At 64.1% G+C, this 43997-nt stretch carries 37 protein-coding genes, 2 tRNA genes and 1 pseudogene; 19 read left to right on the forward strand and 21 right to left on the reverse strand.

What is annotated here, in order from left to right; genetic code table 11:
- Nucleotides 1-119 precede the first annotated feature (119 nt).
- A tRNA-Ser gene (locus GTK01_RS18300) sits at nucleotides 120-209 on the reverse strand.
- Between the two features lie 157 nt (nucleotides 210-366).
- Between GTK01_RS18300 and GTK01_RS18305 the strand changes: the two genes are divergently transcribed.
- From GTK01_RS18305 to GTK01_RS18330, 6 genes are all read left to right on the forward strand, one after another.
- On the forward strand, nucleotides 367-1338 hold the full coding sequence (locus tag GTK01_RS18305) for a glutaminase (protein WP_252928761.1): 972 nt from the start codon (nucleotides 367-369) through the stop codon (nucleotides 1336-1338).
- A gap of 6 nt (nucleotides 1339-1344) precedes the next feature.
- Nucleotides 1345-2100: a class I SAM-dependent methyltransferase gene (locus GTK01_RS18310; RefSeq protein ID WP_252928763.1), complete on the forward strand. Its 756-nt coding sequence runs from the start codon at nucleotides 1345-1347 to the stop codon at nucleotides 2098-2100.
- A 97-nt stretch (nucleotides 2101-2197) separates the two neighbouring features.
- A complete protein-coding gene (locus GTK01_RS18315; protein WP_252928765.1) occupies nucleotides 2198-3658 on the forward strand; it encodes a deoxyribodipyrimidine photo-lyase in 1461 nt (486 codons plus the stop codon).
- Nucleotides 3655-4998, forward strand: coding sequence for an NAD(P)/FAD-dependent oxidoreductase (locus GTK01_RS18320; protein ID WP_252928767.1), 1344 nt, complete (start codon nucleotides 3655-3657; stop codon nucleotides 4996-4998). Before GTK01_RS18315 ends, GTK01_RS18320 begins: the two co-directional genes overlap by 4 nt.
- Nucleotides 4999-5007: 9 nt before the next feature.
- The gene (locus tag GTK01_RS18325) at nucleotides 5008-5856 is read left to right on the forward strand and encodes a DUF1365 domain-containing protein (protein WP_252928769.1); all 849 of its coding nucleotides are present in this window, start codon (nucleotides 5008-5010) and stop codon (nucleotides 5854-5856) included.
- A 25-nt stretch (nucleotides 5857-5881) separates the two neighbouring features.
- Nucleotides 5882-7135, forward strand: coding sequence for a cyclopropane-fatty-acyl-phospholipid synthase family protein (locus tag GTK01_RS18330; protein WP_252928770.1), 1254 nt, complete (start codon nucleotides 5882-5884; stop codon nucleotides 7133-7135).
- 65 nt (nucleotides 7136-7200) lie between these two features.
- Here GTK01_RS18330 and GTK01_RS18335 read toward each other — a convergent pair whose 3' ends face one another.
- Complete coding sequence (locus tag GTK01_RS18335) at nucleotides 7201-9177, reverse strand: bifunctional 2',3'-cyclic-nucleotide 2'-phosphodiesterase/3'-nucleotidase (protein ID WP_252928772.1); 1977 nt, start codon at nucleotides 9175-9177, stop codon at nucleotides 7201-7203.
- A gap of 126 nt (nucleotides 9178-9303) precedes the next feature.
- The gene (locus tag GTK01_RS18340) at nucleotides 9304-9777 is read right to left on the reverse strand and encodes an Lrp/AsnC family transcriptional regulator (RefSeq protein WP_252928839.1); all 474 of its coding nucleotides are present in this window, start codon (nucleotides 9775-9777) and stop codon (nucleotides 9304-9306) included.
- Nucleotides 9778-9918: 141 nt separating this feature from the next.
- On the opposite strand from GTK01_RS18340, the gene ald reads away from it, so the two are divergent.
- Entirely contained in the window at nucleotides 9919-11034 is a 1116-nt protein-coding gene (gene ald, locus GTK01_RS18345) for an alanine dehydrogenase (RefSeq protein ID WP_252928774.1), read from the forward strand.
- Between the two features lie 127 nt (nucleotides 11035-11161).
- Here the strand turns inward: ald and GTK01_RS18350 are convergent, their stop codons facing one another.
- The 5 genes from GTK01_RS18350 to GTK01_RS18370 all read right to left on the reverse strand — a co-directional run bounded on the left by GTK01_RS18350 (nucleotide 11162) and on the right by GTK01_RS18370 (nucleotide 14989).
- The gene (locus tag GTK01_RS18350) at nucleotides 11162-11734 is read right to left on the reverse strand and encodes an OmpA family protein (RefSeq protein WP_252928776.1); all 573 of its coding nucleotides are present in this window, start codon (nucleotides 11732-11734) and stop codon (nucleotides 11162-11164) included.
- 110 nt (nucleotides 11735-11844) lie between these two features.
- Nucleotides 11845-12366 (reverse strand): GNAT family N-acetyltransferase, encoded by a 522-nt coding sequence (locus tag GTK01_RS18355; RefSeq protein WP_252928778.1) that lies wholly within the window; start codon nucleotides 12364-12366, stop codon nucleotides 11845-11847.
- A complete protein-coding gene (gene sseA / locus GTK01_RS18360; RefSeq protein ID WP_252928841.1) occupies nucleotides 12363-13205 on the reverse strand; it encodes a 3-mercaptopyruvate sulfurtransferase in 843 nt (280 codons plus the stop codon). Before sseA ends, GTK01_RS18355 begins: the two co-directional genes overlap by 4 nt.
- 12 nt (nucleotides 13206-13217) lie before the next feature.
- Complete coding sequence (locus tag GTK01_RS18365) at nucleotides 13218-13955, reverse strand: alanyl-tRNA editing protein (protein ID WP_371924393.1); 738 nt, start codon at nucleotides 13953-13955, stop codon at nucleotides 13218-13220.
- Nucleotides 13955-14989 carry a cysteine synthase A gene (locus tag GTK01_RS18370; RefSeq protein WP_252928780.1) on the reverse strand — a complete coding sequence of 345 codons (1035 nt, stop codon included), beginning with the start codon at nucleotides 14987-14989 and terminating at the stop codon, nucleotides 13955-13957. Before GTK01_RS18370 ends, GTK01_RS18365 begins: the two co-directional genes overlap by 1 nt.
- 227 nt (nucleotides 14990-15216) lie before the next feature.
- On the opposite strand from GTK01_RS18370, the gene GTK01_RS18375 reads away from it, so the two are divergent.
- Nucleotides 15217-15855: a ChrR family anti-sigma-E factor gene (locus tag GTK01_RS18375; protein ID WP_252928782.1), complete on the forward strand. Its 639-nt coding sequence runs from the start codon at nucleotides 15217-15219 to the stop codon at nucleotides 15853-15855.
- A 16-nt stretch (nucleotides 15856-15871) separates the two neighbouring features.
- A complete protein-coding gene (locus tag GTK01_RS18380; protein ID WP_252928784.1) occupies nucleotides 15872-16708 on the forward strand; it encodes an SDR family NAD(P)-dependent oxidoreductase in 837 nt (278 codons plus the stop codon).
- On the opposite strand, the gene GTK01_RS18385 is transcribed toward GTK01_RS18380, so the two are convergent.
- A complete protein-coding gene (locus tag GTK01_RS18385) occupies nucleotides 16698-18008 on the reverse strand; it encodes an MFS transporter (protein WP_252928786.1) in 1311 nt (436 codons plus the stop codon). The two genes, GTK01_RS18380 and GTK01_RS18385, sit on opposite strands and share 11 nt — an antisense overlap.
- Nucleotides 18009-18088: 80 nt before the next feature.
- On the opposite strand from GTK01_RS18385, the gene GTK01_RS18390 reads away from it, so the two are divergent.
- Entirely contained in the window at nucleotides 18089-19096 is a 1008-nt protein-coding gene (locus GTK01_RS18390) for a carboxylesterase (RefSeq protein WP_252928788.1), read from the forward strand.
- Here the strand turns inward: GTK01_RS18390 and GTK01_RS18395 are convergent.
- From GTK01_RS18395 to ilvA, 3 genes are all read right to left on the reverse strand, one after another.
- Entirely contained in the window at nucleotides 19093-20301 is a 1209-nt protein-coding gene (locus GTK01_RS18395; RefSeq protein ID WP_252928799.1) for an MFS transporter, read from the reverse strand. The genes GTK01_RS18390 and GTK01_RS18395 overlap by 4 nt on opposite strands.
- Nucleotides 20302-20381: 80 nt before the next feature.
- Nucleotides 20382-21746, reverse strand: a complete 1365-nt coding sequence (locus tag GTK01_RS18400) for a DEAD/DEAH box helicase (protein ID WP_252928801.1) — start codon at nucleotides 21744-21746, stop codon at nucleotides 20382-20384.
- A 291-nt stretch (nucleotides 21747-22037) separates the two neighbouring features.
- Complete coding sequence (ilvA, locus tag GTK01_RS18405; protein ID WP_252928844.1) at nucleotides 22038-23246, reverse strand: threonine ammonia-lyase IlvA; 1209 nt, start codon at nucleotides 23244-23246, stop codon at nucleotides 22038-22040.
- 107 nt (nucleotides 23247-23353) lie between these two features.
- Between ilvA and GTK01_RS18410 the strand changes: the two genes are divergently transcribed.
- Nucleotides 23354-24862, forward strand: coding sequence for a TrkH family potassium uptake protein (locus tag GTK01_RS18410; RefSeq protein WP_256483964.1), 1509 nt, complete (start codon nucleotides 23354-23356; stop codon nucleotides 24860-24862).
- Here the strand turns inward: GTK01_RS18410 and ade are convergent.
- The 4 genes from ade to GTK01_RS18430 all read right to left on the reverse strand — a co-directional run bounded on the left by ade (nucleotide 24859) and on the right by GTK01_RS18430 (nucleotide 30185).
- On the reverse strand, nucleotides 24859-26679 hold the full coding sequence (ade, locus tag GTK01_RS18415) for an adenine deaminase (RefSeq protein WP_252928803.1): 1821 nt from the start codon (nucleotides 26677-26679) through the stop codon (nucleotides 24859-24861). The genes GTK01_RS18410 and ade overlap by 4 nt on opposite strands.
- Before the next feature lie 91 nt (nucleotides 26680-26770).
- Complete coding sequence (locus tag GTK01_RS18420; protein WP_252928804.1) at nucleotides 26771-28939, reverse strand: TRAP transporter permease; 2169 nt, start codon at nucleotides 28937-28939, stop codon at nucleotides 26771-26773.
- 86 nt (nucleotides 28940-29025) lie between these two features.
- A complete protein-coding gene (locus tag GTK01_RS18425; protein WP_252928806.1) occupies nucleotides 29026-30006 on the reverse strand; it encodes a TAXI family TRAP transporter solute-binding subunit in 981 nt (326 codons plus the stop codon).
- 94 nt (nucleotides 30007-30100) lie between these two features.
- Nucleotides 30101-30185, reverse strand: a tRNA-Leu gene (locus tag GTK01_RS18430).
- Between the two features lie 107 nt (nucleotides 30186-30292).
- On the opposite strand from GTK01_RS18430, the gene GTK01_RS18435 reads away from it, so the two are divergent.
- Nucleotides 30293-30460, forward strand: a complete 168-nt coding sequence (locus tag GTK01_RS18435) for a hypothetical protein (protein ID WP_252928808.1) — start codon at nucleotides 30293-30295, stop codon at nucleotides 30458-30460.
- Nucleotides 30461-30589: 129 nt separating this feature from the next.
- On the opposite strand, the gene GTK01_RS18440 is transcribed toward GTK01_RS18435, so the two are convergent.
- Together GTK01_RS18440 and wrbA are read right to left on the reverse strand one after the other, a co-directional pair.
- Nucleotides 30590-31609, reverse strand: coding sequence for an alpha/beta fold hydrolase (locus GTK01_RS18440; protein ID WP_252928810.1), 1020 nt, complete (start codon nucleotides 31607-31609; stop codon nucleotides 30590-30592).
- Nucleotides 31610-31719: 110 nt separating this feature from the next.
- Entirely contained in the window at nucleotides 31720-32319 is a 600-nt protein-coding gene (wrbA, locus tag GTK01_RS18445) for an NAD(P)H:quinone oxidoreductase (RefSeq protein WP_252928812.1), read from the reverse strand.
- 157 nt (nucleotides 32320-32476) lie between these two features.
- Here wrbA and GTK01_RS18450 point away from each other — a divergent pair, with 157 nt between their 5' ends.
- Together GTK01_RS18450 and GTK01_RS18455 are read left to right on the forward strand one after the other, a co-directional pair.
- Complete coding sequence (locus GTK01_RS18450) at nucleotides 32477-33217, forward strand: competence/damage-inducible protein A (protein ID WP_252928813.1); 741 nt, start codon at nucleotides 32477-32479, stop codon at nucleotides 33215-33217.
- Nucleotides 33218-33282: 65 nt separating this feature from the next.
- Nucleotides 33283-34119 carry a universal stress protein gene (locus GTK01_RS18455; RefSeq protein ID WP_252928823.1) on the forward strand — a complete coding sequence of 279 codons (837 nt, stop codon included), beginning with the start codon at nucleotides 33283-33285 and terminating at the stop codon, nucleotides 34117-34119.
- A 60-nt stretch (nucleotides 34120-34179) separates the two neighbouring features.
- Here the strand turns inward: GTK01_RS18455 and GTK01_RS18460 are convergent, their stop codons facing one another.
- Together GTK01_RS18460 and GTK01_RS18465 are read right to left on the reverse strand one after the other, a co-directional pair.
- Nucleotides 34180-35217, reverse strand: coding sequence for a phosphatidylglycerol lysyltransferase domain-containing protein (locus GTK01_RS18460; protein WP_252928825.1), 1038 nt, complete (start codon nucleotides 35215-35217; stop codon nucleotides 34180-34182).
- Complete coding sequence (locus GTK01_RS18465; RefSeq protein WP_252928827.1) at nucleotides 35214-35894, reverse strand: methyltransferase domain-containing protein; 681 nt, start codon at nucleotides 35892-35894, stop codon at nucleotides 35214-35216. The genes GTK01_RS18460 and GTK01_RS18465 overlap by 4 nt, the downstream gene beginning before the upstream one ends.
- 173 nt (nucleotides 35895-36067) lie before the next feature.
- Here GTK01_RS18465 and gpt point away from each other — a divergent pair, with 173 nt between their 5' ends.
- The 5 genes from gpt to GTK01_RS18490 all read left to right on the forward strand — a co-directional run bounded on the left by gpt (nucleotide 36068) and on the right by GTK01_RS18490 (nucleotide 43928).
- Nucleotides 36068-36565, forward strand: coding sequence for a xanthine phosphoribosyltransferase (gpt, locus tag GTK01_RS18470; protein ID WP_252928829.1), 498 nt, complete (start codon nucleotides 36068-36070; stop codon nucleotides 36563-36565).
- Nucleotides 36566-36730: 165 nt separating this feature from the next.
- A complete protein-coding gene (locus GTK01_RS18475) occupies nucleotides 36731-37222 on the forward strand; it encodes an NUDIX hydrolase (protein ID WP_252928831.1) in 492 nt (163 codons plus the stop codon).
- Between the two features lie 77 nt (nucleotides 37223-37299).
- Nucleotides 37300-38892 (forward strand): inorganic phosphate transporter, encoded by a 1593-nt coding sequence (locus tag GTK01_RS18480; protein ID WP_252928833.1) that lies wholly within the window; start codon nucleotides 37300-37302, stop codon nucleotides 38890-38892.
- Between the two features lie 561 nt (nucleotides 38893-39453).
- Nucleotides 39454-43224 (forward strand): vitamin B12-dependent ribonucleotide reductase, encoded by a 3771-nt coding sequence (locus GTK01_RS18485; protein WP_252928835.1) that lies wholly within the window; start codon nucleotides 39454-39456, stop codon nucleotides 43222-43224.
- A 233-nt stretch (nucleotides 43225-43457) separates the two neighbouring features.
- Complete coding sequence (locus tag GTK01_RS18490; protein WP_252928837.1) at nucleotides 43458-43928, forward strand: hypothetical protein; 471 nt, start codon at nucleotides 43458-43460, stop codon at nucleotides 43926-43928.
- Here the strand turns inward: GTK01_RS18490 and GTK01_RS18495 are convergent.
- Nucleotides 43878-43997: pseudogene (locus GTK01_RS18495) on the reverse strand (IS5/IS1182 family transposase); the annotation flags it as partial. The gene GTK01_RS18490 and the pseudogene GTK01_RS18495 sit on opposite strands and share 51 nt — an antisense overlap.

Raw genomic sequence — 43997 nt, forward strand, 5'->3', positions numbered from 1 at the left:
TCGCCCAGCGCGTCGAGGTTGCGGACGGCGAGGTCCGGATCATGGGATCGAAGACCCGGCTGCTCCAGGCGCTCACCGGAAAAAACGGCGTAAACTCAGTGCCCACTCAAGGACTGAAGTGGCGGAGGGAGTGGGATTCGAACCCACGGAGACATCGCTGCCTCGCCGGTTTTCAAGACCGGTGCCTTAAACCGCTCGGCCATCCCTCCGCTGCCGCGCATCGCCGCGGCACGCGTTGGCATTTAGGTGATCCGGGCCGCGCCGGTCAACATCCCTTCGCTCACTTGCACTGCGCCGCGTCGGCGCTATCTTCGCCACCGATCGGAATTGGCCGCAGCACACTTGCGGTCTTGCACAGAGGCGGGAATGGCTGGCAGAGACAGGACGGACATCGACCACGACCTCTTGAAGAAGGTGGTCGATGGCATTGCTATCGAGATCGCCAATGCGACCGAATGGGGCAAGGCGGCAGATTATATTCCCGAGCTCGCCAAGGTCGACACCAAGCAGTTCGGCATTGCCGTGCTAACGCGTGACGAACAGATGATTTCCGGTGGCGCATCCGAGACGCAGTTTTCCATCCAGAGCATTTCCAAGGTCTTTGCCCTGACGCTCGCGCTGAAGAAGCATGGCGACAAGGTCTGGACGCGTGTCGGCAAGGAGCCGTCGGGCGACCCCTACAATTCGATCGTCGACATGGAGCGCCACAAGGGCATCCCGCGCAATCCGTTCATCAATGCCGGCGCTCTGGTCGTCGACGACATGCTGCTCGACGAGCGGACCGGCGACGATATTCCCGACACGGTGCGCGATTTCATCGCCGAGATGATCGGCGACGGCGGGATCGGCATCGATGAGGACGTGGTCGCCTCCGAACAAACCTCCGGCTACACAAACAAGGCGCTCGCCAATCTGGCGAAATCGTTCGGCAATCTGCATCATGAGGTCGCCGACGTGATGCATATCTATGTGCGCCAATGTGCCGTCGCGCTCTCCTGCCAACAGCTCGCGCGCGCCGGGCGCTATCTGATGCTCGACCGTGAGGACATCGACGACAAGGTCTCGAAGGACGATGCGGAGCGCGCGCGGCGGGTCAACGCGATCATGCTGACCTGCGGCCAGTATGACGGATCGGGCGACTTCGCCTACCGCGTCGGCTTACCGGCGAAAAGCGGCGTCGGCGGCGGCATCCTCGCCATCGTGCCGAACACGGCGTCCATTGCGGTCTGGTCGCCCGGCCTTGACGACAACGGCAACTCGCTACTCGGCACATTGGCGCTGGAGCGCCTGTCGAAGCGCATGGACTGGTCCATCTTCGGCGCCATCCGCCGCGTCTGATCGACAGTGTCGCTGATCTTCGACCACATAGCCGAGCTCAATTCGACCCGCCCCTGGGGCCGCGTTCTGGACGCCGGAACCGGCATCAATTCGCTGCGCTGGCTGCGCACCCTGCCCGCGGACGATCTGACTGCGGTCACGGGGGCCGATCTCATGGTCCGGCGCATGAGCGACGCGCTCGGCCCCTCGCCCGTGCATGAGCGCATCCTCACCGGCAACTGGGCCGATCCCGATTTCCTTGCCGGCGAGACCTTCGACACCGTGATTGCAGATTACCTGATCGGCGCGATGGACGGCTTCGCACCCTATTTTCAGGACGAGATGATCGCCCGGCTGCGCCAGCTCACCGCCGGCCGGCTCTACCTCGTGGGACTCGAGCCATATGTTCTCGAAAAGCCCTCGACGCCCGCCGGCGACATCGTCTTCAGGATAGGTCGTCTGCGCGATACCTTCTTGCTCCTGTCGGGCCAGAAGCCCTATCGCGAGTTCCCGATGTCGTGGGTCGAGGCGCAGCTCGAACGGGCCGGTTTCGCAATCGTTTCGACGAAGCGCTTTGCGATCCGCTACCGCGCCCGCTTCGTCAACGCACAGCTCGACATGTGCGCCCACCGCCTGCACCTCGTCCCGGAAGATCTGCGCAGCGCGCTCTCCGCCCATGTCGAGGGCCTGCGCACCGAAGCCCTTGCGATGGAGGCCAGGCTGGGCGGCCTGCGTCACGGCTTCGACTACGTCATCGCTGCCGAACCCCGCACAAATTCGTGAGTGCAAACGACGTCTTGCACCGATCCGATCCGCGCCCACGCGCGTAAACAGGCCATTGATCGACCGGGACTTCGCACGGGACACGCTTTTTCGACCGATGGCATCCAAAGACCACACTTCCGGCCGGCCCGCGCTCGTCCTCTTTCGCCACGATCTGCGGCTTGCCGACAACCGTGCGCTGCGCGCCGCCGTCGACAGCGGCCGGCCCGTCGTTCCGGTCTTCGTCTTCGACGAGATGAGCGAGGGGATGCGCAGGATCGGCGGCGCGCGGCGCTGGTGGCTGCACCATTCGCTGGAAGCGCTGGCCGCAGCGCTGGAAAAGGCCGGCGCGGATCTCATCTTGCGTGCCGGCCCGATGGCCGATGTTGCTGGCGACCTCGTGAAGGAGACCGGTGCCGAGGCCGTCTACTGGAACCGCCGTTACGATCCGCCCGCGATCGCCGCCGACAAGGAGATGAAATCCCGCCTCATCGAAAGCGGCATCGAGGCGCAAAGCTTCGAAGGCCATCTCCTGCATGAGCCGTGGCAGATCAAGACCAGGACCGGCGGCTTCTACAAAGTCTACACCCCCTTCTGGCGGGCGCTGGTCGCCGAGATCGAGCCCCGCGCGCCGGTCGCAAGACCCCGCGAGATCGCGCCGTTTTCAGGCGATCTGAAATCCGAAAAGCTGGCCGATTGGGGGCTCATGCCCGAAAAGCCCGACTGGTCAGGTGGCTTGCGAGACACCTGGAAACCCGGCGAGGACGGTGCCCACGAAGCGCTCGGCGCGTTCCTGTCCGGGCCGATCAAGGGCTACGGCGAAAACCGCGACCGGCCGGATTTCCATTCCACTTCGCGCCTGTCGCCCTATCTCGCCCATGGCGAGATCACGCCGTTCCAGATCTGGCATGCGCTGGAAACGCGCAAGATCGATGCCGCGCCCGGCGACATCGAGAAGTTCCGCAAGGAGGTCGCCTGGCGCGAGTTCTCGTACCACCTCCTCTTTCACAATCCCGATCTCGGCGTGACCAACTTCAACCGGGACTTCGACGCCTTCGCCTGGAAGAAGGACGCGACCGCCCTTCGCGCCTGGCAGCACGGCCAGACCGGCTATCCGCTGGTCGATGCCGGCATGCGCCAATTGTGGCAGACGGGCTGGGTCCATAACCGCGTACGCATGGTCGTCGCATCCTTCCTGGTCAAGCATCTCCTTCAGGATTGGCGCGCCGGAGAGGCATGGTTCTGGGATACCCTGGTCGACGCCGATCCGGCCAGCAACACGGCAAGCTGGCAGTGGGTTGCCGGCTCCGGCGCCGATGCCGCGCCCTATTTCCGCGTCTTCAATCCGATGCTCCAGGGCGAGAAGTTCGACCCCGACGGCAAGTATGTCCGCCATTTCGTCACCGAGCTCTCGCAACTCGGCAATGGCGATCTGCAGGCGCCGTGGACGGCTTCGAAACACGCACTTTCAGCCGCTGGCGTGAAACTCGGCACTGATTATCCCGTACCTGTCGTCGACCATTCCAAGGCCCGCGACCGGGCGCTCGAAGCCTATCAAGAGATGCGAGGGAATACATGAACATCGTTCCGATCAGCCGCACGGCGGACGGCCGCAGGAAGATCGCCGTTGTCGGCTCCGGAATTTCGGGAGCGTCGGCGGCGTGGGCCTTGCGCGACGTCGCCGAGGTAACGCTGTTCGAGGCCGACGCCCGCCCCGGTGGTCACACGGCGACGGTCGACATCGACTATGATGGAACGCAAATCGCGGTCGATACCGGCTTCATCGTCTACAACGAGCACAACTACCCGGATCTCACCGCCCTCTTCGCGCATCTGGGCGTAGCCACGCATGAAAGCGACATGGGCTTTTCGCTCTCCCTCGACGGAGGCAGGCTCGAATGGAGCGGCCAGAGCTACGCATCGATCTTCGCCCAGCGGCGCAATCTCTTCTCGCCGCGCTTCTTGAAGATGCTCGGCGAAATCCTGCGCTTCAACAAGCAGTGCGTCGCCGACCGGGACGGCGGCCGTCTCGCCGGCATGACGATTGGCGACTACCTCGTCGAGCGTCGCTTTTCGCCGGGCTTTCGCGACAACTACCTGATCCCGATGGCAGCCGCGATCTGGTCGACCCCGCGCATCAAGATGCTCGACTATCCGGCCGCGACCTTCGTCAATTTCTTTCAGAACCACCGCCTGATCCATCACGAGCGTCCGATGTGGCGCACGGTCACCGGCGGGGCCAGGACCTATCTCGACGAGCTGCTCGCTTCGCTTCAGGGCCGTGTCCGGCTCGCAAGCCCGGTCGAGACGATCATCCGCGACGCTCTCGGCGTCACTGTCTGGACGAAGGACGCAGCGCCCGAGCGCTTCGACGCGATCGTCGTGGCGACCCATTCCGATCAGGCCTTGCGGCTCCTCGGCGATGCCTCGCCTCTTGAGCAGACCATCCTCGGTGATGTCCACTACCGCTCGAACCGCGTCATCCTCCATCGCGATCAAAGCCTGATGCCGCGGCGCCGCATCGCATGGTCGGCCTGGAACTACCTGCGCGCCAGTGAAGCCGAGGAAGAGCGCGAGGTCTCGGTCACCTACTGGATGAACCGCCTGCAGGGCATCGATCCGGCCAGGCCGCTCTTCGTCTCGCTCAATCCCGCCGTCGATCCCGCGCCAGGAACGATCTTTGGCGAATGGGCCTATGAGCATCCCCAGTTCGACGCCCGCGCTCTTACCGCGCAGTCGCGTCTCGACGAAATCCAGGGCGTGCGCCACACTTGGTTCGCCGGCGCGTGGACGGGCTACGGCTTCCACGAGGATGGCCTGAGGTCCGGGCTCGACGCCGCTTTCGCGCTCGGGGCGACGGTTCCGTGGACACGCGGCAGCAAGGCGAGCGAGGCCGAGCTCCCGCTGGCCGCCGAATAGGCACCGATCATGATCCGCAAGGAGCGCATCACCACCATGGAAGCGAACGGCGCGGCGCCCACCGCTGCCGCCTCGCTCTATGCCGGCGAGGTGATGCACGCGCGCATGCGGCCTTTTTCGCACCGCTTCACCTACCGCGTCTTCTCGCTGCTCCTCGATCTCGACCGCCTGCCCGAAGCCGGCCGGCAGTCGGCGCTGTTTTCGGTCGACCGCCCGGGGCCCGTTTCCTTCCACCAGAAGGATCACACGAGGCGCGAGGGCGAAACGTTGCGCCAGATGGCCGACCGGCTTCTGGCCGATGCGGGTCTCGCCGAGCCGCCAACTCGCATCCTGCTACTCGCCTATCCGCGTATCCTCGGCTACGCCTTCAATCCCATCTCGATCTACTTCGCCTATGGCGCGGATGATGAACTGGTCGCCCTGATCTACGCCGTCCGAAACACTTTCGGCGAAAGCCACACCTATGTCGCGCTGGTCGAGGATGGAGAACTGACGCCGGCCGGCATCCGTCAGGAGCGGACCAAGGTCTTTCACGTCTCGCCCTTCATCGACATGGGCGCGCGCTATCATTTTCGCGTCCTGCCGCCCGGCAACGTCGTGCGCCTGCGCATTCACGAGACCGAGGCCGGCACGCCGCTCCTGTCGGCCACCTTCGCGGGCGAGCATCGCGAGCTGACGACTCGCGACCTTGCGCGCACCCTCTTGCGCACGCCCCTGATGACATGGAAAGTGATCGCGGGGATACATTACGAAGCGCTGAAGCTCTGGCTCAAGGGCGCGCGATTCCACAAGAGCCCGCCGCCGCCGAAACCGGCCAGTTTTCGGGACGCGGCAAAGGTTCTTACGGCCGGCGAATAGCTGGCGACGCAGTGAGGTGGAGGGCATGGAAGACAGCGCTACGATGCAGCAGATGGCCGGTGCGATGGTTCTGACGGACGCCAACTTCGCGCAGGCGACGCGCGGCCTGCCGGCGCGCGCGCGCATGGCGCTCAAGGTCGGCATGTCGATGCCGCACGGCACGCTCACGGTCGAGCTTCCGGACGGCCGCGCCCTGAAGGTCGGCGGCAATGGCCCCGGCCCCGACGCCCATGTCCGGCTTAACAACTGGAACCTCGTCGGCCGCGCCTTTTCCGGCGCGACGATCGGCGTTGCCGAATCCTATGTCGACGGCGACTGGGAAAGCGCCGACGTCACGTCCTTCCTCGAACTCTTCGTCGTCAACGAAGAGGCAGGTGAAGCCGTCGCAGGCGGTGCGAACTTCATGCTGACGCTCTTCCAGCGTCTGCGCCACTGGTTCCACCAGAACTCGAAGTCCGGTTCCAGGCGCAACATCTCCGCCCATTACGATCTCGGCAACGCCTTCTATCGTGAATGGCTCGACCCCTCGATGACCTATTCCTCGGCGCTCTACGCCTCCGGCGCCAACGACCTCGAGGGCGCACAGGCCGAAAAATACCGGGCGCTTGCCCGCGACACCGGCATCGGGCCGAACGACCATGTGCTGGAGATCGGCTGCGGCTGGGGCGGTTTTGCCGAATTCGCCGCCCGCGAGATTGGCTGCAAGGTCACCGGCCTGACGATCAGCCGCGAGCAGCACGACTTCGCCACCGCCCGCATTGCAAAGGCGGGACTCTCAGACCGCGTCCAGATCAAGTTCCAGGACTACCGCGACGAGGCCGGCCGCTACGACCGCATAGCCTCGATCGAGATGTTCGAGGCGGTCGGCGAGAAATACTGGCCCGTCTTCTTCTCCAAGATGCGCGACTGCCTCAACCCCGGCGGCGCGGCCGGGCTTCAGATTATCACCATCAAGGACGAGATTTTCCCGACCTACCGCGCTCGGCCCGATTTCATCCAGCGTTATGTCTTTCCGGGGGGCATGCTTCCCTCGCCAAAGATCCTGCGCGCCCTTGGCGCCGATCACGGCCTGAAACTGGCTGCCGAACGGGTCTTTCCCCAAGACTACGCCCGAACGCTCGCCGAATGGCGCGACCGTTTCCACGCCTCCTGGCACAAGATCGTGCCGCTCGGCTTCGACGACCGCTTCAAGCGGCTCTGGGAGTTCTACCTGCACTATTGCGAAGCCGGCTTCCGCGCCGAATATATCGACGTCCGCCAGGTCATCTACCGGAACTGACGTCCCGTTCACGCGCAGGAAGGGCGGCTGGATAGCCGCCCCCGATACGTTTGATCCGAGCCGCTTTAGAGCGTGATGCGATATCGCGCGAACCCGTTCTCGCCCTCGCCTGCTTCCTCGATGGTCACGCCCTTGACGTCGGAAAGAAAGGCGCTTGCCTTCGGTCCGGTGTCGAACACCACCGTAGTGCCCTCCATGGGCGCGAACGACCAGTTTGCATCGGCGGCCGGGTTGATCGTGCCTTCCTCGACGATGTAGCGCACGATCACGTCGCGGTTCGTGTCCGGCGCCTCGTAAACGACCTTGTCGGCCGCGATGTCGGGAAAGTTGCCGCCGCCGCCGGCGCGGTAATTGTTGGTGGCGACGACGAAGCGTGCCTCCGGGTCGATCGGCTCGCCATCGAAGGAAAGGTCGATGATGCGGTTCGCATCCGCATTCACCGCCTCGCCGTCCTTGTCGTATTTGGCCGGCTGCGACAGGTCGATCTTGTAGGTCACCCCGTCGATCACGTCGAAATTGTAGGACGGGAAGTCCGGGTTGATCAGCGGCGCGTCGCTCACCCCCGCCTTGACCTGGTTGAACATGCCCGCCGACATTTCCAGCCATTCCTTCACCTGCGCGCCGGTGATGACGACCGCCTGCACCGTGTTGGGATAGAGATAAAGGTCCGCCACGTTGCGGATCGCCACGTCCCCGGCCGGAACGTCGGTGTAATAGTCCGGCCCGCCGCGCCCGCCCGCCTTGAAGGGCGCTGCCGCCGAAAGCACAGGCAGGTCGGCATATTCCGTGGCCGAAAGCATGTCGGTAATGTACCAGATCTGCGCCTGGCTCACGACCTGCACCGACGGATCGTCGGCGACGAGCGCGAAATAGGAATGGAGCGGCGCCGAGGTCTGGCCGACCGGCGTGCGCACATATTCGATCGTGGCCTCGTGGTCTTCCTGGACGGCGGCTTCGACCTCTTCGTCGCTCTCGACGAGCGGCTTCACCTCGCGCTCCACGCGCTCGAAGATCGGCCGCGCTTCGGAAGTCGAGGCGACGACTTTCCAGGCTTCGCCGTCGCGCTCCAGCATCAGGTCGATGAGGCCAAGATGCGAGCCCCAGAACCCGCCCATCACCCCCGGCTTGCCGCCGATCAGCCCGGCCGAATTGTCGAGCCCTTCCGTTTCCTCGAAATCCGGGCCGGGGAAGACCAGATGGGCATGACCGGTGACGATCGCGTCGATCCCCTCGACGCCGGCGATCAGGATCGAGGCGTTTTCGAGGTTCTCGGCATATTCCGTCGGTCCCATGCCCGAATGCGAGAGCGCGATGACGATGTCGGCGCCCTCCTCGCGGATCTTCGGCACCCAGGCCTCTGCCGCCTTCACCATGTCGCGCGCCTCGACATTCCCGACGAGATGGCGCGAATCCCAGGTCATGATCTGTGGCGGCACGAACCCGATCAGCCCGACCTTGATCGGATGCTCCTCGCCCGCGCCGTCGACCACCGTCTTGTCCAGGATGATGTAGGGCTCGACCAGCAGGTCGTCGTCGAGCGGGTCGTCTGCCAGCGTCCCCCTGGCGACGTTGGCGCAAACGAACGGGAAGTCGGCTCCGTCCAGCACCTTTTGCATGTATTCGAGCCCGTAATTGAACTCGTGATTGCCAAGCGTCGAGCAATCATAGCCAAGCACGTTCATCGCCTTGATGATCGGATGCACGTCGCCATCGTTCATGCCCCGCTCATAGGCATAGTAGTCGCCCATCGGGTTGCCTTGCAGGAAGTCGCCATTGTCGACCAGCATCGAGTTGGTGGCCTCGGCGCGGATCTCATCGATGATCGTCGCGGTACGCGCAACGCCCATCGTGTCGTTCGGCCGGTCGCCATAATAGTCGTAAGGGAAAACGTGAACGTGGAGGTCGGTCGTCTCCATGATGCGCAGATGCGCCTGGTTGGCCTGCGCGCGCGCCGAGAACGGATGCAGCGCGATCAGCGCGCCGGCAGCGGCGGAGCCTGCAAGGAACGCGCGGCGCGACAGCGGATGAAGCGTGGCGGACATGGGGATCTCCATCTGAAGGATTTTTCGGTGGACGAATGACGACGACGCCGCGATTTGAACGTCGCGAAGAGCGCTAGTCCAGCAGTTTTTGGTGACGCGTCGATGACGCGGCAGCCCGCCGTTGCGTCACGCCAGTTCCGGGTCGATGCCCATACTGGTCCGGTCGATCACCTCGCGCAGCGCGAAGGACGAGTTGATCTTGGTCACATGCGGCATCGCCGTCAGCCAGTCGCGGTGGATGCGCTCGTAGTCGGCGAGGTCCTTTGCCGCAATGCGCAGGATGTAGTCGTATTCGCCCGACATCAGATGGCACGAAAGCACGTTCGGGCAGCGCTTCACGGCGCTCTCGAAATCGGCGAGCGTCTTTTCGAACTGGCCGGAAAGCGAGATGTGGACGATGGCCGTCATCTTGTGGCCGAGCGCGGCGTTGGAAAGCCGCGCATGGTAGCCGCGCACGACGCCATTCTTCTCCAGAATGTCGAGCCTGCGCGAGCAGGCCGATTGCGACAGGCCGACCTTCTCGGCAAGGGCCGCGTTCGAAATTCGCCCCTCCGCCTGAAGCGTCTCCAAAATGGCGACATCCGTCTTGTCGAGCTGCATCATTCGCAGAATTCACCTATTTTCGCCCATCACATGCAACAATACGCAATTCCAGCGTGAAACCGCAATCGTTGCTGCAAGCCCGTTCGACGCCTTGGGCACTAAAATCGCACGATAATTCAGGGACAGAGGAAAACTTCCATGCGCGTCGGTTGCCCGAAGGAAATCAAGAACCACGAATATCGCGTCGGGCTCACCCCCGGCTCGGTACGAGAATACATCGCCCATGGCCATGAGGTGATCGTGGAGACCGGCGCGGGCGCCGGAATTGGCGCCGACGACAACGCCTACCGCTCTGCCGGCGCGACCATCGCCAAGTCCGCCGCCGAGGTCTTCGCCAAGGCCGACATGATCGTGAAGGTGAAGGAACCGCAGCCGTCCGAATGGGTGCAGCTTCGTGAAGGCCAGATCCTCTACACCTATCTCCACCTCGCGCCCGATCCGGAGCAGACCAAGGGCCTCCTCGAATCAGGCGTCACTGCCGTCGCCTATGAGACCGTGACGGACGATCGCGGCGGCCTGCCGCTCCTCGCACCGATGTCGGAAGTTGCCGGCCGCCTGTCGATCCAGGCCGGTGCGACGGCGCTGCAAAAGGCCAATGGCGGGCGCGGCGTGCTTCTGGGCGGCGTTCCCGGCGTGCTGCCGGGCAAGGTCACGGTCATCGGCGGTGGCGTCGTCGGCCTCCATGCGGCCAAGATGGCCGCTGGCCTTGGCGCGGATGTGACGATCCTCGACCGCTCGCTGCCGCGCCTGCGCCAGCTCGACGACATCTTCAACGGCCGCGTCCACACCCGCTTCTCCACGGTCGAAGCGCTCGAGGAAGAATGCTTCTCGGCCGACATCGTCGTCGGCGCTGTCTTGATCCCCGGCGCCGCCGCGCCCAAGCTCGTCACCCGCGAGATGCTGTCGGGCATGAAGAAGGGCGCGGTCCTTGTCGACGTCGCGATCGACCAGGGCGGTTGCTTCGAGACCTCCCGCGCCACCACCCATGCCGAGCCGACCTACGAGGTCGACGGCATCATCCACTATTGCGTCGCCAACATGCCGGGTGCCGTGCCGGTCACTTCGGCCCACGCGCTCAACAATGCGACGCTGCACTACGGCCTTCAGCTCGCCGATCGCGGCCTTCAGGCCATTCTCGACGACAAGCACCTGCGCAACGGTCTCAACGTCCACAAGGGCCGCATTACCAATGCGCCGGTTGCCGAGGCGCTCGGCTACGAAATGGTCGACGTTCAAAAGGCGCTTGCCGCCTGATCCGGTTCGCTGCGGACCCTCCTCCCCCGCAGCGATGCATCGGACCGAAAACTGGTACCCGGTATTCGGCCATCCGATGTCCTCGAAGCCCGCCGATCCCTGGATCGGCGGGCTTTCGCTTGACCGGTTAACGGACGAATTCGTCGATCCGGCGGATCGTCACGCGGCGATTGCGCCAGTCTTCCAACGGGGTGTCGACCAGCAGGAAATCCTCGCCGTAGCCAACGGTCTCGAGAATTCGCGGCTGCACGCCGAACTCGTTGACCAGCACACGCTTCAAGGATTCGGCGCGTCGTTCGGACAGGATCTGGTTCGACCCGCGCGACCCCATCGCATCCGTGTGGCCTTCGATCAGGAAGCGCGCGCCGCGACGACGCCGGCCAAGCTGGTCGAACGCGGTCGCGATCTCGCGAACCTTGCCAAATTCCGAGCGAGGGATTTCGGCGGAGCCGAACGCGAAATTGATAGCTTGAATGTCTATGGACGGCGCCTGCCGGCGAAGCTCCGGCCTGCGCCGGAATTCCTGGATCGTCACACGATCCTCGGGGCGAACGCGTCGGCGCGGTGCCGCATCGAGCTGGCGCATGATCTGGCCCGATGAGGGCCCGCCCCGATCCTGCGCAAAAGCGATTGATGGCAATGCGATTGCAGCGGAGGCGGTAGCTGCGGCTGCGCTGGCAAGGAAAACTCTGCGGTTCATGGTTCGTCTCCTTCTCGTATGTCGATCAGGAGCGGAAATTGGCAGCGCAAGGGTGAAGCTCGCCTGAACGCGCTCGTTGGCAGACATTCAGCATCGTTAACGCAGGGGCATTACACCCAGGGTTCGACGTCTTCCTCGTCGAAGCCGACCGGCACAAACCCCATGCGCTGGTAAAGCTGGAGCGCGCGCGGACTGTCCAGCGTGTTGGTGTGGATCGTCACCTTGGCGGGATCATGATCCCACGCAGCATGAATGCCCTCGGACAGGAAGAACTTGGCCAGCCCCCGGCCCTGAAACTCGGGCATCAGGCCGAAATAGAGGATCTCCGCCTGGTCGGGCTTCTGCGAAAGGTCGAGCTCGCAGAACCCCGCCGGACATCCATCAACATAGAGCACCTCGATCTGCGCATTCGCCGAGCGGATGATGGCGGCTAGCTCGTCGTCCCGTGTCTCCCGGCGTAGCATCCAGTGATGCGGCTTGCCGACCTCGCGATAAAGATAGCGATAGAACGAGACCGGCATTTCGCGGGCCCGCATCAGCGCGACGCGCTGGCCGTGCGGCATGGCTATGCGTGCCGCCGGCCGCGCGTTCATTTCGAGATGGGTAATCCGGGCCTTCAGCCGCTCGGTCACGATCCGGTTTCCACCGGCGTGTCCGATCGCCCGCCCCATTCGGTCCACGACCCGTCATAGAGCTTGTTGTCGGTATGCCCAACCGATTCGAGCGCCAGCGTGATGACGGCGGCCGTTACGCCCGACCCGCAGCTCGTTACGACCGGCTGGTCGAGATCGACGCCCTTGCTCCGAAGAAGATCGCGCAACTCGTTGACCGGAAGCAGCTTTCCCTCGCGAGAAAGGCCGGTGGCGGGTACGTTCACCGCGCCCGGCATATGTCCGCTGCGCACGCCCTTGCGCGGCTCGGGATCGGTTCCGGCAAAACGTCCTGCCGGCCGCGCATCGGCGATCTGGCCATTGCCGGCCAGCGCGCGCATGTCGTCCAGCCGCGCCACGCGCTCTTCGTCGAATCGGGTCTCGAAGAAGCTCGGCGCCACCTTCGTCGGCTCATCCGTCACCGGCCGGCCGTCCGCCTTCCAGCGATCGAAACCGCCATTCAGAACAACGACTTCCCGCGCTCCCATGATTCGAAACATCCACCAGACGCGCGGTGCCGAAAACATCCCCAGCCCGTCATAGACGACGATCGTGTCGTCTGCCGAAATCCCCATGGAACTGGCAAACTGGGCGAAGACGGCCGGCGACGGCAAGGTGTGGGGCAACTCGCTGTCGGGCTCGACGACGAGGTCCTGGTCGAAGAACACCGCGCCTGGAACATGGGCCGCGTCGTACTCCGCCTTGGCGTCGCGCTTTTGGGCCGGCAGATACCAGGAGGCGTCGACGATCGAGACGCCGGGCGTGCCGATCTTGCCTTCAAGCCAGTCGAAATCGACGACAAACGGGCTCGTTTCCATCAGTTTTCACCTCGTTTATGCCGGCAAAGGACCGAAACGGAGCCGGAATCGGCGGTTTTCGCGGCCTTTTTTCTCGATCTTTCCGACATGTATCTCGCCAATCTCACCGGTGGAACGCACATGCGTGCCGCCGCAGGGTTGGCTGTCGATAATGCCGTTTTCGCCGATGAGGACCAGCCGGATTCGGCCCGATCCGGTCGGCGGTCGAACGTTCTTCGACTTCACCAGTGAAGGGTTCGCCTCAAGCTCGTCCTCACTGATCCAGCGCGTCGAGACCGGATGGTCGGCGGCGATCAACTCCTGCAGCCTGGCGGTCACCTCTTCCTTGGTGAAGCCCGCATCGGGCAAATCGAAATCGACGCGGCTGTCGTCTTCGGAGACAGCCGCGCCGGTGATCGGATAGGGGCAGATGACGGTGAGCAGGTGGCAAGCGGTGTGCATGCGCATCAGCTTTTGCCGCCGCTCCCAGTGTATCTGAAGCGTCACCGCCTCGCCCGGGCCGGGAACCGGCTGGCCGGGCGCCGGCAGGTGAATGATCTCGTCCTTGGTCTCGCCCGTTATGGTACCGGCAATGTCGATCGCCTCGCCATTGGCGCGGAAGATGCGACCGGTGTCGCCCGGCTGGCCGCCAGACGTTGCGTAAAAGACGGTCCGGTCGAGAAGAATGCCGCCGCGCTCGTTGACCCCGACGACTTTCGCCTCTGCTTCACACAGATAGGAGTCCTCGCGAAACAGCGCTTCCGTCTTCGCCATCAGGCGACGTCCTCGAAGGGCACGGCGATCTTGCTCTCCTGTTCCATCCACGCCGGCACCGGCAGTTCCTTGGTGCGCAGGAAATCGGGGTTGAACAGCTTCGACTGGTAGCGCGTGCCGTAATCGCACAAAATGGTCACGATCGTATGGCCCGGCCCCATTTCGCGCGCGAGATGGATCGCTCCGGCAATGTTGATGCCGGACGAGCCGCCGAGACACATCCCCTCCTCCTGCACCAGGTCGAAGACGATGGGCAACGCCTCATTGTCGGGGATCTGGAACGAGAAATCGGGCTGGAAGCCTTCGAGATTAGCCGTTATGCGCCCCTGCCCGATGCCCTCGGTGATCGACGAGCCTTCCGACTTCAGTTCGCCATTGGTGTAATAGGAATGAAGCGCGGCGCCCAGCGGATCGGCCAGCGCAACCTTGACGCCGTTCGACTTCATGCGCAGCCCCGCCGCGACGCCCGCGAGCGTGCCGCCCGTGCCGACCGCCGAAACGAACCCGTCCACCTTGCCGTCTGTCTGGTCCCAGATCTCAAAGGCCGTCGTCTCCATATGGCCGTCGCGATTGGCCACATTGTCGAACTGGTTCGCCCAGATGGCGCCGTTCGGCTCGGTCCTGGCAAGCTGCTCGGCGAGCCGGCCGGAAACCTTCACGTAGTTGTTCGGGTTCTTGTAGGGCACCGCCGGAACCTCGATCACTTCCGCGCCGAGGACGCGCAGCGCGTCCTTCTTCTCCTGGCTTTGGGTATCGGGAATGACGATGACCGTCCGATAGCCAAGCGCCTTGGCGACGACCGTCAGCCCGATGCCGGTATTGCCGGCCGTGCCTTCCACGATCGCGCCGCCTGGCCGCAGCAGCCCCTTCTTCTCCGCGTCGCGGATGATGAACAGCGCGGCGCGGTCCTTCACCGACTGCCCCGGATTCATGAACTCGGCCTTGCCCACAATGGTGCAGCCGGTTTCTTCCGACGCGCGCTTGAGCTTGATCAGCGGCGTATTGCCGATGACATCGATGACTGAACGGTCCATGATTGATCCTTAGAGATTGTGTCCGAGAAACTAGAAACCCTTCGGAAAGCTTTCAAGGATGGAATTTCGCGGTCTCGCCCCGGCGCGAAAAATCTGTTCGCCCCAATGGCGACCCATTGAGGTGATCCGGATTGTGCTTAGGGCCGTATCTCATGAAAACAAGCGGAAACCGCAATCTGGGGAGCCGGGAGCTGAATTGAACACGGGCAACGCAGTCGGGGCATGAAATGACGGCAGAGACCATCGACACGATCGACGCGCTGATGGCGCGTTATGCGGCTGGCACGCTGCCATATCCGGCCCATGTTCTGGTCCAGTCCCATCTGGAGATCGCCAACGCCAATCGCGACCTCGTCGCCGGCCTCGAGGAACTTGCAGCCGGCGCGCTCGACGCCGCCGAGCCACAGCCGATGGCCGATCACGCGCAGCGCCTGTCGTCGATCTTCGGCAGCGCCCCGCCGGTCGAAGCGATCCGCCGCCCCTCCACCGGCATCTTCCCCGCGGCCCTGCGCGATTTTGTCGGCTTCGACGCCGACGATGTGCCATGGCGGACCAAGATGCCCGGCTTTCGCGAATACGACATGGATGTCGATGGCTGCCACGCGAGCCTTTTCTGGATCAGGCCGGGCCGCAAGATTCCCGCCCACACCCATGAAGGCCAGGAATTGACGCTCGTTCTGGACGGTGCCTTCACCGACATTTTCGGCCGCTACGGGCGCGGAGACATTTCGGTCGCAAACGAAGCGGTGGACCATCGACCGATCGCCGAGAAGGAACGGCCCTGCATCGGCTTTGCCATCACCGACGCCCCGCTTCGCTTCACCGGCCCGCTGACCCAGCGCCTGACCGACATTCTGGGCGCATGATTCCCCGGGACGCACGATGAGCCTTTACCGCGCCCGACCCGAAGACGGCGTCGCATGGATCACAGGCGCCTCCACCGGCATCGGCCGGCAGGTGGCGATCGACCTCGCACGCGCGGGCTACATTGTCGCCGCGACCGCGCGCGACGACGACAAGCTCGAAGAAGTCGCCGAAGCCGCCATCAAGGCCGGCACCAGGGGTCGCATCGTGCCCATGGCATGCGACGTCAAGGACACCGCCGCCATGGAACGCACTGTCGACCGGATCGAGGGCGAACTCGGCCCGATCGTGCTCGCCATCTTCAATGCCGGCACCTATTCGCCCACGCTTGGCGAAAGGCTTGAGGTGGAGAACTTCCACGGCACCTTTACCGTCAACCTGTTCGGCGTCGTCAATGGACTGGTTCCGGTGAGCGATCGGATGCGCGAGCGCGGCCATGGCCAGATCGCGATCACTGGCTCGGTGACCGCCTATTTCGGTCTGCCTTCCGCCGCCGCCTACGGCGCGACGAAGGCAGCGCTGAACAGCATGGCGCGCAGCCTGAAGTACGATTTCGACAAGCTGAACATCCGTATCCAGGTGTTCAACCCCGGCTTCGTCGACACGCCGCTGACGAAGAAGAACAAATTCGCGATGCCCGCACTGATGAAAGTCGAGGACGCCGGCGCGCGCTATGTCGAGGGGCTGAAGACAGGCGGTTTCGAGGTCTCCTTCCCGCGTCGATTGTCCTATGTTCTCAAGGCGTTCGGCTACCTTCCGGATTCACTTTATTATCGTCTTGTCAGGCGGGTCACCGGCTGGGACGAGCGCCGCGTCGCTTCCGGCAAGGACAAGCGCCGCGTGGTCAGCCGGTAGCCTCGATCCGCGACCGCAGATCCCGCTGCGCGATCTCGTCGAGCGGAAAGTTCCACATCAGCGCGATGGCGCCAAGCTTCAGCGCGACCGGCACCCACGCATAGATGATGGCAAGCGCTGTCAGCGCGCGCGCATCGTTGTCACCGCCGGCCGTAAACCCGAAGAACTGGAGGACCGGAAAGGCGAGCCCGACGGCGAGCGCAAGCGACAGCTTGGTCACAAGGCTCCACGCCGCGAAGTAGAGCCCTGAACGCTGCTCGCCGGACGATGCCGTATCGACGTCGATCACGTCCGCCTGGATCGCCGCCGGCAAGGCGAGATCGAAGCCGAGCGTCAGCCCGGTTGCGACCGACAGGGCGGCGAATGCAGGCCAGTTGCCCTCCCCGATCAAGGGCGCGAAGGCGAAGACGACGCAGATGAAGAGCATGGCCACGCACCACGCGCGGTGCTTGCCGAGGCGCCGCGCCGCGGCCAGCGCCAGCGGCATGCCGGCGATGCCGGAGAGAAAATAGACGAAGAGCAGCGGCCCGCGCATCTCGGTCATCCCGAGCCTGTCGGAAACGAAATAGAGAAAGAGCGTGGCGGGAATGCCATTGGCGAGCCCGTTGATGAGAAATGCCGCGATCAGCCGCAGGAACGGGCCGTTGCGCGCCATATGGCGCAGACCGCCGCGAAGGTTCAGCCGCGAGTGCGAGTGGTCGCGCGGTTCGGGCACGCGCCAGACGGTGAGCCCACCCAGCGCCACGAGCAGCACGGCGACGGCGATCCCCAGCACGGCAAGGCCCTGCAACCCCTCGGCGCTTTCCATGCCGATGGCGAAGGGCAGCGCGATGGCGAGTAGCGTGCCGGCAAGCGTGAACCCTTCGCGAAAGCCCGCCACCCGCGCGCGCTCGCGGTAGTCTCCCGCCATCTCCGCCCCCCACGAGGTCAATGGAATGATTGCCGCGGTATAGCCGATCGAAAGCATCGCTCCCCAGAAGACGAGATATCCCGGACCGGCACCTTCCGGCGGCCAGAACAGCATCAGAGCGGAAAGCGCCGCGATGGGCAGCGAGACGAGAAACGTCGCCCGCCGCCGTCCCATCTTCGCCCGCCACCGATCCGCCGCCCAGCCGATGAGCGGGTCGTTGACGGCGTCGAACAACCGCACGAGCAACAGCGCCGTACCGACGGCGGCGAGCGACAGGCCGAGCGTCTCGGAATAGAAGGTCGGAACGATGATGTAGAGAGGAAGCGTCAGCGCGGCCAGCGGGATCGCCGGCAGCGCGTAGAGGACGAGGCGGGTGGCCGGCAGGGACATTCAGGGCTTTCGCGAAATTCGTAACCGTTGATCTTTACGTCCGAAAGGCACAAGCGGTTTCAGCAAATGAGGTAGACGGCATGGCGGCGAAAACGAAATCGGCAGGAGGCAGGTGGCGCATGTGGCTGATCGGTGCGGCAGTGCTCGTCCTTGCGCTTTGCGCGATCGCCTATCTCGCCGGCCCGCGCGTTCCCGTCGACACCGCGATCCGGTTCGACCCGGCGGCAATCGGCGGCGACGTCGAGGCCTATGTCGATGCGCGCGAGCGCGACGTCCCGAACCTTCGCGATGGCGTCGGCAAGGAGATCGTCTGGGCGTTCCCGGCTTCGAAGGCCCGCACGCCACTCGCCATCGTTTATGTCCACGGTTTCTCCGCCTCCAGCGGCGAGATCCGGCCGGTGCCCGACGAGGTCGCAGCGCGGCTCGGTGCGAATCTCTTCTTCACCCGTCTGACCGGCCATGGCCAGGACGGCGGGGCGATGGCGACGGCGAGCGTCAATGACTGGGTCAACGACTATGCCGAGGCGATCGAGATCGGACGTCGGCTCGGCACGCGCGTCGTCGTCATGGCGACGTCCACCGGCGCCGGCCTTGCGACATGGGCGGCAACGCAGCCTGAGCTTTCTGAGGATGTCGCTGCGCTCGTCCTCGTCTCGCCAAACTACCGCGTCCGCGCAACGGGCTCCTCGCTTCTGACAGGTCCCTGGGGCGGCCAGATCGCGCGCCTTGCAAGCGGGCCGGAGCGGCAGTTCACCCCACGCAACGAGGCGCATGGCCGACTGTGGACCGCGCGTTATCCGACCGAAGCGATCCTGCCGATGGCCGCGCTGACGAAACTCGCGCGAAACGCGCCTGCCGAGGAGATCGGCATCCCTGCGCTCTTCATCTATTCGTCGACAGATCGCATCGTCGATGCCGAAGTAACGCGAGACATCGCCGCGCGCTGGGGCGCGCTGTCGGACAGCCTTCTGATCGAAAGCTCCGGTGATCCGCAGAACCACGTCATCGCCGGCGACGCGCTCTCGCCGCAGACCAACGAGCTGGTCATCGAGACCACCGTCAACTGGCTGCGCGAGAACGCCCTCTAGGCTGTGGCCAGTTTCGCGCGTTCCGGCTTCGCGTCCCGAACGAACAGGAAGATGAATAGCGCGATCGCAAGCATCGCGGCGTAGAAGGCAAAGAGCGCAGCATAACCCGCCTCCGGCTGGCCCTCGACAGCATTGGCCGAGACGATCGGCCCGGTCGCGAACTGCATGATGCCGACACCGCCGATGGAGAAGAAGTTGAGAAGGGTCACGCCGCGCCCCGTCAGATGCGTCGGCAGGAACGCGCGGCCATGCGCCATCAGGAGGCCGTAGGCCGCGCCCGTCACGCCGATCAGCACGAAGATGATCGTCGTCTGGGCAATGCTCGTCACCGGATTGAGCGCGAGATAGACGATGACAGCGAGGCTGAGCGAATTGCCGACCATTGCCACCCATTTGCGCGTGCGGAACATCGTGTCGAGCGGCCCGTAGATGAACCCGCCGGCCACCATGGCAAGCGCCATGAAGAGCGTGACCTGCCCGATCATCAGCGCATCGGCGCCATAGACGTCGGCGAGATAGGGACCGGCCCATAGACCGCGAATACCCGCAGCGGCGGCATAGTTGATCGCGGTAAGCGGGAAGAGCGCCCACAGGGCGCGAATCTTGAAGAGCTCCAGATAGCCGGAAAAACCGACGCCGGCGACCTGCCCCCCATCTCGGTGCGGATCGCGCAGGAAGATCATGATCGAGGCGGCAGTTAGCAGCGTGACGACGCCAAGCCCCATCATCACCGGACGCCAGCCAAATGCACCGGCGGCGCTTGCCAGCGGCGAGGCGCCGACGACATTGCCGAGCGAGCCGAAGGCGACGAGCCAGGATGTGAGGATTGCAAGCCGCGCGGTCGAATAGGTGTGCGCGAAGATGAAGACCGAGGCCATCAGCACCGGCGCGCAGCCGACGCCTATCAGCGCCATCGCCGTGATCACCATCCAGGGTTGCGTGGCAAAGGCGAAGAGCAACGCACCGCCCCCGCCGCCGATAGCGAGCAGAACGGCAGCCGTCCGCTTGGGGCCATATTTGTCGAGGCACACGCCGACCACGAACTGCATCGCCGAAAACGATGCGAACCACGCACCTGACGCGAGCGACAGGTCGGTATTCGTTGCCCCCAGTTCCGAACCGAGGACCGGTGTGAGCACCGCCAGAAACGAGCGGTAGAATTGCGACAGCACATAGGCGATCGCAAGAGCGGCCAATCCAGCCATGAAGCGTTTCCCGTCGACTTTTATTGGTACGACCACCGGCCGACGGGAAACGGATTAGTTGATTAACGCGTTAGGTGCAATCAGGCAGCGCGGCGCGAGCCACCGCCATTGCTTGGGCCACGGCGCTTTGCGCGGAAGGGTCGCTTCTGACCTTCGGCGGGCTTGCCCGAACCGTGAGCGACACCTGGCTTGCGGCCTTGGCGCGGCTTTCCGTTGCTGTTGGCCGGACGGCGATTCTCGCGCTCCTCGGGCAGCGGCTCGGACTTGCGCTGCACCGGATCGGCCTGGCCGAGATGGTCCGCCGCGATCGGCAGCTTCATGCGGATGATCTTCTCGACCTGGCGCAGCTTGGAGCCCTCGGAAGGGTCGCACAGCGTTATCGCAATGCCGTCCGCGCCGTTGCGCCCTGTTCGGCCGATACGGTGAACATAGCTCTCCGCCTCGTCCGGCAGATCGAAATTCACCACATGGGTGATGTTCGGGACGTCGATACCGCGCGCGGCAATGTCGGTCGCAACGAGAATGCGGACCTCGCCGTCGCGGAAGCCGTTCAGCGCGCGCTGGCGGGCGTTCTGCGACTTGTTGCCGTGGATGACCGCAGCCTCGAATCCGTCGCGCACGAGATCGCGCGTGACGCGGTCAGCGCCGTGCTTGGTGCGCGCGAAGATGATGACGCGCGACATCGCCTCGTCCTTCAGCATCGTCGACAGCACGTCGCGCTTCTGCTTCAGGCGGGCCATCACGACGCTCTGGTGGATTTCGGCCGCCGTCGTACCCTGCGGTGCGACTTCGACATGGACCGGATCGCGCAGGATGCCGCGTGCGAGCTGCTCGATCTCGTTCGGCATCGTGGCCGAGAAGAGCGCCGTCTGGCGCTTGGGATGCGTCGCGCGGGCGATCTTCTTGACGTCGTTGATGAAGCCCATGTCGAGCATGCGGTCGGCTTCGTCGAGCACGAGCCAGCGCGTCTCGGCGAGCACGATCTCGTTCTGGCGAACGAGGTCGGTCAGACGGCCCGGCGTGGCAACGAGAATGTCGACGCCCTGCGCCATGCGCTTGACCTGGCCACCGCGCGAGACCCCGCCCAGAACGAGGCTGGTCGAGATGTGGAGGCCCTTGGAGATGGCGCGGATCGTCTCTTCGATCTGAACGGCGAGTTCGCGCGTCGGCGCAAGGATCAGCGCGCGGCAGGTTTTCGGCTTGCGCTTGTCGCCAAGCGCGGCGATGTGCTTGAGGATCGGCAGCGCGAAGGCGGCCGTCTTGCCGGAGCCGGTCTGGGCGACGCCCAGGATGTCCTTGCCGGCGATCTGCGCCGGAATGGCCGCGACCTGAATCGGCTTGGGCTCCACGAAGCCGGCGCGGGCAGCGCTTTCGAGCAGCTTGCCGTCGATGCCGAGTGGGCCGAAACCGCTGTTCGCGGCGGTGGTCTGATTTTCAGTCGTCAAAGCAGTCTTCTTTCTGGCGCGCGGCATTTGCCGGGCGCAAAAATCGATGCCGCAGGGCGCAACCTGCGTGCGATATGTCAAAATGGGATCGACAAGGCGGCGAACTCTGAAGCCCGCGCGGCTGCGCTGTCGTCGCCGCGATCATTCGCGGGCTTGCCTCGAAGATGATCCAAGGCAAAGACGCAACCAGTCCGTATTCGGGAAAGCCGGAAAGTCCGGCCCAAGCGCCTTGTCGGGCTCATATGGCCCTGTTCGCCTCCAAATGCAACTGAAACTTGCTGCGCTGCAAAATCAGATGACGAGCCCGGCAATGGTCTCGTTGTCGGTGATGTCCTGGTAGGTCCATCCCGCCGCCTCGAACTTTTCCGCGAGCACGGCGAAGTTCGCCGGGTTCTTGGTCTCGATGCCGATCAGTACGGAACCGAAATTGCGCGCCGATTTCTTGAGGTATTCGAAGCGGGCGATGTCGTCCTCGGGGCCGAGCAGGTCGAGGAAGTCGCGCAGCGCGCCGGGGCGCTGGGGAAAGCGGAAGACGAAATACTTCTTCAGTCCCTCGAAGCGCAGCGCCCGCTCCTTGACGTCGGGCAGCCGCTCGAAATCGAAATTGCCGCCCGAGACGACGAGCACGATCGTCTTTCCGGCGATCTCGTCGGCCGGCAAATCCTTCAGCGCGTCGATCGCGAGCGCGCCAGCCGGCTCCAGCACCACGCCCTCGACATTCAGCATCTCGATGATCGTCGCGCAGACCCGGTTCTCGGGAATGCGCGTCACGTTGTCCGGCGAAAAATGCGACAGCGCCGCGAAATTCGCTTCGCCGATTTCCGCCACCGACGCCCCGTCGACGAAATTGTCGACCTGCGGCAGCCGCACGCGCCGGTTCTCGGTCAGGCTGGAATGGAGGCTCGAAGCGCCCACCGGTTCGGCAAACAGGAACCGCGTGCCGGCATCGGCAAGATAGCGCGTCACGCCGGCGGCAAGCCCGCCCCCGCCTACCGGCAGGACGATCAGGTCGGCGCGCGTGCCGGCAGGAAGCTGGGCCTCGATCTCCTGCGCGACGCTCGCCTGCCCTTCGATGATGTCCTCATGGTCGAAAGGCGGCACCATCAGACCGCCGGTGTCGGCGGCGAAAGTCTGCGCGGCGCGATAGCAGGCGTCGAAATAATCGCCCGTCAGGCGGATCTCGACGAACTCGCCGCCGAACAGCCGCGTCTTGTCGATCTTCTGCTGCGGCGTCGTCACCGGCATGAAGATGACGCCCCGCTTTTCGAGGTGACGACAGACATAGGCGAAACCCTGGGCGTGGTTGCCTGCCGAGGCGCAGACGAACACATCTGGCCCGGCGCCCGCTTCCAGAACCTTGCGGAAGAAGTTGAACGCACCGCGGATCTTGTAGGAGCGCACCGGCGACAGGTCCTCCCGCTTCAGGAAGATGCGTGCGCCGGACTTCTTCGACAGATACGCGTTCTCCTGCAGTGGCGTCTCGGGAAAGAGCGCGCGCATGGCGCCGGCTGCCTGGCGGACGGAAGCTTTGAAGTCACTGTGCAAGGGCTTTGGACCTTCTCTCGGTCTTTGTCTGTTGGCGCGTCAGCCGCGCTATTGCATATTCGATGCGCGGAAGCCACTGTCGCGCCGCTTCAAGGGGTCAGGTCGGGGAAGACGTGCAGTATCTCGCCATTCGCACCGCGATTCACATCGCGGCGATCTTCGCCATCTACCTGTCCCTGGCCATGTTCATCCCGGCCGGCGTGGATCTTTACTTCGGCAACGAGGATTGGCAGGTCTTCGCCTTTTCGGCGCTTTTGACCGGCGGGCTCGCGCTGGCCGTCGCTGCGGCGACGCAAGGGCGGCCACCGGTGCTTTCGGCACGTTTCGGCTTCTTCGTCGTCAACCTCCTTTGGCTGACGACCTGCGCCGTCGGCGCCATTCCCTTCCTGGCCTCCTCACTGGAAATCGGGCTGACCGATGCCGTGTTCGAATCGGTGTCGGGCATTACGACGACCGGCGGCACGGTGCTCGTCGGGCTCGATGCCATGCCGCCCGGCATCTTGATCTGGCGCTCGCTCCTGCAATGGATCGGCGGCCTTGGCGTCATCGCGCTCGGCCTTTTCGTGCTGCCGTTCCTGAATGTCGGCGGCGTTTCCTATTTCAAGATCGAATCCTCCGACATCTCGGACCGCCCCTTCGAGCGTTTCTCGACCTATACGACGAGCCTGATTGCCATCTATGTCGCGCTGACGGTCCTGTGCGCGATCTGCTACGCGGCCGCGGGCATGACCGGCTTCAACGCCATCAATCACGCGCTGACGACCATTTCGACCGCCGGCTTTTCCACGCATGACTCCTCGATGGCCTTCTACGAGGACAACCTGCCGGTCCTTTGGATCGCGACAGTCTTCATGTTCATCGGCGCACTGCCCTTCGCCATCGTCATCCTGCTTTTCACGCGTGGCCGCCTCGAAACGTTGCGTGATCCGCAGCTGCGCGTCTTCGCCAGCTATGTCCTGCTCTTCATCCTGGCGGTGACGATCTATGTGCGCCTGTCGAGCGACATCGCGTTCATCGATGCGCTCACCCATTCCGCCTTCAACTTCATGTCGATCATCACGACGACCGGTTACGCGAGCTCCGACTATACCGCCTGGGGTCCGTTCGCCTTCGCCTGCGCCTTCGTCGCCATGTTTCTCGGCGGCTGTTCAGGCTCGACCACCGGCGGCATCAAGGCCTACCGGTTCCTGATCCTGTTCGAGCTGGTCCTGAACGGCTTGCGACGCCTCGTCTATCCCAACACGGTGCAAAGCGTGCGCTACGGCAATCGCCCGGTCGACGACGCGATGCAGCGCGCCGTCGTGCTGTTCATCGCCGCCTTCTTCATTCTCTGGCTGATCATCACGATCCTGTTGTCGGCCACGGGGCTCGACTTCATGAGCGCCATGTCGGGCGCCCTGACGGCGCTGACCAATGTCGGCCCAGGACTTGGCGACGTCATCGGCCCGGTCGGAAATTTCGCGGTGATACCGGACCCGGCGAAATGGATCATGGCCATCGCGATGCTCCTCGGCCGCCTCGAGATCCTTGCCGTTCTGGTGATCTTCACGCCGATCTTCTGGAACCGCTAGACGAACAGATCCACCTTCTGGAACGTCCTGACGTCGACCAGCCCCTGATCTGAAATCCGCAGTTCCGGAATGACCACCAGCGCCAGGAGCGAGTGCTGCATGTAGGCGTTGTTGAGGTCGCATCCGACGTCGCGCATCGCGGCCGTCAGCTTCGCGGCCTTTTGCGCGACGATTTCGGCCCGCTCGTCCGACATAAGCCCGGCGATCGGCAGTTCGACCAGCGCCAGTTCCCGTCCCTCCGAGATCAGCACCACGCCGCCGCCGACCTCGCCCAGCCTGTTGGCCGCCAGCGCCATGTCGGCCTTGTTGGTGCCAACGACGATCATGTGATGGCTGTCATGCGCCACCGTCGAGGCCATGGCACAGGGCTTCTTGTAGCCGAAGCCCGAGACGAGCGCGTTGACGACGCCGCCTGTCGCCCGATGCCGCTCGACGACCGCGATCTGGCAGACGTCGTTCGCGCCATCCATCGCGACCAGGCCGTTTTCGATCGGCATGTCCATTTCGAGCGCGCGTGTCGGCGCCTGGTTCTCGATGACGCCGATCACCCGCGCCCGGACCGAATTCGCGCCCTCTGGCGCCGCGATGTCGAAATCGGCTGCAGCGAGCTGCTTGCCCAGCTTCACCGTCTGCTTGGCCTTGGCCGGATAGGGATAGGGCTCGATCTCGGCGACCAGTTTGCCCTTCTCGGCAAGCAGCCTGCCATGCGCATAGACCTGGTCGATGGCGAGCGCGGCAAGGTCGGAGACGATCAGGAAGTCTGCGAGCCGCCCCGGTGCGATGGAACCGATCTCGCGCTCGATCTTGAAGTGCTGCGCCGTGTTGAGCGTCGCCATCTGGATGGCGGTGACGGGCTTCAATCCCTGCTCGATCGCATGACGGACCACGCGGTCCATATGGCCCTCCTCGACGAGCGTGCCCGAATGGCTGTCATCGGTGCACAGGATGAAATTGCGAGGGTCGAGCCCGGATTCGGTCACCGCCTTGACCTGTTCGGCTACGTCGTACCACGCCGAGCCGAGCCGCAGCATCGCGCGCATGCCCTGCCGCACGCGGGCGATGGCGTCCTCGGCGCGGGTGCCTTCATGGTCGTCCTCCGGCCCACCGGCGACATAGCCGTGGAAGGCGGGGCCGAGGTCGGGCGAGGCATAGTGCCCGCCGACGGTGCGGCCGGCCTTCATCGTCTCGGCGATCTCGGCCACCATTTTGGGATCGTTCGCAGATACGCCCGGAAAGTTCATCACCTCGCCGAGCCCGATGATGTTGTCCCACCTCATCGCCTCGGCGACGTCCTTCTCGTCGAGCGTCGCACCGGGCGTCTCCAGCCCCGGCGCCGAAGGGACGCAGGACGGCATCTGGACATGGACGTTGACCGGCATGGCCAGCGCCTCGTCATGCATCAGCCGGACGCCGTCGAGGCCGAGCACGTTGGCGATCTCGTGCGGATCGATGAACATCGATGTCGTGCCATGCGGGATGACGGCGCGGCAGAACTCGGTGACCGTCACCATGCCGCTCTCGACATGCATGTGTGCGTCGCAAAGGCCGGGCACGAGGTAGCGCCCGCCGGCGTCGATCACCTGCGTTTCCGCGCCGATTGCGTGGCTCGCATCCGGCCCGCAATAGGCGAACCGCCCGCCGGCGATCGCAAGGTCGGTGCCCGCGATGATTTCGCCCGAATAAACGTTCACCCAGCGCCCGTTGCGGATGACGAGATCTGCCGGCCTACGCCCCGTCGCCACGTCGACAAGCGTGGCTGCCATCTCATGCCAAGGGGCTGGCTTGCGGCGCGGACGGGTGAATCGGGCTGACGTCATCTCGGCTGAATCTCCATTTGAGCCGAATGTGCCAAGCCGCTGGACGGAAAGCCAGATCGCTTTCCGTCCGATCACCCGAAAACTGTTTCGCCTAATCCGCCCCGCGCGCCAGCGTTCGCGGCTCCACCACCCGCTTCTGGTAGAGGAACAGCGCACCGCCGACGGCAAACCCGATCAGGTCCGACGCCCATCCGCCCTTGATCATGGCGAGCGCCCCGAACATCAGCAGGATGCGCAGCACGACGTTCAACGGCCCGAAGAACCAGCCGATCACCGCCGCCGACAGGAGATAGATACCGATCGTGGCCGTGACGAAGACGTGGAGGATGTCGAGCCATTCGCCCTGCATCAGCATCTCGGCCGAATAGAAGAACATGAACGGCACCACGAAGGCCGCAAGCCCGATCTTGAAGGCCTCGACGGAGGTCTTCATCGGGTCCGACCGCGCGAGCGCCGCGCCCGCATATGCGGCCAGCGCCACCGGGGGTGTGATCGCCGACATCACCGCGTAATAGAAGATGAAGAAATGTGCGACCAGCGGCTGGATGCCGAGCTGGATCAGGCCCGGCGCAAGCACCGATGCCGCCACCGCATAGGCCGCCGTCGTCGGCATGCCCATGCCAAGGATGATCGAAACGCACATGGCGAAGAACAGCGCAATGAGCTGGTTCTGTTCGGCAAGGGCAAGAAGCACGGCCGAGAAGCGCGTGCCGACCCCCGTCAGCGCGATCACGCCGACGATGATGCCCGCCGCCGCGCAGACCGCCACGAGCTGCAGCGACATCTTGGCGGCCAGTTCGAAGGCATAGAGGATCGCCCGCGGCCCCATCTTGTTGGGCGTGAGCCACGAGACGACGGCCGCCGCGATCATCGCCAGCGTGCCGGCGCGGATGACCGAATATCCGGCGAACAGCGCGTAGATGAGGATAACGATCGGGACGAACAGGTAGACCTGCCTCAGCAGCTTGCCGAACTGTGGCAGTTCCGACCGCGGCAGGCCCTTCATGCCCTTCTTGGTCGCCTCGAGATCGACCACGAAATAGACCGAGGCGAAATAGAGAATCGAGGGGATGATCGCCGCGATCACGATCTCGGTATACGGAATGCCCGTGATCTCGGCCATGATGAATGCGCCGGCACCCATGATCGGCGGCATGATCTGACCGCCCGAGGAGGCGGCAGCTTCGACGGCTGCGGCCGTCTGCGGCCTGTAGCCGACCTTGCGCATAAGGGGGATCGTCAGCGAGCCGGTCGATACGACATTGCCTGCGGATGTGCCGTTGATCGTACCCATCAGGCCCGATGCAAAGACGGCAACCTTCGCCGGTCCGCCACGCGCCTGCCCGGCTGCTGCGAAGGCGAAATTGACAAAATATTCGCCCACCTTCGAGGCCTGGAGAAAGGCGGCGAATGTCACAAACAGAATGATGTAAGTCGACGAGATGGCCGTCGTCGGCCCGAGGATGCCCTGGTCGGTGTAGACATAGGTGAAGAACCGCGAGACCGAATAGCCACGATGCTGCAGGAAGCCCGGCAGGAATGGCCCGACGAAACTGTAGAGGATGAAGACGCCGGCGATGATGACCAGTGCCAGTCCGGCGAGCCGCCGGGTCAGTTCCAGGATCAGGATAACGCCGGCGATCGACGCCCACATGTCGGCTGGCTGGGCCATGCCGGTACCGGCGCGAAGCCGCAGCGCGCCCGCATTGTAGATGATGTAGAGGCAGACCGCGCCGGCCGCGACCGCGAGCAGCACGTCCGCGAGGTTGATCCGGTCTTCGGCCGGATCGGCGAAGAACCAGCCGTGGACGACGGCGAGTACCGTGCCGACAAGGAGGGGGATGCCGAATGTCTGGAACGCGAAGGCGGGCGGCGCGGCTTCACCCGTCGTCCACCAGCTGCCCCAGGCGACCAGCATGCAGAACATGCCGTAGAGGATGCCCGCAGCAGCACCGAAAAGGACGACCAGGGCGAGCGGGTTGCGCCTGAAAGGAGCAGCCTCCTTGGTAACGCCATGCGCGGAATAGAGCAGGAAACCGATGGCCAGACCGCCCGCGACATGGATTAGACGATAGGTCCAGGTCTCCAGCGGGTAGAGGTTCATCACCGCGATGTGGAAGACGGTGTAGGCAATGCAGGCAGCAACCACCAGGCCGTGCATGGTTCCGCGGAATAGCCGCTGGTTGTAGCCCTGCGGCTCGATATCCACGCCTTCGGCGAGGTTGACCGCGTCTGGCGATGCCGTGTTCGTCTGCGTCATGATACCCCTCCCCGAGGACACCCGTCAGATGGCAAAAGCCCCGGCGGCGCGGGTGCGCAACCGGGGCGTGAAAGGCGCGAAGGCGATCAGTCCTTCAAGTTGTCGGGCACGGTGATGCCCTGTTCTTCCAGATACCGCACGGCGCCCGGATGATAGGGCATGAAGGAGTTCTTGTCCCAGTTCTCCGTCAGCGTCTCGGCCGATGTGGCATGAATCTGCATCATGCGCTCGTTGTTCTCGAGAACGAGTTTGGTGATCTCGTACGCAAGGCTTTCGGGCATGTCCTTGTGGGCGATGGCGAAATTCCAGAGACCGACGGTGGGCTGATCGTAGTCGTGGCCTTGGTAGGTCCCGGAAGGAATCGTGAAGGCCGCCATTTCGGGATGCGCCTCCAGGATCTGCGCAAGCTCTTCCTCGTTGAACCCAAACATCCTGACGTCGTTTTCGGCGGCGAGTTGGGCGAAGGCCGAGATCGGGACGCCGGCCGCGAACGCGAAGGCGTCGATCAGCCCGTCCTTCAACTGGCCGCCTGCATCGGAGGCGCCGGCAAAGGATACGTTGGCGTTGACGCCGAGCGTCTCCATGAAGCGCGGCCAGTAGGTGCCGGGCGTGCCGCCCGCCGGGCCGACGCCGACGCGCTTGCCATCGAGGTCGGACACGGATTCGATGCCAGAATTGGCCAGAACAACCACCTGGAACGGCGTCTGGTACATCGGGAACAGGGCACGGATGTCTTTATGCTCAACGCCTGGCGCCAGTTCGCTCTCGCCATTCCACGCTTCGAGCGCCGGTCCCATCGTCACGAGGCCGATCTGATGATCGCCGGTCTGCACGAGCGTCACGTTCTGCACCGGGCCGCCTGTCACTTCGCCGGACGCGTTGATGCCGAGGTTTTCAGAGATGAAGCTCGCCATGCCGTTGCCATAGATGAAGTAGGTGCCACCCTGGCTTGCAGTGCCAATCGTCAGATCGTTCGGCCAGTCGGCGCGATCGTCCTGTGCATAAGCGGCGGAGCCTGCGAATGCGACCGAAACGGCCAAAGCGATGGTACGTGTGAGTGTCAGCATGATTTCCTCCCTGATTTCCTTGTCGCTACGGTTGTAACGATTGAAACCCGGGCGGCAACCAATTTGGCCTAAGACTAAAGTCTAGGTTGGGAAATGGTGCGGGCGGCGGGACTCGAACCCGCACGGCCATGGCCTCCGGATTTTAAGTCCGGTGTGTCTACCGGTTCCACCACGCCCGCGCCGTCCGCTTCTTTCCTCCTTTGTTGGCACGCGTCAAGCGCCGGGCTTGCGACGGCAGGCCGGCTCGGTTATCGCCACGACAACGCGTTCGGCAGGAGGTTTGACGATGACGAAGTTGATTGCGACCCTGATGACCTTGCTGGTGCTTGCCGGATGCGGCATCGGCACCCCCATGAGCGTCCAATCGCGGGCCGGCAAGACGGATGAGGTCCATGCGACAGAGATGCGCGCCGCCTCGATCCGCCTGACCCAGCGCTCGCGCGGCGCGGACTGACGGCCCGGCCACGCTTGCTGCGAGATCCTCCTCGCGCCGACCATCAATCGATGCGCCCGCCGAGCCGTTGAACGGCTCCTTGCCCCCGGCGCCCGGCCCCGCATTCCTGGCCACAAACACCGTCGGCAGTCACGCCCGTTTCGTTTCCCCGGAAGCGTCTCCGCTCGCAGCCGCTGGTGTGGACGACTGGAACGCGCGCGCGGCAATCCGGCGGATGAAGGCCACAACCTGGCCGGTCACGACGTACTGCGGCATGTGCCCAACGCCCTCGGCAATTTCAAGATCGAGGTCGTCGATCTTGTCGCGCATCGAAAGCCCGTGCCGGCGGTAGTCGAGCACGCGGTCCTTGTCACCGAAAAGGATGCCGACCGGCAGCTCGATCTCGCCATAGCGCGTCTCGAAATCCGCCAGGTCGTGGCGCAGCGCGACGAGGTCGGTCGAGGTCGCATAGATGTGGCTCGGGCGCATCCCGGCGAGCGCGCCGCCCGCGACCGCGAAATCGATCGGCGGCTTTTGCGGGCCGAACACGAAGTCGAGCGTGCGCGGCGCGTTGCGCGCCGACATGGGCACCGCGACCGTGTTGGCGATCAGCCGGCGCAACACCGGATTGGGAATGTGCAGCGGCGCGAACTCCGGCGGCACCTCGGAATAATGGTGCGTCAGCGGAGAGATCAGCGCCAGTCCGCTGATCTTGTCGGGATGGCGCAGCGCCGTGGCGAGCGCGATCGCACCGCCGAGCGAATGGCCGACGACAAGCGGCCGCTCGAGCTGCATCGCGTCGATCAGATGGGCAATGAAATCGGCCTGCTGCGAGAGGCGTCCGTCGCCGCGCGGGCGCGTGGAATAACCCGAGCCGGGTCGGTCGATCGCGATCAGCCGATAGTCGTCGCCGAAGGCCTCCATCAATGGCCGGCGCATGTGGTGGAGATGGCCGCCAAGGCCGTGGATCATCAGGATCGGCCGCCCCGCCCCGCTTTCCACGTAGTGAACGTCGTGTCCGTCGACGGTGATCCGCTGGCCCGCCGCCGGAACGAGCTTTTCGGCCTGGCGCGAAATGCGGCGCGTCACATGCATCAAATAGCCGGTCACCAGCAGCAGGATCGAAACGGCCGCCACGACCAGCCAGAACAATAGGGAAACCAAACTCATGCGCCTCTCCTGGTCAGAGCCGCATTTAAGGCCCGCATGGCTCGACGGCAAAGAAAAAAGCAGGCGCCGCTCTCGCAACGCCTGCTTGCCGCAAATCGATGCCGGACAAGCTATCCGTGAAGCTTGATCGTAATCTCCGCAACGCGCTTGCCCTGGAACTTCGCGCCTTCCAGTTCCTGCGCGGACGGCTGGCGCGATCCGTCTGTATCGCTGGTCGTCGTCATGCCGTAGGGCGACCCGCCGCGCACGACGTCGTTGCCGGACTGACCCTGATAGGCATAGGACAACGGCACGATGATCATGCCGTGATGCTGGAGGGAGACCTGCGCCGAGATGATCGCCATCTCCGCGCCGCCGTGCTGCGTGGCGGTCGACGACATGACCGAAGCCACCTTGTTGACGAGGGCGCCTTTGGCCCAGAGCGGTCCGGTCTGATCGATGAAGTTCTTCATCTGCGCCGACATGGCGCCATAGCGGGTGGAGATGCCGAGGATGACGGCGTCGTAGTTTTCCAGTTCGAGCGGATCGGCGATTGGTGCGTCCTGGTCCAGCTTGTAGTGCGCAGCCTTCGCGACCTCGGTCGGCACGATTTCGGCAACCCGCTTGACGGTTACCTCGGCGCCCGCTTCGCGCGCGCCTTCGGCCGCTGACATGGCCATCTGTTCCATATGACCCCAGCTCGAATAGTAGAGAACCAGTACTTTCGCCATCGATCGATCTTCCTTTTGGGAGTGTTGCGAGCGGAAGACTAATGCGGCGCGTTCCTGCTGCAACCGTGCACAGGCAGCACGGACTGTTCACCGCAAAGACACGATTGCTGGAACGCCCGGTTCGCTCTACTTGATGGCGAAACGCATGGGGACCGACATGACCGAAATCATCACCGCCGCCATGGTCGTCATCGGGGACGAGATCCTGTCGGGCCGCACCAAGGATCGCAATATCGGCCATCTGGCGGACGTTCTCACGGCGATCGGCATCGACCTGACGGAAGTGCGCATCGTCGCCGACGACGAAGCGGCGATCGTCGAGGCGGTCAATGCGCTTCGCGCCAGATACACCTATGTCTTCACCACCGGCGGCATCGGCCCGACGCATGACGACATCACCGCCGATGCCATCTCGGCCGCCTTTGCCGTGCCGTGCGGCTACGACGAGCGCGCATTCGCCATGCTCGAGGAGCATTATGCGGCGCGCGGCATGGAGTTCACCGAGGCGCGCAGGCGCATGGCGCGGATGCCGCAGGGCGCCACCCACATCGACAACCCGATCTCGATCGCACCGGGCTTCGTCATCGGCAACGTCCATGTCATGGCGGGCGTGCCGGCGATCTTCCAGGCGATGCTGGACAATGTCGTACCGACGCTGAAGGGCGGCACGAAGCTCCTGTCGGGCACGGTCCACTGCCCGCATGGCGAGGGCACGATCGGCGGCCCGCTGGGCGAGATCCAGAAGCGACATCCCGACACGATCATCGGCTCCTACCCCAAATACCAGGACGGCGCCTTCTGGACCGAGCTCGTCGTGCGCTCGAGAGACCAGGCAAAGCTGGATGCGGCGCTGGCGGAAGTTCGCGCAATGGTCGAGGGCCTTTCAGCCAAAGCTTGATATCGATCAAGGCGTGGCGCATCATGAGTGGCCTGTCGGTTGAAATACAACCATGGGAGGCTTGGATGAGCTACAAGACGATACTCGCCGTTCTGCAGGACGAAGCCGACGCCCGTCGCGTTCTCGACTGCATCGCTCCGCTCGCCGAACGCTTCTCCGCCCACGTGATCGGCGTCCACGCCGAACCGCTCCCTGTCCCGTACGCGACGCCGATGGGCTTTCCAGACGCCGATTTCATGGTCACCAGCAGCGAGACCAACAAGGAACGCTCCGAAGCGATGCGTCGCATGTTCGATGACCAGATGTCGCGCTCGGGGGTTTCGGCCGAATGGCGCGCGCTGGAGAGCTTTTCGGGCGACAGCGCGATTTCCTCGCTGGAAAGCGCCCGCGCCGTCGACCTCATCGTCGTGCAGCAGCGCGATCCGTCATCCCACCTGTCCGGCACCAATGTCGACGCGCTGCTGCTTCAGACCGGCCGACCGGTGCTCTTCGTGCCTTACGCCATGCCCGTCAACACGCGCTTCGAAACGATCCTCGTCGGCTGGAACGGCACGCGCGAATCCACCCGTGCGGTCTTCGACGCCCTGCCCTTCCTCACGGCAGCTCGCCAGGTCGAGGTGTTCACCGTCGATCCGGACCGCTATGGCGGCCATGCATCGATGACGGCCGGCGGCCAGATCGCAGCGGCCCTGTCGCGCCATGGCGTCCGCGTCACCGTCCAGAGCCAGCACAAGTCGGAGCTGACCCATGGCGAGGCGATCCAGAACCGCGCCGTCGAACTCGGCGCCGATCTCCTCGTCACTGGCGCCTACAGCCAGTCGAAGCTGAAGGAATTCTTCTTCGGCGGCGTGACGAAGACAGTGCTGGATTCCATGCCTACGGCGACCTTCATGTCGCGTTGAGGGCATCGAACCGAAAGATGCGTTCCGGTTTTCTGGTTCGTCCGATGCCCGACATTGCCTTCAGAAGGCTTTGGACAGCCGCATGAGCGCAATGAAATGCGCGAAGGGCGAACCGGCATTCCAGGCGAGATAGCGCGGTTCCTCGCGGCCGTGGAACCGCCGCTTGAACGCGGCATGGCCGGCAAGGTTGAACACCTTGCGATTGACCGCGCCGGACCGATATAGCCGCTGCAGCATCGTGCGGAACGCCGCGCTCTCGGCAAAGCCGCTCGGCTCGACGTCGCAGAGCGGCGACAGGCCGAGCATCAGAACCTCTTTCCCCTCCGCCTTGAAGATGTCGGCGGCGCGCTTGGTCAGCCCGATCTCGGCATGGGACGTCGTGTCCGGCAGCTTGCGCTTGAAGGCGGTCAGATAGCCGATGACCGCGCCGTCACGGCAGATCGGGTCGAAATAGAGAAGGCAGCCGACGCGCCCGTCCGGCTCGATCAGAACGAAGCGACGCATCATCGGCCCCCCCGCCTCTGGCAGCGGTCGGTTGAGGAATTCCATCTCGCGTTTCTTCACGATGCGCGAGGCACGCCAGCGCTCCGAAAGGTCGCGGATCATCGCATCCGCGCCCTCCACTTCCTCCGCCTCGGCGAGGCGATAGCCTTTCTTTTCGAGCCAGCGTTCCGAATAGCGCACCGTTTCCTTGCGCTTGCCGGAAAAGTCGTAGGTCTGAAGGTCGAGCGCGCTGTCGATGCCCATCATGGCAACCTTGTAGCCGCGCCCGGCGAGATGCTGCGCCGTCGCGCGGCATATCTCCGCAAAGACCGGCGTCCTGGCCGCGTCCACGAAAGCGTCGAGCAGCCGCGCTCGGTCCTGCGTCGCGCAGACCGGATCGCCGAGCGCGATCAGCGATCCCATCTTGGCCGAATGCGCGATATAGCCATGCGCGTCGCCAAAGTGGCAAAGGCCCTTTTGCACCGCCGCCGAATAGGCGAGCGAAAAATCGCCGTATCGCGACACGAGTTCCAGGCGCTCCGCTTCACTCAGCGGCGCTTCGGGCAGGTGGGCGAGCTTACGTTCGAGAAGGCGGTCGATCAGCTTGCGGCTCATGCCGAAATCTCCGGTCTGACGAAGACGAGCGTGCGATAGAGCGCGGGGCCGATGCCGAACAGGCGGTGGTCGTGCAGCGCGACCTGCCGGAACCCGAGCCGCTGAAGGGCGGGCCGGTAATCGTAGATCGGGTGTTGGGAGGCGAGCCCGAGCAACCAGAAGAAGCTGAGCCCGAATTTGAGATAGAGCCAGGCAAGCGGGCCAAGCAGCCCCGAGGGCGGCGCCATGTCGGCGATCATCAGATGTCCGCCTGGCCGCACATAGGTCGCGGCCCTGGCCAGGACGACCGGCATGTCGTCCGGCCCGAAGACATTGAAGAAGTAGTTTCCGCATACAGCATCGAAGAGCGGGTCGGGCGCGAGCGCCAGCGCGTCGCCGGCGATCAGTTCCGCCTCCAGCCTCTTGCGCGCCATGCGCCGGCGCAGCCGGTCGATCATGCGTACGGAAAGGTCGATCGCCGTGACCTGTGCGCCCATGCGCGCCGCGGCCACCGCATCCTCACCCGAACCTGCTCCCAGATAGAGCACCCGGTCCCCGGGCTTGAGATGGTCGAGTTCTGCCAGCTTGGCGCGCCGGATCAGCCCGAAGGAATAAAGATTGGCCAGCATCTCGTAGATGCCCGCCACGGCGTCGTAATTGCGGCTCTTGACCTTCTTTTCGGCGATGGGTGGATGCACGCGTGTGACTGCCTTTCGCGGGTCGCTATGGAGAGCCTTCTATCGCGGGCAGGTGAACTGGCACAACCGCCAGGCGCTTGTGCGGCAAAATGCTTGCCAAGTGTCGCTGAATACGTCTAATTCCGCGCGCATTCCGCCAATTTCCTGCCCCGCGCTCCGGAGTGCCTTGCAAAATGTCCCTGCCCGAGAAAGCCTTTCCCGTTTCCTGGGATCAGTTCCATCGCGATTCCCGCGCGCTCGCCTGGCGCCTTTCCGGCATCAACGGCAACTGGCGCGCAATCGTGTGCATTACGCGCGGCGGTCTGGTGCCCGCCGCCGTCATCTCGCGCGAACTCGGCGTGCGCCTGATCGAGACGGTCTGCGTCGCCTCCTACCATGACTACACCGAGCAGGGCGAACTGAAGGTCCTGAAGGAGATCAACCCGGCGCTGCTCGAGCACGAAGGCAAGGACGTCCTCATCATCGACGACCTGACCGACACCGGCAAGACCGCCGCCATCGTGCGCGCGATGATGCCGAAGGCCCATTTCGCCACCATCTACGCCAAGCCGAAGGGCCGACCGCTCGTCGACACTTTCGTAACGGAAGTGTCGCAGGATACGTGGATCTATTTCCCTTGGGATCTGGGGTTCACCTATCAAAAGCCGATCGCCGAAGGCCATCTCGGCTGAACGAACCGAAAGCGAACCGAAACCGGTCGAAACTTGCGCGGAGCTTGCATTTTCGCGCAAGAACGCCCATTTTTATGCAATCCCCAAGGCAAAAAGGCTTTGAAACTCTCGACTTGAGGAGGATACTCCTTGAGTTGGCAAACGAATCGGACTCGAAACATCACCATGTTCCTCACCCGCCAGACACGCGCGCATGTTGCCGAACGGCTTCGTCGGCTGATCGGCGGTTTGCCCTGCCGTACGCAAGTTGCCGCCCTGCCCTTTCGCAAGGGTGACGATGGCTATGAGGTGATGTTGATCACCAGCCGCGGGACAGGCCGCTGGGTCATTCCGAAGGGCTGGCCCGAGGGCGAGGAAGCGTTGTGGCATGCCGCAGCGCGCGAGGCGGACGAGGAGGCCGGCGTTGCTGGCGAGATCGCGCAGGATGCGCTTGGCCGCTTCTACTACGCCAAGCATTTGGCGCGCGGCCGCGAGTGGCGTTGCGAGGTTCTCGTCTACCCGCTCGAGGTCAAGGACGTGGCCGACAAGTGGCGTGAGAAGAAAAAACGCCGCCGGCGCTGGTTCCCCGCTCAGGATGCCGCACGCCTCGTCAACGAGCCGGACCTTGCCGAACTCATCGCCAGCTTCGGTACTCATCCCCGAAAATCTGCCGCCTGACGGTCGCATTTCTTCGTCATATGGGCTAGCCGGCTAACGGGGATCATTCCCGGCGCCGCAAGAGTTCTGGATTGACGATGGCCGATACGACGATACGCAAGGAAACGCTCGACAAGGATCTGGACAAGCTCGTCCATGTCGAGGAAGCGACCACCGTAGTCGCGCGCGGCCTCGTCGCGCCCGGCCTGTCTCTGCTCTTCCTGGCGATGAGCGCGGTCTTTGCGGCACTGTATGTCTTTGACGAGCCGCGCGCGGTACTGATCGTCGTCGCCGCTGTCCTCGGTGGCTACATGGCGCTCAACATCGGCGCCAACGACGTCGCCAACAATGTCGGCCCCGCCGTCGGCGCCAAGGCGCTCACCATGGGCGGCGCGATCGCGATCGCCGCGATTTTCGAAAGCGCTGGCGCGCTCATTGGCGGCGGCGACGTCGTCAACACCATCTCGCGCGGCATCATCGACATTTCCTCGGTCGGCAGTCCCGAATTCTTCATTCGCGCCATGATGGCGGCGCTGATCTCGTCGGCGCTCTGGATCAACCTCGCCACCTGGATCGGCGCGCCCGTCTCGACGACACATTCCGTCGTCGGCGGCGTCATGGGCGCCGGCATCGCGGCCGCCGGCATGTCCGCAGTCAACTGGCCGATGATGGGCGGCATTGCCGCAAGCTGGGTCATCTCGCCACTTCTCGGCGGCGCCGTCGCCGCCATGTTCCTCGCCTTCATCAAGGAAGCGATCATCTACCGCGAGGACAAGATCGCCGCGGCCCGCCGCTGGGTGCCGGTCCTCGTCGGCATCATGGCCGGCGCCTTCGCGACCTATCTGTCGACCAAGGGCCTCGGCCGTCTCGTCGACTTTTCCGGCCTTCACCTGATTCTGATCGGCATCGGTTCGGCGATCCTCGCCTGGTTCTGGTCCCGCATTCACGTGCGCCGCCAGTCCGCAGGCATGGAAAACCGCAACCAGTCGCTGCGCAAGCTCTTCAACATCCCGCTGATCTGCTCGGCCGCCCTCCTCTCATTCGCCCACGGCGCAAATGACGTGGCGAATGCCGTCGGCCCGCTGGCTGCGATCGTCTATACCGCTGAAGCAGGCGCGGTCGCCTCATCGGTCACCATTCCGCTTTGGGTCATGGTCATCGGCGCGTTCGGTATCTCGCTCGGTCTCATCCTCTTCGGCCCCAAGCTCATCCGCATGGTTGGCGAGCAGATCACCAAGCTCAACCCGATGCGCGCGTTCTGTGTCTCGCTGTCGGCTGCCATCACGGTCATCGTCGCCTCCTGGTTCGGCCTGCCGGTCAGTTCCACCCACATCGCCGTCGGCGCGGTCTTCGGCGTCGGCTTCTTCCGCGAATGGTACACCGCCAACTCGCCGCGTCGCCGCCGCTACATGGAGCGCAAGAACGCGCTTCACCGCGCCGCTCGCGGCCAGCTCGCCGAGGACCAGGCGAGCGAAGCCTCGAACCCCTTCAACGGCAATGGCAATGGCAATGGCAGCGCCGATGCCGATCGCGACCTTGACGCCGCGCCGATCTCGACCGAGGAAGCCAAGCGCCGACGCCTTGTGCGCCGCGCCCACGTCTCGACCATCGTCGCCGCCTGGGTCACGACCGTCCCCGCCGCCGCGCTCCTGTCGGGTCTCATCTTCCTCGCCTTGAACGCGCTGGCGTGAACCGGGAAAGCACAGCCAAGCACGGTTGACGCTTCTCCCCGTTATCCACACCGGTCTCCACAATATCTAGCGGTCGGCTAACGATCGTAAACGATCCCTTGACGCTCCCGCCCGAGTCGCGTTGTTATGATCCCCATGCGCTCTTTTGAGTTGCAGCGAGGCGGGTTTCTTCGGGGTCGGGGCTTTCCTGTAGTTGGACGGATAGGGGTCGGAACGGTGCATCGAGGCGCCGCGCCGAGCTGACTTTGGCGTGCAAATTTTCTGCGTTCAGGGTTCGGAATTTTTGACCTTAAACACTATATTTAGTGTTGCGGCACTAGAGTGACCCAAGATAGAGTTGGGTTCTGGTTTTCGGGATCGGGGCACGGGGCTGATCCCGCCGGTTCGCAAAGCGGGCATGAAGCCCGCGACGAGGATCGGCCAAGCGTAGGATTTTCAAGCGTTTTCGAGGGAACAGGCTTTGGCGCGCGCGGCGCCGGCCGGATGCGGAAATCGGGTTCTTGCGGCAATCGCCCCGCGGCGGCGCAGAACCACAACATATAGACGATGGGACAACACACGATGCGTATCGAACGTCGCTTCACCAAGCCCGGCCAGTCGGCCTATGCGGAAGTCGAGTTCCGCAAGGCGGTCAGCGAAATCAAGAACCCGGACGGCTCCATCGTGTTCCGCCTGGCCGACATCGACGTGCCGGCGCAGTTCTCCCAGGTCGCCAGCGACATCCTCGCGCAGAAATATTTCCGCAAGGCCGGCGTGCCCGCGCGGCTGAAGCGAGTCGAGGAAAATGACGTCCCGTCCTTCCTCTGGCGCTCCGTCGCCGACGAAGGCGCCCTCGCCGACCTTCCCGAATCCGAGCGGTACGGCTCCGAGACCGACGCCCGCCAGGTCTTCGACCGCCTCGCCGGCACCTGGACCTATTGGGGCTGGAAGGGCGGCTATTTCGCCTCCGAGGAAGATGCCTCGGCCTTCCGCGACGAGCTCGCCTACATGCTCGCCACCCAGCGCGTCGCGCCGAATTCGCCGCAATGGTTCAACACCGGCCTGCACTGGGCCTACGGCATCGACGGCCCCGGCCAAGGTCACTATTACGTCGACCCCTTCACGGCCAAGCTGGTGAAGTCGAAGTCCTCCTACGAGCACCCGCAGCCGCATGCCTGCTTCATCCAGGGCGTCGAGGACGACCTCGTCAACGAGGGCGGCATCATGGATCTGTGGGTCCGTGAGGCGCGCCTGTTCAAATACGGTTCGGGCACCGGCTCGAACTTCTCCTACCTGCGCGGCGAAGGCGAAAAGCTGTCGGGCGGCGGCCGCTCGTCTGGCCTGATGTCCTTCCTCAAGATCGGCGACCGCGCCGCCGGCGCCATCAAGTCGGGCGGCACCACCCGCCGCGCCGCCAAGATGGTCGTCGTCGACGTCGACCACCCGGACATCGAGGAATATATCGACTGGAAGGTGAAGGAGGAGCAGAAGGTCGCCTCGCTCGTCACCGGCTCCAAGATCGTCAAGCAGCATCTCGCGGCCATCATGAAGGCCTGCGTCAACTGCGAGGCGGACAATGGCGACTGCTACGATCCGGCGAAGAACCCAGCGCTGAAGCGCGAGATCAAGGCGGCGAAGAAGAACTTCGTGCCGGAGAACTACGTCAAGCGCGTCATCCAGTTCGCGCGCCAGGGCTACACCTCGATCGAGTTCAAGACCTACGACACGGACTGGGATTCGGAGGCCTATCTCACCGTCTCGGGCCAGAACTCCAACAATTCCGTCTCCTTGAAGGACGACTTCCTGCGCGCGGTCGAGAATGACGGCGACTGGAACCTGACCGCCCGCAAGGACGGCAAGGTGATGAAGACCTTGAAGGCGCGCGATCTTTGGGAAAAGATCGGCCACGCCGCCTGGGCGTCCGCCGATCCGGGCCTGCACTTCAACTCCACGATGAACGACTGGCACACCTCGCCGGCCGCGGGCCCGATCCGCGCCTCGAATCCGTGCTCGGAATACATGTTCCTCGACGACACGGCCTGCAACCTCGCCTCGATCAACCTCCTGCCGTACCGCAACCAGGACGGCTCGATCGACATCGCAGCTTACGAGCACACGGTGCGCCTGTGGACCATCGTCCTCGAAATTTCGGTGATGATGGCGCAGTTCCCGTCGAAGGAGATCGCGCGGCTGTCCTATGAATACCGCACGCTTGGCCTTGGCTATGCCAATATCGGCGGCCTCTTGATGACTGCCGGCATCCCATACGACTCAAAGGAAGGCCGCGCCATCGGCGGCGCGCTGACCGCGATCATGACGGGCGTCTCCTACGCGACCTCTGCCGAGATGGCCGGCGAGCTCGGAACCTTCCCGGACTATCCGCGCAACGCCGACAACATGCTGCGCGTCATCCGCAACCACCGCCGCGCCGCCCATGGCAAGGTCGATGGCTATGAGGGCCTGTCGGTCAATCCGGTTCCGCTGGAAGCGGCCGATTGCCCGCATGCCGACCTGATCGACCACGCGCGCCTCGCCTGGGACAACGCGCTCGCGCTCGGCGAAAAGCATGGCTACCGCAACGCGCAGGTCTCCGTCATCGCGCCCACCGGCACGATCGGCCTCGTCATGGATTGCGACACGACCGGCATCGAGCCCGATTTCGCGCTGGTCAAGTTCAAGAAGCTCGCCGGCGGCGGCTACTTCAAGATCATCAACCGCGCCGTGCCGGAAGCCCTGCGCACGCTCGGCTATTCGGAAAGCCAGATCGCCGAGATCGAGGCCTATGCGGTAGGCCACGGCAACCTGAACCAGGCGCCTGGCGTCAATCCCGGCTCGCTCAAGGCCAAGGGCTTCACCGACGAGAAGATCGCCGCGCTCAATGCCGCCACGGCACAGGCCTTCGACATCAAGTTCATCTTCAATCAGTGGACGCTTGGCGCCGACTGGCTGAAGGAGACCTTCGGCTTCACCGACGATCAGCTTTCCGACTTCTCGTTCGAGCTCCTGCCCGCGCTCGGCTTCTCGAAGAAGGACATCGAGGCCGCGAACATCCATGTCTGCGGGGCGATGACGCTGGAAGGCGCACCCTTCCTCAAGGACGAGCACCTGCCCGTCTTCGATTGCGCCAATCCCTGCGGCAAGATCGGCAAGCGCTACCTGTCGGTGGAAAGCCACATCCGCATGATGGCGGCCGCCCAGCCGTTCATTTCCGGCGCGATCTCCAAGACCATCAACATGCCCAACGACGCGACGGTGGAGGACTGCAAGGAAGCCTACATGCTGTCGTGGAAGCTGGCGCTCAAGGCCAACGCGCTCTACCGCGACGGCTCCAAGCTCTCCCAGCCGCTCAACGCCTCGCTCCTGGCAGACGACGAGGACGACGCCGACGACCTGATCGAGGAGCTGGTCGCCGCCCCGACGGCGCAGCAGGCGCAGATCGTCACCGAGCGCATCGTCGAGAAGATCGTCGAGCGCGAAGTCCGCTCGCTGCGCGACAAGCTGCCGAACCGCCGCAAGGGCTACACCCAGAAGGCGGTCGTCGGCGGGCACAAGGTCTATCTGCGCACCGGCGAGTTCGACGATGGCCGCCTCGGCGAGATCTTCATCGACATGCACAAGGAAGGCGCCGCCTTCCGCGCGATGATGAATAACTTCGCCATCGCGATCTCGATCGGCCTGCAATATGGCGTGCCGCTGGAGGAATATGTGGAGGCATTCACCTTCACCAAGTTCGAGCCGGCCGGCATGGTCCAGGGCAACGACGCGATCAAGAACGCGACGTCGATCCTCGACTACGTCTTCCGCGAGCTGGCCGTCTCCTATCTGGCGCGCAACGACCTTGCCCATGTCGACCAGTCGGACTTTTCCAACACCGCGCTCGGCAAGGGCATCTCCGAAGGCAAGGCCACGCCGTTCTCGCGCGGCTTGACCCGCGGCGCCTCCCCCCTGAAGGTCGTCTCCGGCTCGTCTGAGCCCAAGGGCGCGGCCGCGAGCACTGCCGCCCCTGCCCGTCCGGCAACGGCGTCCTACGGCTCCAACGTCCGCTCGATCTCCTCGGGCAACACCGCCATCGCCCTCAAGACCGAAGGCGCCACCGCCTTCAAGCGCGACTATGAGGAACGCGCGGCCGAGCTCGCCGAGGAAATCGCCGAAGACACCGCCAGCACCCTCTTCACCGACGCCGCTGCGGACGAAGCCACCGAAGCCAAGGCCCTCGCCGCCCAACGCCGCGCCAAGTCCATCATGCAGGGCTACACCGGCAACATGTGCACCGAGTGCCAGAACTTCACGATGGTGCGGAACGGCACGTGCGAGAAGTGCGATACATGCGGGGCAACGAGCGGGTGCTCGTAAGCTGATCGAGATTGTATTGTGTGCGCATGATATGATCTCGTCGGGGCCCTTTGGATGTGCCGTAGGTTGTGGAGGCCTCGAAAGAAGTTTTCACACCGAGTCCTGCGGGGATTGAGCCGCTTACGTACATTTTTACGACCGAAGGCCCGGGCGGGCTCCGATCTGCCTGGGCCTTTTGATTCAGAACTGCATCCGGCGGGCAAAGCCGATGTCACTTGATGGAAGGCAGGTTGATGGCGATCCTTGGTTTCAACCTTCAAAAGGGCGAGTTGCACTTCTGCATGATGAATGGAACGAGGGCCAATCCGCGCTACGTTGCGCATGACCGCCATCGGTTCGACGTCGACCAGACAAAGCCCGAAATGGCGAATTTCTTTAAGCAAACGTTTAACGAACTGATCGAAGCGCAGAAGCCTCGCGGACTTGCCTACCGCCTGTCGATGGACGGCAAGAAGGCCGACCAGATCGCGTACCTTACGTTCCCATTCGGAATTCTATCGCTCGTCGCTTACGAACGAGGGCTGACCGCCGACCAGTCGACAATCCACACTTTCACAAAGAAAGCGCTAGCGCACCCGGGTGATAAGTTCACGGCCTGCGACGATCGCATCGCGAACCGTCCGACGGCTTGGCCGAACGCGAGCAAGCTAGGGTCAGGACTCATTGATCCAGAAGATGAAGACTGCCGCGAAAGCGATTGCTGACAAGAAGGTGTGAGCGCATCGTTCGTACCTTGTGTGGATGCGCCGCCAGTCCTTAAGGCGAGCGAACAT

Origin of the sequence: Aliihoeflea sp. 40Bstr573 (genome assembly GCF_024105655.1) — a bacterium.
Lineage (GTDB): Bacteria > Pseudomonadota > Alphaproteobacteria > Rhizobiales > Rhizobiaceae > Aliihoeflea.

Excerpts from the sequence above, each read along its gene's own strand:
- GTK01_RS18305 (WP_252928761.1), top strand. The coding sequence starts at position 367 with ATGGCTGGCAGAGACAGGACGGACATCGACCACGACCTCTTGAAGAAG.
- GTK01_RS18315 (WP_252928765.1), top strand. The coding sequence starts at position 2,198 with ATGGCATCCAAAGACCACACTTCCGGCCGGCCCGCGCTCGTCCTCTTT.
- GTK01_RS18320 (WP_252928767.1), top strand. The coding sequence starts at position 3,655 with ATGAACATCGTTCCGATCAGCCGCACGGCGGACGGCCGCAGGAAGATC.
- GTK01_RS18325 (WP_252928769.1), top strand. The coding sequence starts at position 5,008 with ATGATCCGCAAGGAGCGCATCACCACCATGGAAGCGAACGGCGCGGCG.
- GTK01_RS18330 (WP_252928770.1), top strand. The coding sequence starts at position 5,882 with ATGGAAGACAGCGCTACGATGCAGCAGATGGCCGGTGCGATGGTTCTG.
- GTK01_RS18335 (WP_252928772.1), bottom strand. The coding sequence starts at position 9,177 with ATGTCCGCCACGCTTCATCCGCTGTCGCGCCGCGCGTTCCTTGCAGGC.
- GTK01_RS18340 (WP_252928839.1), bottom strand. The coding sequence starts at position 9,777 with ATGCAGCTCGACAAGACGGATGTCGCCATTTTGGAGACGCTTCAGGCG.
- ald (WP_252928774.1), top strand. The coding sequence starts at position 9,919 with ATGCGCGTCGGTTGCCCGAAGGAAATCAAGAACCACGAATATCGCGTC.
- GTK01_RS18350 (WP_252928776.1), bottom strand. The coding sequence starts at position 11,734 with ATGAACCGCAGAGTTTTCCTTGCCAGCGCAGCCGCAGCTACCGCCTCC.
- GTK01_RS18365 (WP_371924393.1), bottom strand. The coding sequence starts at position 13,955 with ATGGCGAAGACGGAAGCGCTGTTTCGCGAGGACTCCTATCTGTGTGAA.
- GTK01_RS18370 (WP_252928780.1), bottom strand. The coding sequence starts at position 14,989 with ATGGACCGTTCAGTCATCGATGTCATCGGCAATACGCCGCTGATCAAG.
- GTK01_RS18375 (WP_252928782.1), top strand. The coding sequence starts at position 15,217 with ATGACGGCAGAGACCATCGACACGATCGACGCGCTGATGGCGCGTTAT.
- GTK01_RS18380 (WP_252928784.1), top strand. The coding sequence starts at position 15,872 with ATGAGCCTTTACCGCGCCCGACCCGAAGACGGCGTCGCATGGATCACA.
- GTK01_RS18385 (WP_252928786.1), bottom strand. The coding sequence starts at position 18,008 with ATGTCCCTGCCGGCCACCCGCCTCGTCCTCTACGCGCTGCCGGCGATC.
- GTK01_RS18390 (WP_252928788.1), top strand. The coding sequence starts at position 18,089 with ATGGCGGCGAAAACGAAATCGGCAGGAGGCAGGTGGCGCATGTGGCTG.
- GTK01_RS18395 (WP_252928799.1), bottom strand. The coding sequence starts at position 20,301 with ATGGCTGGATTGGCCGCTCTTGCGATCGCCTATGTGCTGTCGCAATTC.
- ilvA (WP_252928844.1), bottom strand. The coding sequence starts at position 23,246 with ATGCGCGCGCTCTTTCCCGAGACGCCACTGCAGGAGAACGCGTATCTG.
- GTK01_RS18410 (WP_256483964.1), top strand. The coding sequence starts at position 23,354 with ATGCGCGGAAGCCACTGTCGCGCCGCTTCAAGGGGTCAGGTCGGGGAA.
- ade (WP_252928803.1), bottom strand. The coding sequence starts at position 26,679 with ATGACGTCAGCCCGATTCACCCGTCCGCGCCGCAAGCCAGCCCCTTGG.
- GTK01_RS18420 (WP_252928804.1), bottom strand. The coding sequence starts at position 28,939 with ATGACGCAGACGAACACGGCATCGCCAGACGCGGTCAACCTCGCCGAA.
- GTK01_RS18425 (WP_252928806.1), bottom strand. The coding sequence starts at position 30,006 with ATGCTGACACTCACACGTACCATCGCTTTGGCCGTTTCGGTCGCATTC.
- GTK01_RS18435 (WP_252928808.1), top strand. The coding sequence starts at position 30,293 with ATGACGAAGTTGATTGCGACCCTGATGACCTTGCTGGTGCTTGCCGGA.
- GTK01_RS18440 (WP_252928810.1), bottom strand. The coding sequence starts at position 31,609 with ATGAGTTTGGTTTCCCTATTGTTCTGGCTGGTCGTGGCGGCCGTTTCG.
- wrbA (WP_252928812.1), bottom strand. The coding sequence starts at position 32,319 with ATGGCGAAAGTACTGGTTCTCTACTATTCGAGCTGGGGTCATATGGAA.
- GTK01_RS18450 (WP_252928813.1), top strand. The coding sequence starts at position 32,477 with ATGACCGAAATCATCACCGCCGCCATGGTCGTCATCGGGGACGAGATC.
- GTK01_RS18455 (WP_252928823.1), top strand. The coding sequence starts at position 33,283 with ATGAGCTACAAGACGATACTCGCCGTTCTGCAGGACGAAGCCGACGCC.
- GTK01_RS18460 (WP_252928825.1), bottom strand. The coding sequence starts at position 35,217 with ATGAGCCGCAAGCTGATCGACCGCCTTCTCGAACGTAAGCTCGCCCAC.
- gpt (WP_252928829.1), top strand. The coding sequence starts at position 36,068 with ATGTCCCTGCCCGAGAAAGCCTTTCCCGTTTCCTGGGATCAGTTCCAT.
- GTK01_RS18475 (WP_252928831.1), top strand. The coding sequence starts at position 36,731 with ATGTTCCTCACCCGCCAGACACGCGCGCATGTTGCCGAACGGCTTCGT.
- GTK01_RS18480 (WP_252928833.1), top strand. The coding sequence starts at position 37,300 with ATGGCCGATACGACGATACGCAAGGAAACGCTCGACAAGGATCTGGAC.
- GTK01_RS18485 (WP_252928835.1), top strand. The coding sequence starts at position 39,454 with ATGCGTATCGAACGTCGCTTCACCAAGCCCGGCCAGTCGGCCTATGCG.
- GTK01_RS18490 (WP_252928837.1), top strand. The coding sequence starts at position 43,458 with ATGGCGATCCTTGGTTTCAACCTTCAAAAGGGCGAGTTGCACTTCTGC.